Consider the following 51,012-nt stretch of genomic DNA (forward strand, 5'->3'; position numbering starts at 1 on the left):
TAAGTTGTTAAAGAGCGGTGCAACCGGGAAGGCTCTTCCGGGTTGCGAGGCTGCGTATCTTACGCGTTTCGCCTCAGGAGTCAAGCGTTTATTTTCGCTCTCTTCCGGCTGTCCGCCACGGCCTGTTTCAGCTCGTCGTCGGTCAGTGGTGGCGCATTATAGGGAGTTTTTCGGCGCTGACAATAGTTTTTTTGAAAATAATTATCGTTTGATGGATTACACAGCAAAATGCCGGTTTATACCAACATATACACAGAGTTATCAACACATCGATATTTCGATAAAATTTATCGAGCATCACGCAAACGTTTTCGTTACAATCTGCGAAGGAAAAATCACCATGTGTTTTTTCAGATTGTGTTTTGAAATGTTATTGCGGAAGCCATTTTTTCTATCAATCAGTGGATTTTCCCCAATAACACATTCTTGTTTTATGAAATTCAAGGGATCACACCAATGCAACAGCTTCGTCCAATCCGCCGTGCCCTGCTGAGTGTTTCTGACAAAGCAGGGGTTGTTGAATTTGCCAAAGCCTTATCCAATCGCCGTGTCGAACTGCTTTCAACAGGAGGCACTGCTCGTCTGCTGGCCGAAGCAGGATTGAATGTTACCGAGGTTTCTGACTATACCGGCTTCCCCGAAATGATGGACGGGCGCGTCAAGACACTCCACCCCAAAATTCATGGTGGTATTTTGGGTCGGCGTGGGCAGGATGATGAAGTGATGGAACAACACCAGATTTCACCAATTGATATGGTCGTCGTTAACCTTTATCCCTTTGCTCAAACTGTGGCAAGGCCAGACTGCGCTCTGGAAGATGCGGTAGAGAATATTGATATTGGCGGCCCAACAATGGTTCGCTCTGCGGCCAAGAATCACAAAGACGTGACGATTGTTGTTAATAGTCAAGATTACGACAAAATTATCGAGGAGATGGATAACAATCAAAATTCACTGACACACGCCACTCGCTTTAATTTAGCTATCAAGGCATTTGAACACACCGCCGCTTATGACAGCATGATTGCCAATTACTTTGGCAAATTGGTTCCGCCCTATTATGGCGAAACGGATCAGGTATCAGGGCGTTTCCCTCGCACGCTAAATCTCAATTTCATTAAAAAGCAGGATATGCGTTATGGTGAAAACAGCCATCAAGATGCGGCTTTCTATATAGAAGAGGCAGAAGGTCAAATCGCCGAGGCGTCGATTGCTACGGCAACCCAGTTACAAGGTAAGGCCCTTTCTTATAATAATATTGCGGATACCGATGCCGCACTGGAGTGTGTAAAAAACTTCTCCGAACCTGCCTGCGTCATTGTCAAACACGCCAATCCTTGTGGTGTTGCGATGGGTACTGATATCCATACCGCTTACGACCGAGCCTTTAAGACCGATCCGACTTCTGCATTCGGTGGCATCATTGCCTTTAACCGTGAACTCGACGCTAACACCGCCCAAGCCATTATCGAACGCCAATTTGTCGAAGTCATCATTGCACCTTCTATTAATGAAGCTGCCCTGCCCATTCTGGCAACAAAACAAAATGTCCGCGTTCTGGTTTGTGGCGCATGGCATGCGCCTGTTGATAATTTAGATTTCAAACGTGTCAACGGTGGTCTGCTGGTACAAGAGCGCGATTTAGGTATGGTGGCAGAAAGTGATTTGGTTGTTGTATCCAAACGTCAGCCAACGGAACAAGAGAGGCAAGATGCCCTGTTCTGCTGGAAAGTGGCTAAGTTCGTCAAATCCAATGCGATTGTTTATGCCAAGGATAATATGACAGTGGGTATTGGCGCCGGCCAAATGAGCCGGGTTTATTCTGCTAAAATCGCCGGTATTAAGGCTGCGGATGAAGGTTTAGACGTTCAGGGCTGTGCCATGGCGTCAGATGCATTTTTCCCATTCCGCGATGGTATTGATGCCGCAGCCGCTGTGGGTGTGAGCTGTATTATCCAACCTGGTGGCTCTATCCGTGATGATGAAGTGATTGCTGCTGCGGATGAACACGGTATCGCGATGATTTTCACCGGCATGCGTCATTTTCGCCATTAATAACTTATTCCTCATTATTTTGCCTTATTGATAGGAACCTCAGATGAACATATTGATCATTGGCAATGGCGGAAGGGAACATGCATTAGCCTGGAAAGCAGCGCAGTCGCCTCTGGCAAACAAGGTGTATGTCGCACCAGGTAATGCGGGCACCGCGTTGGAAGCCAATTTAGAAAATGTAGACATTGCCGCGACAGATATTGAAGGGTTGCTGGCATTTGCCCAACAGCATGATATCGGCCTGACCATTGTGGGGCCTGAAGCGCCACTGGTTATTGGCATCGTTGATGCTTTCCAGCAAGCCGGCTTGACCATTTTTGGTCCGACAAAAGCGGCAGCACAATTGGAAGGCTCTAAATCATTCACCAAAGATTTCCTTGCACGCCATCATATCCCTACAGCCGCCTACCAAAATTTCACAGAAATTGAACCCGCGCTGGCTTATTTGGACGCAATGGGCACCCCAATCGTGATTAAAGCCGATGGCTTAGCTGCCGGTAAAGGTGTCGTGGTCGCCACCACCCTGGAAGAAGCACAAAGTGCCGTCAAAGATATGCTGGCAGGTAATGCGTTTGGCAATGCCGGCCACCGTATTGTCATTGAAGAATTTCTGGCAGGAGAAGAAGCCAGTTTTATTGTCATGGTGGATGGCAAAAACGTGGTTCCTATGGCAACCAGTCAAGATCATAAACGCGTAGGTGACGGCGATACCGGGCCGAATACCGGAGGAATGGGTGCTTACTCCCCTGCGCCGGTAGTGACGGATGCGATCCACCAGCGGGTGATGGAGAAGATCATTTATCCTACCGTGGAAGGAATGGCGGCTGAAGGCCATACCTACGTTGGTTTTCTTTATGCAGGATTGATGATTGATAAACAGGGTGAACCGAAAGTGATCGAATTTAATTGTCGATTTGGTGATCCTGAAACTCAACCTATCATGATGCGCCTGCGCTCTGATTTGGTTGAATTGTGCCTTGCTGGAGCCAAAGGCCAGTTAGGTGAAAAAACGTCTGTATGGGACGAGCGTCCGGCTTTAGGGGTCGTGCTGGCAGCCGGCGGCTATCCAGCCAGTTATGCTAAAGGTGACGTTATCCGCGGATTAGTGCAAGAATCAAACACCGATGAAAAGGTTTTTCATGCCGGGACAGCCCTTAAGGGTGAGGATATTGTCACCGCGGGCGGGCGTGTCTTGTGTGTGACTGCCTTGGGTTACGATATTGCAGATGCCCAGAAAAAGGCTTACCTGAGCGCCGAACAAATTAACTGGGAAGGGTGCTTTTATCGTAAAGATATTGGCTACCGGGCGATTGCCCGTTTGAAATAGATATCAACAGTAGATATCAACCTAAGCCGACGGAAGTCACAGCATTACAGCTTATCTTTCGTCGGCTCCCAACGACAAAAATCATCATTGGCGACCAACAATAACTTTTTCCCTTCCGGCGAATCCAGCCAGGCAATGGTCAGTAAACCGGCGCTATTGCTTTGCCTCTCTGCAAGCCATCTCTGAGCGTCAGGATCAAATTCAATCCGTAACTGTTTTCCTGAACAGGTACTCACTTGTCCATTCTGCCAATGCCCTTGCAATAACTTAACCTTATCTGCAATTAACGTGTCACTGGCTTTCTCTATCTGCTTAGCATCAGATTGCAGACGAGCGATATCGTCATCGGACAGCGGTTCATGACGTTTTTGCCATTGCCGTAGTTTAAAAATAACAGAATTATCTTGGGCGAGACGTAATGTCTCTACAATGGGCGGGTCATCAAACAGATTGCGACGGATCTGCCACAAACTGCCATGACGGTATTCATAAAAAGTGACAATCGTATTTTTATTGCGGGGGATTTTATTGAGATCAGGGCTGTAAACACTCATGATAACTTGAGGCTGATTGTCGTGATCATTCAAACGCCATAAACGAACGACGCCGCCGTCGGTTACAAAACCACTGGCGCTAAAAAGAGGTGTTATTGGTTGAATCGAACAGGCGCTGAGCAAAGAGATGAACCCTAATGCTAACAGCCCCTGTAGAATCAACAAAAGGGGTTGATTTCCCCCTCTTATTTTTTTTCGCAACTCGATTATTTAACTGCGTCTTTCAGTGCTTTACCAGCGGAGAAAGCAGGCACGTTTGCCGCTGCAATTTTGATTTCTTTACCAGTCTGTGGGTTACGACCAGTACGTTCTGCACGGTGGTTAACTTTGAAAGTACCAAAGCCGACCAACTGCACTGCATCGCCATTTTTCAGAGATTCAGTGATTGCATTCAAAGTTGACTCCAGAGCAGCTTTAGCCTGAGTTTTAGTCAGGTCTGCGCCTGCTGCAATTGCATCAACTAATTCAGTCTTATTCATAGATTATCCTTACAGTGTGTTTATCGTTTGCAAAGCATCGAGTGCGACGGATATGCCGATTTGACAGCACCCCTGCATACACGCACCGATAGCCACTTCTTTTCGCCCCCCAATGTAGAACAGAGTGAGGGCAAATGTGAAGCCTTTAAATACGGCAAATCAAACATTAAGTCATGTTTTATGAGTTATTGCTCTAAATTTATGCCGATATTGCTAACCCCCTCCTCGCGGAGATCAGCTTTTAATCCTTTAACTAATTCGATGTCCCGTTCTTCGCAATTTGCCAACAAACGGTAAATCTCCCATTGAATATCCCATTCTTCCTCAATGGCAGGTAATTCTTTTAACTCATCCTCAGTCATCTCTCTACCGGCCTGCGTCATTTCCAGCATAGCAACGGTACGGATGGATATTTCACTGACGGTTATTGCATGTTCTAACGTCGAACCACTCAGACGAGAATGAATTGCTTCACCCAATGCAATGCACGCATCAATCGCTGGATACACACCATAAATATCATAATCTTCGGATGATGGGATAATGGCTTCCAGTTTTTCTAGCTGACTATCAAAATTCACTTTTGCATCTTTAACGACCAATATTTCCCACACCAGATCCAAAATGCGTCGATATTGCGCAGGGTCTGCAAACCCACTTTGGCGACAAAATACCTGATAATTTGGATACATCCGCTCACATAGACTAGCCATAAAAGTCAAATGTTGCCAACTTTCGAGTTTCTCCAACCGCAGGTGGATCGGGTTTCTTAACATTGGTCGTTACTCATAATGCCTAATTTGCGTCGAAGTTTACCTGAAAATCAAGAATATCCACACTTTTCCGCCACAATTATAGATTTTTCTGCATTGTTTGCTTAAAAAACAATCTATTTGAGGCGATCCCGTCCGCCCAACGGGTGGGTTCAGGCAGTTTATATCCTCTTATACACTGCTCAACCCAAAATACCGCACTGTCAATACTGATCCTGTGCCCAAGGGAAATATAGAGCGGATTACATCTTTTTTTGCTTCTCAGCACAACACCGATCTGCTCGCCATGATCCATCAATGGCTGGCTCGCTCCCTGAACCTCACCGACCAACGCATGTTCACCACACAAACGGCTTTTTGCCACCCCAATGGTGGGAACATCGACTAATAACCCAAAATGGCTGGCGATACCAAAACGCCGGGGGTGGGCGATGCCCTGACCATCAACCATAACCAAATCAGGCCGTAAGGTTAATTTTTGCCAGGCCGCTATCAGGGCGGGATATTCACGAAATGAGAGTAAGCCAGGGATATAGGGGAGTACGGTATCAATTCTGGCGATTTGGTATTCGACTAATTCGAGCGAAGGGTACTGCAATACCACGATTGCGGCACGCGTTACCGTACCGCTTTTTTCAAACCCAACATCAGCACCCGCAATGAACTTTGGCGTAGAAGAAGCAAAAAAATCATCGTGGCGGATAACCCGCCGTGATTTCTCTACCTGTTCCTGACGTAATGCTTTTGTATCAATCATAAAATCATTGATGGTATTTTACTGAAAGCCGATGTACTGCTTCGACGAATGCACCTGCGTGCTCTGGTGGAACATCCTGATGAATGCCATGCCCCAAATTGAAAACATGCCCATTGCCCACACCAAAATCGTGTAAAATCGTCGAAACTTCTTCTTCAATGCGTGCTGGCTGGGCATATAACATGGAGGGGTCCATATTGCCCTGCAAAGCAACTTTATCTCCAACGCGCCGACGCGCATCGGCAATATTTGTTGTCCAGTCTAAACCCAGCGCATCACACCCTGTTGCCGCCATGGCCTCAAGCCACTGTCCGCCCCCTTTGGTAAACAGGGTCACCGGCACACGGCGTCCATCATGTTCACGGATCAACCCATCAACAATTTGATGCATGTATTGCAGGGAAAATTCCAGATAATCGCGATGAGACAACGCCCCACCCCAAGTATCAAAAATCATGACAGATTGAGCACCTGCTTTTATTTGCGCATTCAAGTATAGAATAACGCTGTTTGCCAATTTATCCAGCAACATATGCAATGTCGCCGGCTGCGTATACATCATGGCCTTAATTTTGGTGAAAGCCTTGCTGCTGCCACCCTCAACCATATACGTTGCCAATGTCCACGGGCTACCCGAAAAACCGATCAAAGGAACTTGCCCGGCTAATGCCTTACGAATAGCGCGTACAGCATCCATAACATAACCCAACTCCAGCTCTGGATCAGGCACAGGTAATTTTTCTACGTCAGCATGACCCTGAATCGGAGAATGAAAACGTGGCCCTTCCCCCGCTTCGAAATACAGTCCCAATCCCATCGCATCAGGAATAGTCAAAATATCAGAAAACAGGATAGCGGCATCCAGGGGAAAGCGGCGCAAGGGCTGGAGAGTGACTTCACAAGCCAATTCCGTGTTCTTACATAACGAGATGAAATCTCCCGCTGCCTGACGCGTCGCTTTATATTCCGGTAAATATCGACCGGCCTGACGCATCATCCATACCGGTGTCATATCGACAGGCTGACGCAATAAGGCACGCAGATAGCGGTCGTTTTTCAACTCATTCATGACAAGCTCCCTTGATTAATTGGTCACAGTACTTTTTGCAGCGCAATTTGTCTGCAATTCACGGCAATATGCACGAGAAAACGGGCGCAGTTTAACATGCCTGAGATTGAACTTCTGGCATACCCTCCAATAACGTGATGCGCCCCATCTCTCTCCTCATCAATTGACAGGATCACAAGTTACTGATGACGGCATAGCGCAACCGTATCTTCAATTAAACGACGAGCAATCGTATCTGGGGGCGGGATCAAGGGAAGGTTATCATAACGATACCAATCTGCACTGATCAGTTCGACGGGGTCAACATTGATTTCGCCACTCTCATAATCGGCCAGAAAGCCCACCATCAATGAGTTCGGGAAAGGCCACGGCTGGGAAGCGACATAACGTAAGTTACGGATCTTAATGCCACTCTCCTCCATCACTTCACGATGCACCGTTTCCTCCAGCGTTTCCCCGACTTCAACAAAACCCGCCAGCACTGTATGAATCCCATTGCGGTGACGCTGGTGTTGTGCCAGTAAAATGTGATCATCGCGGCGAATACCGACAATAATACTGGGCGCAATTTGTGGGTAATAGAGTTCATGGCAATGGTTGCATAAGCAGGCCCATTCATGCTGGCTCCCCTGCATCTCATGGCCACAATAACCGCAATAGCGATGTGAACGATAAAACTCAGCTAATTGGACACCTCGTCCAACCAACTGAAATAACTTAGCATCCTGTTCGGCAATTAAACGGGGAGAGGACATACCTGACGCCATTTTTTGACGAACCAACCAGACCGTTTCGCCCAACCATTCACCGATGGGTTGCGCTGTATGGCCTTGCAATGACCACTGGTTAGCCGTACCGGAAGGTAACTCCCCTTGTGGTAGCCAGACCCGATTTTCAAGACTGACAATCCACCAGCCTTGCTCTCTACCTGTCAGTTTTTGTTGCATAATCTGTCCCATCATTGGTTATGTGATTTATTGCGTCTTCAATCTTGTTATATTAACCGCGCTGTTGAATACCCTTCTTAAATTAGGAGTCACAATAATGTCAAAACAAATTGCTGTATTTGATCTGGATGAAACACTGATTTGCGGGGATTCCTGCCAGCTTTGGACACAATATCTATGGGAAAAACACATTATTACTGATCCTCGCTTTATCGAAGCCGATCAGAAAATGATATCCGATTACGCTGCGGGTCAGCTGGATATGCAAGCCTATCTGGCATTCAATTTACAGGCGCTCAAACACATTCCGGCTGAACAAATCGATATCTGGTTAACCGATTTTGTGGAAACCAAAATCAAACCTCTTTTTTATCCTGCCGCCAAAAAGCAATTAGAGAGTTACCGACAACAGAACATCCCAATCATTATTGTTTCCGCCACCGTTTCTTTCGTGGTCAAAAAAATCGCGGCGGCATTTGGCATACAGGCAGCATTAGGCATTGATATGGTGATGAAAGAGGGTTGCTATACTGGTGATATTCAGGGCATTCCAACCTTCCGTGAAGGCAAAGTTACCCGCTTGCAACACTGGCTCGAACAACAGCAGTTATCGCCACAACATATCTCATTTTATACGGATTCCATGAATGATTTGCCAATGTGTTTATTGGCTGACGAAGTCTTTACCGTCAACGCCGATAATCAATTGCAATCAGAAGCTGAAATACGCGGTTGGAACCAATTGAAGTGGTTTTTATAACCTGGCGCCCATTTCCCCAAAACAAGGTTGTAGTTTTCACAATCCCCTTTATACTCTGAGGTGTTTTTTTCTTGTCGGAGTGCCTAGCGTTCAACGTATATCACGATGGACACAGGCTGAGACCGTTAATTCGGGATCCGCAGAACCTGATCGGGCTAATACCCGCGAAGGGAACAAGAGTAATCATCCCGCTGCCAGTATTATCGTACCCCAGACAACGGTCGTACAAATACCCATCAGCATCAACCATTACTCCCTGCGAGCTCCAGACAAGCAATTTTCTCAACTTAAGCCTGATCAGCAATGAGACAGGCGATAACACAGTCAGGAATTTGCTATGTCTAAGTCCAATAATACCGTTATTTCGAATACGATCATTCCAACGGCTGATATTTCGCCAAAAGTCCATCCGGCAAGGCCACGTAAGGCTAAGCGCGATGCGGCACAAGCGTTTATCCATTCCGTTCAAGGCGTGACTTTTCCCAACTCAAAGCGCATTTACCTTGAAGGCTCACGTCAAGATATTCAAGTGCCTATGCGCGAGATCCAACTTTCTCCCACATTCCTGGGGGGTACGGAAGAGAACCCGCAATTTGCGGAAAACGAACCGGTTCCCGTTTATGACACTTCCGGCCCTTATGGCGATCCTACTGCTGTGCTGGATGTCAAGAAGGGGTTACCTAAGCACCGCCAGCCGTGGATTGATGAACGCAATGATACCGAACCGGTTTCCGTTCTCAGCTCCGATTTCACCCAGCAACGCCTTGCCGATGCCGGATTAGATCACCTGCGCTTTCATCATCGGCCACATCCACTGAAAGCCAAGCAAGGCTTACGTGTCACCCAATTGCACTATGCACGTCGAGGGATCATCACGCCGGAAATGGAATTTATCGCATTGCGTGAAAATATGGGACGTGAGCGCATCCGCAGTGAAGTCTTACGCCAGCAACATGCAGGGCAAAGTTTCGGCGCCAACTTGCCGGAAAACATCACCCCCGAATTTGTCCGTCAGGAAGTGGCTGCCGGCCGCGCGATTATTCCCGCCAACATTAATCACCCGGAATCTGAACCGATGATTATTGGTCGCAATTTCCTGGTGAAAGTGAATGCCAATATCGGTAATTCCTCCGTCACGTCCTCCATTGAAGAAGAGGTAGAAAAACTGATTTGGTCTACCCGTTGGGGCGCAGATACCGTGATGGATCTCTCCACCGGACGCTACATCCACGAAACCCGCGAATGGATACTGCGCAACAGCCCGATCCCCATTGGCACTGTACCGATCTACCAAGCGCTGGAAAAAGTCAATGGCATTGCGGAAAACCTGACATGGGAAATGTTTCGCGATACGTTGCTGGAACAGGCTGAGCAAGGCGTGGATTATTTCACTATTCATGCGGGTGTCCTGCTGCGTTACGTACCGATGACCGCCAAGCGCCTGACAGGTATTGTCTCCCGTGGTGGCTCTATTATGGCGAAATGGTGCCTTTCCCATCATCAGGAAAACTTCCTCTACACCCACTTCCGCGAAATCTGTGAAATTTGTGCCGCCTATGATGTTTCCCTCTCTTTGGGGGATGGATTGCGTCCAGGCTCCATTCAGGATGCCAATGACGAAGCACAATTTGCCGAACTGTACACTCTCGGTGAACTGACCAAGATTGCATGGGAATACGATGTCCAGGTCATGATCGAAGGGCCAGGGCATATCCCGATGCAGCTTATCCGCCGCAATATGACGGAAGAGCTGGAACACTGCCACGAAGCGCCATTTTATACCCTGGGGCCACTGACAACCGATATCGCCCCCGGTTATGACCATTTCACTTCTGGCATTGGTGCCGCCATGATTGGCTGGTTTGGCTGTGCCATGCTGTGTTATGTCACCCCCAAAGAGCACCTCGGTTTACCCAATAAAGACGATGTCAAACAGGGTCTGATTACTTACAAAATCGCGGCACATGCGGCGGATCTCGCCAAAGGCCATCCGGGGGCACAAATCCGTGACAATGCCATGTCGAAGGCGCGTTTTGAATTCCGTTGGGAAGATCAATTCAATCTGGCACTGGATCCTGACACTGCCCGCGCCTATCACGATGAAACCTTACCGCAGGAATCCGGCAAAGTTGCCCACTTCTGTTCCATGTGTGGGCCAAAGTTCTGTTCGATGAAAATCACACAGGACGTACGCGACTACGCGGCAAAACTGGAACGGGAAGCGGGTATGGAACAGATGTCAGAAGAGTTCCGTTCCCGTGGCAGTGAACTCTATCACAGTGCAGGGGGAGGCCAGGCATGAAAAATCAGTCTGATATTTCCATGCTTCCACAAGCCCCTTTTGTCCCAACAACGCACCGATTGGGGCTTTATCCGGTTGTGGATTCCCTAACGTGGATTGAGCGGTTACTCGAAGCCGGCGTCAAAACCTTGCAATTGCGCATCAAAGATCAGCCGGAAGCAAGGGCAGAAAAGGATATTCAGTCCGCCATTGCGCTCGGTCACCAATATAACGCCCGTTTGTTCATTAATGATTATTGGCGTCTGGCAATCAAGCACCAAGCCTATGGCGTGCATTTGGGGCAGGAAGATCTGGATAGCGCGGATCTCAATGCTATCCAGCAAGCCGGATTGCGTCTGGGCATTTCGACTCACAATCAACAAGAACTGGCGCGGGCAAAATCCCTGCGCCCCTCTTATATCGCACTTGGCCATATTTTTCCCACGACCACGAAAACGATGCCTTCATCACCACAGGGGCTTGAAGCACTAAAGCATCAAGTGGCGATCACACCGGAATATCCCACCGTCGCGATTGGCGGTATTTCTCTGGCGCGAGTGCCTGATGTCGTGGCGACGGGAGTCGGTGGCGTAGCACTGGTCAGTGCCATTACCCAAGCGAAAGATTGGCGTCAGACAACCGCCAAATTACTTCATCTGATTGAAGGGAAAGTCATTGAAGGGCAAGACCGGAGGCTTTTATGTTGAATGATCAAGAATTTATGCGTTATAGCCGCCAATTACTACTGGAAGAGATGGGTTCCGAAGGGCAAGAGAAATTAAAAGCCAGCAAAGTACTGGTTGTCGGTCTGGGGGGGTTAGGATCACCGGCTGCGCTCTATCTTGCGGCGGCAGGCGTGGGAAACCTCTATCTGGCCGATGATGACGAGTTGCATATCTCAAACCTGCAACGCCAGATTATCTATCGCACAACAGATATTCCCGCCAACAAAGCCCAATTAGCTGCACAACAACTGGCTGAATTAAACCCGCAAATCAACATCACTGCCTTAACCGAACGGCAAGATCGTGGATCTTTGGTTAATGCGGTCAAGCAAGTCGATCTGGTCTTGGATTGCAGCGATAATATGGCAACTCGCCATGCCATCAATGCCGCCTGTATTGCAGAAAACAAACCCCTCATTAGCGGCAGTGCCGTCGGATTTAGTGGGCAATTAATGGTATTGACTCCCCCTTACCAGCACGGTTGCTATGCCTGCCTCTATCCTAATCAGGAAGAACCCCAGCGCAATTGCCGGACAGCCGGTATCTTAGGCCCTATTGTTGGCGTCATCGGTACTTTGCAATCACTGGAAGCAATAAAAATGCTGGCAGGCTTTTCTTCTCCCTTGGATGGAAAACTCCGACTGTTTGATGGCAAACAACAAAGCTGGAGCACATTACAGCTTACTCGCTCATTACAGTGCCCCATTTGTGGAGCGACCCGACATACCGATAACAAACGGTTAGGAAAAGAAGTCGCATGAACATTATCGTCAACGATCAACCCATGACACTGGGTGCACCCATGACAGTGCAACAATTTTTGGAACACCAATTTCTGGAACAGATAGAACGCACGCAATCAGGTACGGCTTTGGCTATCAACCAAACCATTATTCCGCGTTCCGAATGGCAAACCCACCAGATTAATGATGGGGATACTATCTTGCTGTTTCAGGCCATTGCGGGTGGCTGATATCGCCGGAGGTTAATTTATGTTAAAAATCGCAGATACCCCCTTCCAATCCCGCCTGTTTACGGGAACAGGCAAGTTTGCCCATGCAGGATTAATGATCGACGCGCTCCGCGCCTCTGGCAGCCAACTGGTCACAATGGCAATGAAGCGTCTCGATCTCCACGGTAATAATGACGATGGCATTCTTGCGCCACTGCAACAGTTAGGAGTCAAACTGCTCCCCAATACCTCTGGCGCCAAAACCGCGGAGGAGGCTCTCTTTGCGGCTCGTCTCGCACGGGAAGCATTGGGCACTCACTGGATTAAACTGGAGATCCACCCCGATGTAAAATACCTGCTGCCCGACCCCATTGAGACATTAAAGGCGGCGGAACAGCTCGTCAAAGAAGGATTTATCGTCCTGCCCTATTGTGGTGCCGATCCTGTATTGTGCCGCCGGCTGGAAGAGGTCGGCTGTGCCGCAGTTATGCCATTGGGTGCGCCTATCGGCTCAAATAAGGGATTACTGACGCGCGATTTTCTACAGATCATCATCGAACAGGCCAACGTGCCGGTCGTGGTGGATGCCGGGATCGGGGCGCCAAGCCATGCGCTGGCCGCTATTGAGATGGGGGCAGATGCGGTACTGGTGAATACCGCCATCGCCGTTGCCCGCAACCCAGTTAAAATGGCTCAGGCATTCAAAACTGCTATTGAAGCCGGCGAACTGTCACATCAGGCCGGCATCGCAAGCCAAAAATCCTATGCCGAGGCATCCAGCCCACTGACCGATTTTCTGGGGGTGCTATGATAGGCCAAACATTTCGCCAGCGCTGGCAACAACTGGATTGGGATGACATCACCCTACGCATCAACAGTAAAACACCGCAGGACATTGAACAGGCACTCAGCCGTGCTCACTTGACCCTGGATGACTTTATGGCGCTGCTCTCCCCTGCCGCATTGCCTTATCTTGAACCACTCGCCCGACGCGCACAACAACTTACCCGCCAGCGTTTTGGGCATACGGTGGGATTTTTTATCCCACTCTATCTGTCCAACTTGTGTGCCAACGATTGCACTTATTGTGGTTTTTCCATGAGTAATCACATTAAGCGCAAGACACTCAATGAACAGGAAATTGAGGCCGAATGCCTTGCGCTGAAAAAACTGGGGTTTGAGCATATTTTGCTGGTCACAGGGGAGCATCAAAACAAAGTGGGTATGGACTATTTTCGGCGCTATCTTCCCCTGATCCGCCGCCATTTCAGCGCCGTCTCAATGGAAGTCCAGCCACTGGCGCAAGAAGAATATGCCGAACTGAAAACACTGGGATTGGATGGCGTGATGGTCTATCAGGAAACCTACCATCAACCCACTTATCAACTGCACCATTTGAAAGGCAAAAAACAGGATTTTCACTGGCGATTGGAAACCCCGGAACGCCTTGGGCGAGCGGGAATAGACAAGATTGGGCTAGGCGCCTTGATTGGGCTATCCCACCATTGGCGAACCGATTGTTATATGGTGGCTGAGCATCTTTTTTTCCTGCAAAAACAGTTCTGGAAAAGCCGTTACTCCATCTCATTTCCACGGCTACGCCCTTGTGCCGGCGGCATAGCACCGGCTTCTTTAATGAGTGAAGCCGAACTGGTGCAACTGATTTGCGCTTTCCGCCTGCTGGCACCGGATGTCGAACTTTCCCTGTCCACCCGTGAATCCCCTTTCTTCCGTGATCACGTTGTCCCGCTCGCGATCAACCACATCAGTGCAGGTTCCAAAACCCAGCCAGGCGGCTATGCCGATGGGCACCACGAGCTGGAACAATTCGCCCCCCACGACAATCGCCCGGTTTTCCAGGTCGCGAGAGCCTTGGTCAAATCAGGTTTACAACCCGTTTGGAAAGATTGGGATCATTATTTAGGTCGATAATTGTTATTTGGGTATGCTGCAACCGCAGCATACCCGCTTAATCATAGACATAGGGAGGGGTTTATGGCGAATGTTACTAACTTAAATCATGTAGATGCTTTTTCAACGATGAGGTTAGCCTGAAATCGGAGAATCTCACCTGTAACCCTTCACGCTGTGGTGAACAGCACATCGCCCCCACAAAGATACGCTGATCGCCAACGGTAAAAGGAGACAACCTCAGTAACGGCCATGTCACGCCATCCGTCGAATATTGCAACCTGATCGCCCCGTCATGGTAAGTCAGCCGTAACCAAAACCGCCCTGGATTACCGGGGAAAATCCCCATCGCCCAGTCAGAACAGCCATTTGTCAATACACTACTGATCGTTGCCTGCCCATCAGAATGTTCAATGCCAGCTTTTAGCCAATGGTGCTCATCCACCAATAACATCACACCAGCCTGATCATAGAGTTGTTCAAACTGGCCTTCGATACAAAACTGGAAGGTAAAACCTTCCTCAAGGTTAAAATCATCAATATAGCCACCAAATACATGACCACTATGACGCTGAAAACCATACCATGTATCACGCCAGAAATCGGTTTTATTGTCTGTTGTGACATGAAGCTCATTATCCTGACACTGCCATGAAGCAGGCTCATTCAACCACTGACATTGTTGCAAATTCATCATCAATATATACCCTGTTATTTCTTGGTAGGATTTATCAAACCATATCCCGCTAATAATGAAAGAGAAAGCAGAGCAATACAGGCAAAAGCACTGTGTAGCGTTATCTGGTGCGCCAAACCGCCAATAATTGCCGGTCCCAGCAAAATCCCTGAATACCCCATCGTAGAAACGGCAGAAACGGCCAATGCATCAGGCATCACTTTCTGCTGGCCTGACGCGGTGAAAAACATCGGAGCCAAATTTGATAATCCCGCCCCGATCATCAGGAAAGAGATACCCAAATGGATTGGACCCGTTGCCAGATAGATCAGCACAAAACCTGACGTCGCCAAAAGCGCGCTGCTTAAGAATACGCGACGATATCCACATACCGCGATGATCTTATCGCCCAAAAAGCGCCCCGCCGTCATGGTCATGGCAAAAAGCGTATAGCCAAGACCCGCCTGATGACTACTCATATTATGCACACTACTTAATAAGATCCCGCTCCAATCCAGCATAGAGCCTTCCATCAAGTAAACGACAAAACAAAGAGAACCAATCAGGATGACTATGCCACGCGGTAAGGCAAAAAACGGGGTTTCCTCCGTCTCAGTGTTATCCAGCATTCCATTCCACGTTGGCAACAACAGCAGGATAACGAATACCGCGACAGCAATGGTGGCCTGAAAGGGTGAGATCCCCAAAAACAGCAATAAACTGACCGTACCGGCTCCCGCAATTCCCCCTAAGCTGAACAATGCATGAAAGCCCGACATAATCGGTTGATGTACTCTTTTCTCAATATTGACCGCATGGATATTGATCACCACATCGGTTGCCCCAATTCCCATCCCGAACACGAACAGGGCACAAGCCAGTGCCAGTGGGGTCGAGAGCACACTTAGCACCGGTAATATCACAATCGCCAACAAGGCAAAAAAGGTAAAAATCTTCCGGCAACCAAAGCGGGTTGCCAACATGCCCGCGATTGGCATCATGATGAAAGAGCCGATACCAAACATCAGTATCAAAAGCCCCATTGAACCATCATCCAGCCCCAATCGTTCCTTTATCAGTGGGATCAGCGGCGCCCAACTCGCAATACTGAACCCTGCAATAAAAAACGAAATTCGCGTGGCTATGATGGGCTGTTTTATTGAATTGACAGCATATTCTCCAGACAACTTAACTCCTCCAATTCATATCCTTCAAACCATTCCCGTTAAACCATACCCCTTAAACAATACCTTCCACCAGAACAGGTGGAAGGCGTCAACGATGGGGCTTCAGTAAAAAATCACGCGATATTTATCCCTGAAAACTGGGGAATATCCGTGAGTTTCTCGATGACACGGGAAGCCTGTGCATACTGCTCTGCTCCCGATAACGCATGGGGCCAGGCATATATCCACGGAATACCCGCCTGTTTTGCTGCCTCAATCCCCAAATCAGTATCTTCAATCACCAACGTTTGCCGAACATCCATCTGCTTCAATTTCAGCATCGCCAAATAAGGATCAGGAAAAGGCTTCGTTCTTTCCACATCATCCCCGGAAATCAATGCCGGGGGTTCATGTAAATCCAATAAACCAAGATTTGCCAGACACACATGACGCGGTGCGGTGGAAACAAACCCAAAGTGAGTACCATTTTGTTGCAAGGCCATCATCAATTCAGTGATCCCCGGCCGCAAATAGCGTGCAGATAATTTTTCCTGATAACGCAAAATGATTTTTTCGGTAATATCTTGCTGCATTGATAAAGGAATACCCACTTTATCCAACGTTTCCGTCAAACTTAATCCGATTAATTGCTGAGGTTGGATATCACTTATTTGAGTCGCGGCTTGTTCTCCTAATGCATTACTTAATACATCCAGCAATACATCAAAATGCAGTTGTTCACTATCGACAATGACTCCATCGATATCAAAAATGACATTGCATCTATTCATCGAAATGTCCTTCAAAATAATCAATTATTTTAGGCCAGAAATACGAATCAGTACCTTACAGTTTGGTGTAGTGAGAGGGATCTGGGTTTTCGATGCAATATCACAACCGACAGTCAGAAAAGCCTGTTGGTGATCCTTGAAATCAAAAATCTGGCTGATAAAACGTTTCACCGGAATGACACCATCACGGATCAGGGCATAGGCACGTTCAAAACTATTATTCAGGGAATCAATGGAACCGATTACCGAAAGACTTTTATCGGCAATTTTCATAATGTCCAAATTAGCATGTTTATCTTTCAGGGCGACATTTAATAATTTTCCCCCAGGCGCCAGATGGGAAAAAATATATTCCGTCAACTGCCCCGTCGTATCCACACACAAATCGATCAGGGCTGACGGATCACCATATTCCTGCGCCAATGCTTCATTAAAGTCAGAATATAACGGACATTCCGGCGGCAAATTATTTTTTGCAAACTCAATTCGACTTTCATTCTTTTCGACCATAAAGGCGTTTACGCCCCGCTCATGCAGCGCCCAAATGTACAACATCCCCATCGGACCGGCGCCTGCCACCGCCGCACGAATATTCGTGTGAGTGATCGCCAGTTTATCCACTCCGGTTAGGGTGCAGCTGAGTGGTTCAGTCAGCGAGGCTTCCTCCATACTGACATGGTCATCCAGCTTGATGAGTAAATTTTCTTTGGCCAAATATTGCTCTGCGAACGCACCATCATAGGAAACCCCGGCTTCTGTTCCCAATTTTCGCTCACAATGGTTAGGGCTTCCCGTCTGGCACATCCGGCAATGCCCACAAGAGTAAGTCGGGTTGACGACCACCCGATCGCCTACCTGAAACCGGGTAACGCCACGACCAATTTGCGATACCACCCCCGTGGTTTCATGCCCCAACGTGGTTCCCGGAATGGCTACGGGGTAAGCACCCGTGATAATGCCGATATCTGTGCCACAAATCCCACACACGGCAATATCAACCACAACATCATCGGGTTCAATGCAAGATAAGGCGGGAACTTGCTGGAGTTCAACCTCCCAGGTTTGATGATATTTCAGTGCTAGCATGATACAGCCTCCTTACGTACCTGTGCGATAGCGGTTAATTCAGCGAAAGTCAGCTCCAGCTTATGGAGAATTTCTGCCAAATGTTCCTGTGTACAAATCAGTGGTGGACGGACTTTGATTGCCCTTCCTTTACCATAACGGGAACCCCGCAAAATCAAGTGATGGCGGTTAGCAGTCGCAATCACCTGGGCGGCAAACTCTGGGCTTGGGGTGTCAAAACCATACATATAGCCCACACCTCTCACGCCCGTAATATCTGAATATCGTCCCTGTAATTTCAACAAGCCCTCACGCAAGTAGGCTTCATTTTGTTGCACATTTTCCAAAATATGGTCATCTTCAATAATGTCGATAATTTCGTTGAGTGCGACCAGAGAGAGCGGGTTAGCCCCCGAAGTGCTGGAATGTTCGAATGATTCCAATATATCCAGTGAATGACGCATCAGGACACCGCCAGTTGGAATGCCGATACCTCCTGCCCCTTTAGCAAAGACGATGATATCTGGCTCCAGCGCTTTGGCATAACCCGTCGATGCGAAGAATGTCCCTGTGCGACCAAAACCGGTTTGTACTTCATCCGCGATAATGATGATGCCATGCTGACGGCAAATTTCTCTGATTTTACGGTAGAAAGCCACAGGGAAAACGGTGTTGCCGCCATTTCCCTGAATCGGTTCAATAATCAGACATGCAATATTGTCATTAGAGCCTAATTGAATGAACTGCTCTAAATCGACAAATTGCTCTTCACTCGGTTGTGCTTGCCCTGCCAGAACGCTGGCGGGCGCAGGGACTTTTATCGAACCCTCAATATTGATATGGAAATCTTTAATCCTGAATGCATTGCCAGAAATCTGTGCGGTTGCAAGAGATTGCCCATGATGAGCCAGAAAGAGTGAAATAACGCCTGAGCGCCCCGTTGATTTTTGCGCTATGCGGATAGCACATTCAACCGCCCCTGATCCAGAAACATCTCGCAGCCAAATATGATCGACGCCTTCAGGTGTATATTTAAGTAACTTACTCAAAATATATTGTGACATTTCACGTGTATAAGCCGAACTCAAATGGGTACATCTATCAATCTGTTGTTTGAGTTTTTCTGTCATTCGATCATGGGTATAGCCAAGCGGCAAATTAAACGTTCCCGATGCCGCATCAATATATTTTTCGCCATCAATGATCAAATAAGGGCCATGGCCTACATAGCGTGAAAGCATGCTTTCTAGAGGGTTTCTATTTTCCATAATGACTCACCACTATTAGTTATATTAAATAATTAGTTGTATTAAACAATTAGTTACGTCAAACAATCAGTTATGTTAAACAACGACAAAACATACCTATTGTGATGAGGCTAGATTAAGCACATTAAAATTTTATTTCGATCACACAAATGCCATAAAAAATATTAAGCAAATTTAAAATTTAATTTAAAGTTGAAAAATCATATATTTATTCACTAATACCCATTAATTATATTAAATATAGAATAAATCACTTTTAGAGATTAAACCCCCAAGCCCATCATTCGCATTAATTTCTGAGCCTGAGAAATAGCGTCTTGTCGATGAGCAATGCCCATTTTCTGATATAAATTACGTATATGGGTTTTGATCGTCGTTGCGGCCACCTCCAGCTCTGCGGCAATTTGATCGTTGCTATAACCAGAGTAAATCAACCCCAACACCTGCCATTCTCGCTGGGTTAATGGACTATTGCGGATAAGCTCCGGTACGTCAGGATGGGTGAGTAATTGTTCTACAAACGTTTCATCAAAATGGGCAAATTTATGTCGGTGCTGTCGGTTAATTTCTCGCAGAATACGCTGAGCCCTATGCTGTTCCATTTCAGGCAAGATGTTTAGCTGGATAAGTTGGCGCAGTTGCAAAGCCATCAACTCCCCTTCAATCACAAAGTGGCTGATGAAGCCTGTGCGGTTAGCCAAATTTAAGGCTTCTATCAAAACACCCTGAGCTTCAGCCTTGCGCCCTAGCTGCCAGTAAAGCAAATTACACAGCAAAAGATTACGGTTTAAATCACTGACTAATGCCAATCTTCTGGCATATTCATTCAGTTTCAGCAGGATAGATTCCGCTTCCTTATATTGATCCAGCAAGATTTTGACTCGTGCAATATTGCGCCATTGATTTTGATTGAAGTGGTTACAAAAACTCTCAGGTCTTTCTGCCTGTGCCAACCATTGGGTCAAGGCACTGCTATCTTCCAAAGTCTGCCAAATAATGACACGCAACTCGTCAGTATTCGTCCGCCAATCACGATGATATTGCCCATTGCTCAGTAAATTTTCACAGCGGATCAAGTAACGACGAGCGTTATCAATATCCCCTCGAACCAAAGAACATTTCGCCAATTGGGTCAGGCATTGTAATTGTTGCTGGGGCTGATAATTGGCCAATACGTCCAACCCCTGGCGCGCGACCTCTTCTGACTCATCAATACGAGCCCAACACCACAAAAGTTGTGAACGGAGCCTTAGCAGAAACTCATGCATCGGCAACTGTTCCAGATGCTGTTCACGAATTAAATCAAAAGCATGGGATTGGGTATCATAAGCCGCCTGCAAATAACCTTGCGCCAGTAAAATTTCACTTTGTTGCAACAACGCCCATAACGCATAGTGATAAGAATGACAGAGGCGGGCGAGTTGCTCAGTTTGCTTCATCAAAGCCAATGCGCTGGCCAATTGACCGTTGCAATGCAATACCTCCCCTCTTACTGACATCGCCACAATACGGCCATATTGATTATCTGGCAGTAAGTTTGCTAGCGCCTTTTCCGCCAAAGCATCAGCATCGGCAGGCCGTCCATCATTCATCGCCACTTGGGCTCTCAAGGCATTAAACTCTGCCAGCAACTCCGGCTCGATGGCTATTTGCTTCTGCTTTAGTGATTGCTCAGCCTGATTTAATAATGCATTCACCTCATAGTAGCGATACTGACTTTGTGCCAGCCACGCTTGCAACAATACCAAGCGAGGGCTTTCCAACAGGAGTTCATACGGCAGTGCATTCATACACTCTTCCAATAGAGAGAGTTTGCTGTGGTTAAATAACTCCCAGGCATGTTGCAATAAAATATCCCGCAACAGGAGGGTATCTCCCGCGGCCAAGGCGTGATGAATAGCCTCCCCTGGATATCCCTGCATCAACCATCCTTTCACGGCTGCCCTATGTAATTCGGGTAATTTTGCTGCCATTTCCCATTGACAACGTTGGCGCAGAAATGAAGCAAACAAAGGATGAAAACAAAACCACTCCCCCGAATCATCCAGCCGCTGAATAAACAACCCCTGACGTTCAATGTCTTCCAGATGTTGCTGACCGTTTTCCTCCCCTGTCAGGCAAGCAATGAGACCATCATTCATGGAACGCAGGATAGAACTGTGCAGCAAGAAATCCCGCGTCGCCTGATCGACGCGATTTAAAACCTCATCCACAAGGTAATCAGCAAGATGGCTGGCATTAATCCCCGAAAGGCGTTTTGCTGATATTTCAGTCGTATTGCTAGATTGGCGGGCTGAAAGCGCAATCAGTTGCAAAGCGGTTGCCCAGCCAGCAACCTCATTGCATAACTGCTTACAGTGTTCAGGCTCCAATGGATTGGCTAACCGCTTGGCAAAAAATTGCTGGGTTTCCTGATAATCAAAAGCCAACTGATGGCTATCAATCTCCAATAACTGTTCACGCACACGCAAGTTGGCAATTCCCAGCGATGGCAAATGGCGTGACAGAACCACCAACGTTAAATTTTCTGGCTGGTGGCGGAGAAAAAAGCGCATGGCTTCATGGACAAGCCCATTCCCTATCAAATGATAATCATCGATCACCAGAAAAATCGGTTTCTGCCATTCGTTAAGTTCAATAAACAACTGCGCAATCAGTGCCGGTAAACTGGCATATTGGTGTTTCTGGGCCAGTACCTCACTTTTCACACAGTGACCCTGCGTTGCTTGCTGAATAGCTGCGATCAAATAGCTGGCGAAACGCTCTGGTTGATTGTCACTATCATCCAGAGAATACCACCCCAGATGTTCTTGTCCGGCAGCCCACTGAGACATCAAGGTCGTTTTGCCATATCCAGCGGGACTGGTTATCAATACCAATCGATAATTCTGAATTTCATTGAACTTTTCTAACAAACGCTCCCGCATAACCATATTACTAAGTCGAAGGGGGCGACTGAGTTTCGATGGGATAAGCATTAAATTTCTCCCCTCACACGCAATGAATAAAAACACTGAATAAAACGGATCTCTGAATTCTGTTTGACACTATTAAGCCACTTACACCATTAGCATTCATGCCTGACCCCCAAATGTAGAGAAACGCCCACCTTTTGCCAACAAGTTGATTAATTTCATTGTGTTAAATTGCACCTTGTCACATTCTTTGGCTGAAAACTTGCTATTTCTCTGTGAAATTGCGGACAAGCTCGAAAGAAATGGCTACGCCCTTACACTCCTCCCCCGCGAATTTTTTCACGGGATGATGTTTCCCAAGTCACTAACCTTCAGCATATCCCTTTAAATCATTCTCCAAACTTTCCTCAGTGAGTGACAGGAAGCAATGCCATGCAACTATTCACATTAAACAAAGAATCCCCATTAGATAGAAAATGCGAATCGGATAAGAACCCGAAATTCAATAAATCGCTATTTCAGGCTGCCCTGACGCGTCAGTGGCAATATTTCGGTCTCAACTCAGCTCAGGAAATGACGCCACATCAGTGGTGGCAGGCCATTAGTGCAGCCGTGTCTGAATTATCTCCACTCCCCTCTCAGCAAAACTGTATCCCTCCATCCTCTGACAGCCAACGTCATGTGAACTATCTCTCAATGGAATTTCTGATCGGCCGGCTGACAGCGAATAACTTGTCAAATCTTGGTTGGTATGACGATATCCAGTCTTATCTGGCCGAAGATGGCATCATTTTGAGTGATTTGCTGGAAGAAGAAACTGATCCCGCATTAGGCAATGGTGGCTTAGGAAGGTTGGCCGCCTGTTTTCTCGATTCAATGGCAACCCTCAATCAACCCGCTATCGGATATGGCCTTAATTATCAATATGGACTTTTCCGCCAATCTTTTAACAAGGGGCGACAAATTGAAGCGCCCGATGATTGGGAACGTGAGTCCTACCCGTGGTTTCGCCATAATACACAACTAAACATTAATGTTAATTTTGGTGGCGAAATCGCAACCACTGCCGATGGCCTTGAAACCTGGGTTCCCGCCTTTACCCTGATTGGCGAAGCCTGGGATTTACCCGTGATTGGGTATAACAACGGTGTGACGCAACCGCTTCGCCTGTGGCAAGCGACATACGATAGTCCCTTTGATTTGTCACTTTTCAATGATGGACAGTTCTTGCACGCGGAACAACAAGGCATTGAAGCCGCCAGCCTGACCAAAGTTCTCTACCCGAATGATAATCATCAAGCAGGGAAACGACTGCGCCTGATGCAACAATATTTTCAGTGTGCTTGCGCCGTGGCAGATATTTTGCGCCGCCACCAACAGGCAGGGCGCAACATCAAAGAGCTGGCACAATACGAAGTTATCCAGCTTAACGACACTCACCCAACCATCGCAATTCCTGAAATGATGCGTCTCCTGCTTGATGAGTATCAATTAAGTTGGGATACAGCATGGGAAATCACGGGAAACACTTTCGCCTATACCAACCACACCTTGTTGCCAGAGGGCTTAGAGCGTTGGGATGAAAAACTGATGAGTGAGCTACTGCCACGCCATCACCGTATCATTCAGGAAATTAACCGACGCTTTAAACAAACGGTGGAGCAAAACTGGCCTGATAACCCACAAATCTGGGAAAAATTGGCGGTTATCTATGACAATCAAGTCAGAATGGCTAACCTGTGTGTTGTCGCCTGCTTTGCCGTCAATGGCGTTGCCGCACTGCATTCATCCTTGATCGTGGCAGACCTGTTCCCTGAATATCATCAATTGTGGCCAACTAAATTCCACAATGTGACTAATGGTGTCACTCCACGTCGTTGGTTAAAACAGTGTAACCCCGCCCTCTCTTCACTCATTGATCACACATTAAACCAAGAGTGGGTCAATGATCTTGCTGTCTTAAAACAACTGGAACCTTACGCCGATGATCCTGCCTTCCGTGAAGATTATCGAACCGTTAAGCAAGACAATAAAATCCGCCTAGCCAATTATGTTAATAAGGTAATGGGACTCAAGATTGATCCCCATGCTATTTTTGATATCCAGATAAAACGCCTACATGAATACAAACGTCAACATCTGAACCTGCTCCATATCTTGTCACTTTATCGGCAGATCCAGGAAAATCCGGCCTTAGATATCTATCCCCGCGTTTTCCTGTTCGGTGCCAAAGCCGCTCCTGGCTATTATCTGGCGAAAAACATCATTTCTGCCATTAATCATGCGGCTGAAAAGATCAATCATGACCCGATCGTCCGTGATCGCATCAAAATTGCTTTTATTCCCGATTACAATGTTTCCGCCGCAGAACTGATGATCCCAGCGGCCGATGTGTCAGAACAGATTTCTACAGCGGGCAAAGAAGCCTCCGGTACAGGCAACATGAAGTTAGCCTTAAACGGCGCACTCACGATTGGAACACTGGATGGCGCGAATGTCGAAATTGCTGAACACGTTGGAAACGACCATATCTTTATCTTCGGCAAGACCGTAGAAGAGGCTAAGGCGTTATTAAACAGCGGCTACCATCCACAAGATATCCTTCAACAGGATCATCATCTAAAAGATATCCTTGGCTCCCTCGCCAATGGTGAATTCAGCCACGGCGATACGCACGCATTTGATCTGATGTTGCATAGCCTGACTGACGGTGGAGACCCTTATTTAGTTCTGGCTGATTTTGCTTCTTATTGTCATGCCCATAAGCAAATTGACACCCGATATCGCGATACTCAAGGCTGGACGCGCAGTACCCTATTAAATACCGCTCGAATGGGTCACTTTAGTTCTGACCGCGCGATTCAGGATTATCAACAACGCATTTGGAAAACCAAATAGGGGCTAGGTATGGAAAAAAAATGCCTCAATGACTGGGCAACTGAGGCCGGTATTGTCAGCGAATATATTAATGCCTATGGAAAACCTCAGGCGATCCCTGCTGAAACCAGACATCGGATCTTAGAAGCCATGGGTACAGATATACCGGTCGGGAGGCCGGTTTCTCATCTGCATGCGCCTTCTTTACCGAAGGTTAAAGTAGTCAATCAGGGGCAAACGGTGACTCTGCCACTGGAGGATACCAATCATTACCAGTGGCAGATTCACACTGAACAAGGGGAAATACTTCATGGCCATTGCCAGCATCAACTCACTTTGCCAGCAGACCTCCCCTTGGGATATCACACCCTGAACCTGACATCGGCAGTGAAACCAGAAACGGATTCCATACAACTTGTTGTTGCCCCTGAACGTTGTTACGAACCCGATGCGATAACACATGGAGAAAAATTGTGGGGAGCTTGTGTTCAGCTTTATACCCTGCGATCAGAAAACAACTGGGGCATTGGTGACTTTGGCGATCTAAAATATATGTTGCAAGAACTGGCACAGCGGGGTGGTGCCTTTATTGGCCTGAATCCTCTTCATGCCATCTATCCTGCCATGCCTGAAAATGCCAGCCCTTACAGCCCATCTTCCCGCCACTGGCTCAATACCATCTATATCGCCGTGACTCAGGTAGAAGATTTTAATCTTAGTGTCGAAGCACAAACGTGGTGGCAGTTAGCGGAAACACAGTCCAGACTCCAGCAAGCCCGCCAAGCAGAATGGGTCGATTATACCACCGTCATGACACTAAAAATGACCGCATTGCGCCTGGCTTATCCGCATTTTAAGCGCCGTTCTGACGATGATCCCCAACAAGTGGCTTTCCAACAGTTTGTGACCAAAGGGGGCAAGAATCTTTACTATCAGGCTGCTTACGATGCCCTACACCATAAGTTATATGCGGAAAATCATGCTTATTGGGGCTGGCCTGTATGGCCGGAAGAATATCGTGAGCCTGAGAGTGACACAGTTACCGCATTCTGTCATTCACACCCACAAGAGATCGCGTTTTTCCTTTGGTTGCAATGGTTGGCTGATACCCAGCTTGCCGAGTGCTTCACTACCAGCCAAACCAATCACATGCCGATTGGTATTTACCGTGATCTTGCCGTTGGTGTCGCACAAGGAGGTTCTGAAACCTGGTGTAATCGAAGCATCTATTGCACTAAGGCATCGGTAGGAGCGCCTCCCGATATTCTGGGACCACTGGGGCAAAATTGGGGGCTTCCACCAATGAATCCCCACGTATTAAAAGCCCAGTCCTATCAACCTTTCATTGAATTACTGCGTAGCAATATGCGCCATTGCGGTGCATTGCGTATCGATCATGTAATGTCATTGCTCAGGCTCTGGTGGATACCACAGGGGGAAACGGCCGATAAAGGCGTTTATGTCCATTATCCGGTTGACGATCTGTTGGCAATATTGGCATTGGAAAGCCAGCGCAACCATTGCTTAGTGATAGGCGAAGATTTGGGGATTGTGCCGGCAGAAATTGTCGATAAGTTACGGGATAGGGGTGTTTATTCCTATAAGGTCTTTTACTTTGAGCGTAATGATCAGGGAGAATACCGTCCTCCCAATGAATATCCCGTACAAGCCATGGCAACCATTACTACCCATGACTTACCTACCTTACGCGGATTCTGGCAACATGAAGATCTCACCTTAGGAGAATCCATCGGCTTATATCCCGATAAAGCGCTGCTTGCTGATTTATATTCGGAACGCAAACGCTGCAAGCAAGCATTATTAACCAGCTTAAATCGTCACGGCTATTTATCGGAAGACCCATTACAGGGATCAGTACCACTGGCACAAACTGAATATCCGATGTCCAATGCGATAAATCAAAGCATACATCGCTATATAGCCCATAGCACCTGTGCTTTATTAGGATTACAGCCTGAAGATTGGTTGGATATGGAACTCCCCGTTAATATCCCTGGTACAACAGAGGAATATCCCAATTGGCGACGAAAACTCACCACTACGCTGGAAGATATGTTTGCAGATACCCATATCAACCGTTTGTTACACGCGGTAGGAGAGTGCCGAAAACAGAGTTCATAACCCAGCAATAAAGCGGCTCCCCAATCATATCGCTAAATATGGTTGGGGAGAGAATCAACCTTTCACACCCCCCGATGTTAATCCACCAACCAACCAACGTTGAGCAAGTAAGAAAATCACCGTGATAGGAATGGCTGACAACACAGCCGCAGCCGCAAAATCGCCCCAGAGATAGTTCTGTGGATGGAGATATTGCTGCATTCCTACTGCCAGCGTGTAGTTGTCTACATCACGTAATAACAGAGATGCAACAGGCACTTCAGTAATGACGCCAATAAACGACAAAATAAACACCACGGCTAATATAGGGACAGAAAGCGGTAACAGTATCAAACGGAAAATTTGCCACGATGTCGCGCCATCCAACATGGCAGCTTCTTCCAGAGAGCGATCTATCGTTTCGAAATACCCTTTTATCGTCCATACATGCAGCGCAATTCCGCCCATATAGGCAAAAATCACACCACCGTGAGTATTGAGACCAAGGAAAGGAATATATTCTCCCAATCGATCAAACAAGGCATAGAGTGCTACCAGAGAAAGTACCGGCGGGAACATTTGAAAAATCAACATGCCTTTGAGTAAGGGGCCTTTCCCACGAAAGCGCATTCGGGCAAATGCATAAGCGCACGTCGTTGATAAGGCCACAATGCCAGTAGCAGTAATGAGAGCAACCTTTACAGAGTTCCAAAGCCATTGCATAACCGGAAATGGGGGGAGAACGACTTGTCCATCAGCAGATTCCACGCTATAACCAAACGCCAGCTTCCAGTGTTCCCATGAAATAGTGTCTGGGATCAAATTACCCGTAGCAAAATTTCCTGGGCGCAAAGAAATGGCAATTACCATCAGCAGAGGGAACAAAATCAGGGCAATAAAAGCCAACATGACTATATGTGTTCCCCATACCCGCCATCGTTGCGATTTGGGTTGTACCATCGCCATTTTCTTTTCTCCTTAATCAAATTTCATGCGGGTCGTTTTCAAATTGATGATGGCTAATGCACCGACCAATAAGAAGATCAAGGTTGCAATTGCTGCCGCCAGGCCAAAATCCTGTCCACCGCCTCCTTCAAACGCAATACGGTAGGTATAACTCACTAAAAGATCGGTATAACCCGCAGGGGTCGATGTCCCAATATGATCAGGTTTACCGTTAGTGAGTAGTTGAATCAGGACAAAGTTATTAAAATTAAAGGCAAAACTGGCAATCATCAACGGCGTCAAAGGCTTTATCAATAATGGGAAGGTAATTTTGGTGAAATTCTGCCACGCCCCAGCACCATCGAGTGCCGATGCCTCATAAAGATCATCGGGGATAGATTTCAGCAATCCCATGCAAAGGATCATCATATAGGGATAACCCAACCACATATTGACAATAACCAACATGGTTCGAGCCAGTGTCGGATCGGTAAACCAATCAGGTTTAAGACCAAACAACCCATTGAGTACCAGATTAATTTCACCAAAACTCTGGTTGAACAATCCCTTGAAAATCAGAATGGAAATAAACGAGGGAACAGCATAAGGCAAAATCAGCAAAACACGGTAAATCGCCCGCCCCTTAAGCGCTTCCCACTGTACAATGCAAGCGAGGATCATCCCCAGGGCAACCGTCAATGCCACGGTCAATAGAGAGAAAACCACTGTCCAGATAAAAATGGACAGAAAAGGTTTTTGGATACCCTCATCCTGCATTACCCGCAGAAAATTTTTCCAACCAATCGAAACCGTGAAGCCAGGGCTTAACGTCTCCTGAGTCCATTCCTCTTTAGCATTCATGGATTGGTAAAACCCTGTATCCATATTTGGCCGATATCGTATGCCAGTTTGGCTATTGGTCAGCGTTATCCCATCTTCATCAAGGGAATAAAGAGGATTGATAGCAGAGAACTGACGCAACGAACTCATTCTCAATTTACTGCCATCAGGAAGAACGGCTACCAATTGGCTCAACGCCTGCCGGTACTGAGTAATAGTGCGTAATGTCGCAGCATTGTCTTCAAATTTTTTTCCCTCTTCATGGTGGAGAGGTAGAACAATCTCTTCCGTTCCCGCGAGAGAAAAAGGTTCAGATATCAATAAGTGAGTGCTATCAGGGACGTTCAAAGCCAAGACCCACTGTTCAGATACCGGATAGAGTTTGAAATTGGACGGCTCCCCTGTCTGGTAGTGGCGACTCATTAATACTGTTTGAGCACGTTCAAACGTCAATTGGTTGGTACTGCTGTAATTGGTAAACGCGATCGCAATTGTGCAGATAAGCGGAAACAGTATAAATAGCCCTATTCCAGCAATTCCAGGGTAAGTATAGCGCCAAACATACGTTTTCCGATTGGAAAAAACATAGATGCCGCTTCCCAGTAATACCAGTGTTAATATAGCAAACAGGTATTCTCCCTGCGCATACATCAGCACAACCAGATAACCTGTAAAAAGTAGGCAAAAGCCTACAGCAAACCATTTCAGGGCAGGATGCTGCCACCATGTTGTTTTTTCTAATGTCGCTGACATCTTGCACTTCCTGTTACCAACAATTGTGATTATCCCAAACCTGTCACAATAAGGGCTAAGGCTCCTTAGATTCAGGAGCCTGTCATTCGTTTATTTTGTCATTCTCGCTTCAGCATCATTAAGGGCAGCATCTACCGTCTGACGCCCACTGATCGTGTTAAGAACAGCACTACGCATTGCGTACCAGAAACTACTCATTTGGGCGATATTCGGCATAATTTCACCGTTTTGAGCATTTGCCATCGTAGCGGCAATCCGTGGATCTTTTGCCAGGATCTCCTGATAAGATTTTAAGGCCACTGCTCCAAGCGGTTTATCTTTATCTATCATGGCCAATCCTTCATTGGTCAGCAGGTAATTTTCCAAAAATTCTTTTGCTAACTCTTTATTAGGGCTGGCCGCATTAATTCCCGCAGTTAAAATGCCAACGAAGGGTTTAGAGGGTTTACCTTTAAAAGTGGGTAATAGGGTAACGCCGTAATTAATCTTACTTTTATCTATATTCGACCATGACCAAGGGCCATTAATCGTCATTGCTGTTTTGCCTTTATTAAAGGCAGCTTCAGCGATGGAATAATCGATATCTGCATTGAGATGTTTGTTTTTGACTAAATCAACCAGAAATGTCATCCCCGCCTTAGAACCCGCATTATTCACGCCGCTGTCTTTAACATTGTAAGTCCCGTTCTCTGCCTTGAAGGCATATCCACCATCAGCGGCAATCAGCGGCCAGGTAAAATACGGTTCCTGCAAATTGAACATAATTGCGCTTTTATTTTGTTTTTTCAGCTCATTATCCAAGGCAGGGATTTCTTCCCATGTTTTGGGAGGCGATTTAATCAAGTCCTTATTGTAGATAAGAGAAAGGGCTTCAACGGCGACTGGATACCCGACTAATTTTCCGTCATAACGAACGGCATCCCACGTAAAGGGGAATAACTTATCAATAAACGACTTATCAGGCGTAATCTCAGCAACTAACCCTGATTGGGCATAACCACCAAAACGATCATGTGCCCAAAAAATGATATCTGGCCCATCGCCACTGGCGGCAATTTGGGTATATTTTTCTTCCAGTTTGTCAGGGTGCTCGACAGTGACAGGAATTCCCGTTTCTTGTGCAAATTTTTCACCAACCTGTGCCAGTCCGTTATAGCCTTTATCACCATTGATCCAAATGACCAACTTTCCTTCTTCCGGCTTTGCGAAGGCCGAAGCAGACAATACACACGTTGTTAAAACGGAAAGCATTAGGGCGCTAGCCCCCACTTTTAAAATTTTCTTGGTCATCATTCCGCCTTTTTCATTTGTTAGTTCAAGACAATTATCTTTATTACACCGTGATAAAATGGCACCAGTGTGCAATCAATGTAAAAAAGACTCATCCTCCTCTGTTCTACGCCTCATACCGCATGAGTGTGAACTGGCTTACAAAAACAATTAAAATCAGAACGTTAACATCAAGGTGGTATTCTTTTTTGCGATTTAAATCACATCTTACCTGACAATTTTCTTCTTCCTTTCTTAATCACATTAAGCTCGTCCTCCTGGCTCCTCCACCATCAAAAATTCTGGGATGGAGGATTTTCGCGCCTGTTATTTTATACACAATTCAGCTATCAGTTTTTCACTCAGTTTCTCGCTACGACAAATAGGAAACGGAAACGAAATAAGAAACGGATAAAAAACTGAAGCGGCAAATCCGAGGGAGGGAACAAATGTCTAGCGTCACATTCCGCAATGTATCTAAATCATATGGTGAAATTGTCATCTCCAAAGATCTCAATCTTGATATTCAGGAAGGAGAGTTCGTCGTATTTGTCGGCCCGTCAGGGTGTGGGAAATCGACGTTGCTAAGGATGATAGCAGGGTTGGAGGACGTAACGTCTGGTGATTTGCTGATAGACGGAAAGCGGGTGAATGATGTTCCACCCGCCAAACGTAGTGTTGGCATGGTTTTTCAATCTTATGCGCTATATCCCCATCTCTCTGTTGCAGACAATATGTCTTTCGGCATGAAGCTGGTTGGTGTCAAGAAAAGCGACATCCAAAAACAAGTGCAGCAGGTTGCAGAAACCCTCCAGCTTGCCCATCTACTGAATCGCCGTCCCAAGGCACTATCCGGCGGTCAACGCCAGCGCGTCGCCATTGGTCGAACGCTCGTTGCAGAACCCAATATCTTCCTACTAGATGAGCCTCTTTCCAATCTGGATGCGGCCCTGCGTGTACAAATGAGAATTGAAATTTCACGCCTGCACAAGCGACTACAACGTACAATGGTCTATGTCACTCATGACCAAACTGAAGCCATGACGCTGGCAGATAAGATTGTTGTCCTGGAGGGCGGCAATATTGCCCAGGTAGGTAAGCCACTTGAAATTTATCACTATCCCGCCAACCGCTTTGTTGCCGGTTTCATTGGCTCACCGAAAATGAATTTCCTGCCCGTCAAAGTCTCAGCGATTGCCGTTGATCAGGTACAGATTATTTTACCTAACGGCCAGCCCGTTTGGTTGCCTGTTGAAAGCAAAGGGTTAACTGTCGGTAGTAATGTATCGTTGGGAATTCGTCCTGAACATCTTTTGCCTAATGATGTGGCCGATGTTACGTTAGAAGGGACAGTACAGATCGTGGAACAACTGGGGAACGAAACCCAGATCCACATCCGCATACCTGCCATTCATCAAAATTTGGTTTATCGCCAACCTGATATTGTTCTCGTAAAAGAAGGGGCTAATTTCACTATCGGATTAGCGCCTCACCGATGCCACCTTTTCCGTGAGGATGGCACTGCATGTCAGCGTTTACATAAAGAACCCGGAGTCTAGTATCTCTAGTCGCCGCGGCCATAAAAAATAAAAGGAGAATCATTATGCGTATATTGTCTCTCTCATTGGCTATGCTAACCAGTTTATTATCCATGCAAGCTATTGCTGTTGACTTCCACGGTTATGCCCGTTCAGGTATTGGCTGGACGGGTAGTGGCGGTGAGCAAAAATGTGCCAAAGTTACTGGGGCACCGAGTAAATACCGCCTTGGTAACGAATGTGAAACCTACGCCGAACTTAAGCTAGGGCAAGAGTTATGGAAAGAAGGTAATAAGAGTTTCTATTTTGATACCAATTTAGCTTACTCCGTCAGTCAGCAAAAAGACTGGGAAGATACCAAACCTGGTTTTCGCGAAGCCAACGTGCAAGCAACCAATATTATTGATTGGTTACCCGGCACAACACTGTGGGCGGGTAAACGTTTCTACCAGCGTCATGATGTACATATGATCGATTTCTATTACTGGGATATTTCCGGCCCTGGTGCAGGACTGGAAAATATCGATCTCGGTTTTGGCAAACTTTCCTTCGCTGTCACCCGCAATACAGAAGAAGGCGGTTCGGTTGGTTGGATCGCTAATGAACGCAAGGAAATTCCAACGTCAAATGATATTTTCGATATACGGTTAGCCAACCTACCCGTCAATGCAGGTGGCACATTAGAGTTTGGTATCGATTATGGCCGAGCTAATGCACGGAAAGGATATCAGCTTGATAAACAGGCATCCAAAGACGGCGTGATGCTGACTGCCGAACATACCCAAAGCCTGTTAAATGGCTTCAACAAATTTGTCTTACAGTACGCAGCTGACGCCATGACTAACAACAATAATGGCCGTGCCGAAGGTGCCAATGTGAATAATGACGGGCACATGCTACGCATTCTGGATCATGGTGCCATTAGTATCACCAAGAAATGGGATCTCATGTATGTCGCCATGTATCAAGACATTGACCTCAAAAATAACAATGGCAACACATGGTACACCGTAGGTGTCCGTCCAATGTATAAGTGGACACCGATAATGAGTACCTTAATGGAAGTGGGTTATGACCATGTGAAGTCGCAACGAACTAAAGCAAACAATGATCAGTTCAAGATCACGTTGGCTCAACAGTGGCAAGCCGGTGACAGCATCTGGTCACGCCCGGCTATCCGTTTATTTACGACTTACTCCAAATGGAATGAAAAATGGGGTTATGACAACGGTACTGCCTACCAAGATACTGCGGCACGTCAATTCAGTCGTGGGAACAGCGATGAATTTACATTTGGCGCCCAATTTGAGGCCTGGTGGTAATGAAAAAGAAATTACTCCCACTTTGTCTCAGTGCCCTGTTCTGCAACTTGATTCCGGCGAGTTATGCTGCACTGCCTGATACAGCCGTATCCGGTACGACAATAACTCATCGGGCAAAACCGGGCATAGAAACAACCCATGCTGCACCCACTTTGTCTTTGCCAATGTTACAGAAATTACAGTGGCAGCCCATCAATGAGCATGGCACACAGACGATTATTCTTAATAGTACGTCACAGCAGCTTAATGAGGGTCATATTCAAGGTGCGATAGCCACATTTGCTTTACCCGCCAATCAAGGCTCACTGGAAATCACCCTGAGCAGTCTGATAAAAGATAAGCAGGTATATTCACCGAATGTTTTAGTATTTGATGAACAACTCCGTCCTGCCGCCTTTTATCCAAGCCATTATTTTCAATATCAACGGCCAGGTATTATGTCTGTTGACCGGCTTGAAGGGGTATTAAAGCTGACGCCAGCATTGGGACAGCAACAAATTTATTTGCTGATTTATACCACGCGTTCTGATTTACAAACTTCAACGCAAATGGTCGATCCTGCTAAGGCTTATGCTAAAGGAATCGGTAATTCTGTACCGAATATTCCAGATCCGATAGCCCATCATACGGAAACAGGTGAATTAACATTAAAAGTGCAGTCAGAAAGCAATGCAGGCAATATATTGATTGGTCAGGTATTCTCTTCATCTGCATCTAAACCAATCACAGTCGGTGCTACACGGACAGCATCCATATCGCCGATAAAAACAGCCCCGACGGATGTCTCGCAATCGGCAACCTCAATAGTTAAACCTGTACTGAACGATACCGAACAGTATTTTAATGACGCTATCAAAAGAGCTATTAACAATGGTGATATTGATAAGGCATTGAAACTGTTAGATGAAGCAGAACGACTTGGTTCCCCAACGGCACGAGAAACTTTTATCAAAGTGATAAAAAACAAAAAATAAATTGATTTATCAAATAATTATAGAGAAATCTTTAACTCAAGAGCCTAAAGGAATAGGCTCTTTACATGATACATCTCATCACTCTTCTCAAATGAATTTTCATTGCATGTTATTACCATCATCATATTTAGTCCGAATTCGGGATAACAAATTGGCTAACAGGCAGTTCCAAGAGCAGAATCATGTAAATAGACGAAAAAGCCATTTTATTAAAAATATTTAAACTATACCCGTCGCCTTTCAAGATGCGTCTGATACCTCCCCGCGCAGCGGGGAGGTATCAACACTCAAATGGGTTTGCAAGCGGCAACTTGAAATTGGATTGGTATAAATTATTTTTCTTATGTTTTTATTATTTTTCAAAAATGTTACCAAACTCACATAATCATAAATATTGGCGCTTATTTCTATTGTTATTTTTAGTAAAACCCATAGTCTTTTATGGCTCTAAAAATACTATAGTTGTATGTATTGCAAAGGAAAAAAATGTTATGAAAATTAAAACTCTTGTTGCAGTGGCTGTTTCTGCTGTCATTCTGACAGGTTGTAAGAATATTGATCAGGGAATGCTGGTTCAATCCGGAATGCAATTATTCCAGGCGGCGACGCTAAGTGATTCTGATGCTAAGCAGTTAGCTGACCAGGCATGTCGTGATATGGATGCACAAAATAAAATTGCACCAGCATCCAGCCAATACACTAAGCGTCTGAACAAAATCGCCAAAGCATTAGGTAAGGAAGTTAACGGTACACCGGTTAACTATAAAGTTTATCTGACTAAGGATGTGAACGCATGGGCAATGGCTAACGGTTGTGTGCGTGTATACAGCGGCTTGATGAACATGATGAACGACAACGAAGTCGAAGGCGTTCTGGGTCATGAAATGGGTCACGTTGCACTGGGTCATTCTCGTAAAGCAATGCAGGTTGCTTATGCCGCAGTTGCTGCACGTAACGCAGCCGCATCAGCCGGTGGTGTAGCCGCACAATTGAGCGATTCCCAGCTTGCAGAACTGGGTGAAAAACTGCTCAACTCACAATTCTCACAGCATCAGGAAAGTCAGGCCGATGACTTCTCTTATGATCTACTGAAAAAACGCAATATCAAAACTGAAGGTCTAGTAACTAGCTTCGAGAAACTGGCTAAACTGGGCAGTGGTGAAACCAGCATGTTTGATTCACACCCGCCTTCACAGGAGCGTGCTCAACACGTTCGTGATCGTATCGCAGCAGACAAGAAATAATAAGTTCTGTACAAATTCACCATCCCCACCAGATGGGGATGGCTGCGGTTTGATGGTTAAGGCTGGAAATCACGGGGCATAACCGCTTTCGGAGTCCAGATACCACGGCTTTTAACTCAGATAATCCCTTATTTTTCTACGATATTTATAAACCCAATAAATAAAAATTAGCAACAATAAAGCACCAAAAACAAATTTAGGAATTATGAATGAAAATATAATACAAAATAAAATAATCACAGAAAGAAAAGAAATAACAACATCCTTCACTGCAATCTTAAATATCCATACAAAAAACCTGATAATGCATTTTATGGATTTATAAAAAATTTCCAGTATTAATAACAAAAAATCCATTAATTCCATCCTCAGTAAAAAATCATCACAATAAGAATGCCCTCTTATTATTTATCGAATAGATAATTTCACATCCTATACCAGTCGCCTTTCAAGATGCGTTTTATATCTCCCCGCGCAGCGGGGAGATATCAGCACTTCCATTGGTTTGCAAACGGCAAATTGAAGTTGGATTGGTATATATTCAATTGTCAATCTATCGTAAAATCAGGCTTATTCGCAATCATTTTTGCCATTTTTTCAATCGGATCTGTCCGTAATATATATAATCGTTTCAAAGAAAAAGGATTATCCCCCAACTTAACTTTTCCCTGTACCGTGGTGACAGCCAAATGAAATCCAGCTTGTTTAGCCGCTTTTATTGCCTTTGGATTATATCCACCAAAAGGATAGGAGAGATAAAATACATGAGGATTGAGTTGTGATATTACTCGTCTGGAACGTTCGAAATCATACAAAACATTGTGGTATGACCGACTCAATAGGATGGGCTGTTTATTTTTTCTCAGACGATGCAAAAAGTGGGTGTGAGATTGAAAATCAAATACATCCTGCATGGCATATAATTCAGGGAGGCTCAGGAATTGCAGGGTATTGGGGTTCCATTTCTGCGGATGACGCTTAATTCTGGATGAAATAATAAAGAGTGTCGCTTTCTGACCATTCTTTTGCAAAATCGGATAGGCATAACGATAAACGGATTTCAGCCCATCATCAAAAGTCAAACCAACCACTTTTGCCGGCAAATTAATGGAACCATTTAAGTACCCTTCCAATTCATATAATGAGATTGTGGTATAACCTGCCCGCTTCAAATAAGCCATTTGTTCACGAAAAGCAGCCTGGGATGTGGTTGTTGAGGTATGTAGAAAATGGTTTTTATCTTTAAGGATATGGTGATAAGTTAACAAAGGAATGCCATTATCCGGTTCAGCATCCCGATCACTAATGTAGCCTAATCGATCACCCAAATTAATTTCGTACCAAGTGTGATTGGAAGGATCTTTTAATTTATCTAAAACTGGATAACGAAGATTTTCCATTAAAATCGCTATTGATTGGCTGTTTGTATCAGGTGTGCTATAGACTCGAATCTCCCTGAATATCATCAGATTTTCGGCGGCTTTTTTGCGAAGAGTATTAAAAGGATCGCTGGGAAACTCAGAACTTTTAATTTCCTTTAAATTTTCTTTGGCTATATAACCTATCCCATTACCAAAATGAAACGCATAATAGTTCTTTTCTTCCCTTTCTTCCCTTTCTTCTCCAGCAATTTTAAAAGCTTGCCCTTCCTCTAATAATCCAACCTTGATAAGGTGCTCGCCTACCCAGGAATAAATTTCGCTGTCTTTAGTCACCTCCATGTAACGACAATGTGGAAAGTCATGATATTGCGCTAAAGCTGGATTGGAAAAACAGATCAAAAACGCTAACAAAGCCATTGTAAGAATATAAATAACTCGTCTCATTTTCATTTTCCATCCAATAAAAAATGCCCTCTACTATGAGAGGGCATTTTACAATTAGCTATATCTATATTTAGTATACCTAAATAATATGATTACTCACTATCACTGCTGCTACCGAAACCAGCATTCAACAATTCAGCAAGATTTGCAGAGGCTTCGTCAACACTCACTTGTGGTGCTTCAACCGCTACGTTTTCTTGACGACGACGAATGCGTTCCTGATGGTAAGCATAACCTGTACCCGCTGGGATCAGACGACCAACGATGACGTTCTCTTTCAGACCACGCAACTCATCACGTTTACCTGCAACGGCTGCCTCAGTCAGAACACGGGTTGTTTCCTGGAACGATGCCGCAGAAATGAAGGATTCTGTTGCCAGTGATGCCTTGGTGATACCCAACAGATCACGCTGGAAGATAGCGGCTACTTTGCCTTCCTGCTCCAGTTTGCGGTTCGAAACTTTAACGCGTGCGTATTCAACCTGCTCACCTTCAAGGAATTCAGAGCTACCCGCATTCGCAATAGTCGCTTTACGCAGCATCTGACGAACGATAACTTCAATGTGTTTATCGTTAATCTTAACGCCTTGCAGACGGTAAACTTCCTGTACTTCGTTGGTGATGTAACGAGCAACCGCGTGAACACCACGCAGGCGCAGAATGTCATGTGGAGATTCTGGACCGTCGGAGATCACGTCACCACGTTCAACAACCTCACCTTCGAACACGTTGAGCTGACGCCATTTAGGGATCATCTCTTCGTAGGCTTCACTACCATCCAGAGGGCTAATTACCAGACGACGTTTACCTTTGGTTTCTTTACCGAAGGAAACAATACCGCTGATTTCTGCCAAGATAGCAGGCTCTTTCGGACGACGGGCTTCGAACAGGTCAGCAACGCGTGGCAGACCACCGGTGATATCTTTAGTACCGCCAGATTCCTGAGGAATACGCGCTAATGTATCACCCGCAGAGATGGATATACCATCTTCCAACTGAACAATCGCTTTACCCGGCAGGAAGTACTGAGCAGGCATATCTGTACCTGGGATCAGAACGTCGTTACCCTGAGCATCTACGATTTTCAGTGCTGGACGCAGGTCTTTACCGCTACCCGTACGCTCTGCACTATCCAGAACGACCAGTGAAGACAGGCCAGTCAATTCATCCGTCTGACGGGTAATCGTTTGACCATCAACCATGTCGTAGAACTGGATAATACCGGAGACTTCACTCACGACTGGCATGGTATGTGGGTCCCAGTTCGCAACGGTTTCGCCGCCGGTTACTGTCTCACCATCGCCTTTCGCCAATACCGAGCCGTAAGGGACTTTATAGCTTTCTTTAGTACGACCGAAATCGTCGATCAGGCGCAATTCGGTATTACGAGAGGTAATAACCAGTTTGCCCGCTGAGTTAGTCACGAATTTCGCGTTGGTCAGTTTCAGGTGACCTTTGTTACGTACCTGGATGCTGGATTCTGCTGCCGCACGAGATGCCGCACCACCGATGTGGAACGTACGCATCGTCAACTGTGTACCTGGTTCACCGATTGACTGTGCTGCGATAACACCAATCGCTTCACCTTTGTTGATCAAATGACCACGCGCAAGGTCGCGACCGTAACAGTTCGCACAAACACCAAAGTCAGTTTCACAGCTAACTACGGAGCGTACTTTCACGCTGTCAACGGAGTTTTCTTCTAACAGATCACACCATTTTTCGTTTAGCAGAGTATTACGTGGAACCAAGATGTCCGCTGTACCGGGTTTAAGAATGTCTTCTGCCGCCACACGACCCAATACACGCTCACGCAGTGGCTCTTTAACATCCCCACCTTCGATAACCGGAGTCATCAGGATACCATCGAGAGTACCACAGTCATCTTCAGTCACGACCAAGTCTTGGGCAACGTCAACCAGACGACGGGTCAGGTAACCGGAGTTCGCCGTTTTCAATGCGGTATCCGCAAGACCTTTACGAGCACCGTGGGTTGAGATGAAGTACTGAAGTACGTTCAGACCTTCACGGAAGTTCGCGGTAATTGGGGTTTCGATGATGGAGCCATCTGGTGTTGCCATCAGACCACGCATACCCGCCAACTGACGGATCTGAGCCGCAGAACCACGTGCACCGGAGTCGGCCATCATAAAGATGTTGTTGAAGGAAACCTGCTGTTCTTCTTCACCGTTACGGTTAATCACTGTTTCAGAAGACAGGTTTTCCATCATCGCTTTCGCAACACGTTCGTTCGCCGCAGCCCAGATATCGATAACTTTGTTATAACGTTCGCCAGCCGTTACCAAACCTGACTGGAACTGTTCCTGAATTTCGGCCACTTCTGCTTCCGCTTCCGCGATAATGCCTTCTTTCTTCTCAGGAATAACCATGTCGTCGATACCTACGGATACCCCTGAACGGGCAGCGTAAGCAAAACCGGTATACATGGTCTGGTCAGCTAAGATAACGGTCGGTTTCAGGCCCAGTACGCGGTAACAGGTATTCAGCATCTTGGAGATGGCTTTTTTACCCAGCGCCTGGTTGATCAGCGAGTATGGCAGACCTCTTGGTACGATCATCCACAGGATGGCACGGCCGATAGTGGTATCCACCAGACCGGTATTAACGGTGACATTACCTTCGCCATCTCTCACTTCTTCAGTGATACGAACTTTGACACGGGCGTGCAGAGAAGCCAGGCCAGCACGGTAAACGCGCTCTGCTTCTTTAGGACCGGTCAGAACCATGCCTTCGCCTTTCGCGTTAACACAGTCACGGGTCATGTAGTAGAGACCCAATACAACGTCCTGAGAGGGAACGATGATAGGTTCACCACTCGCTGGAGACAGGATGTTGTTGGTAGACATCATCAACGCACGCGCTTCTAACTGGGCTTCCAGTGTCAACGGTACGTGAACAGCCATCTGGTCACCATCGAAGTCGGCGTTATAAGCCGCACACACCAATGGGTGCAACTGGATCGCTTTACCTTCGATCAGAACGGGTTCGAATGCCTGAATACCCAAACGGTGAAGAGTCGGTGCACGGTTCAGTAGAACAGGGTGCTCACGGATAACTTCATCCAGAATATCCCATACGATGGCTTCTTCACGCTCAACCATTTTCTTGGCGGCTTTGATAGTCGTCGCCAAACCACGCAGTTCCAGCTTGCCGTAAATGAATGGCTTAAACAGCTCCAGTGCCATCTTCTTAGGAAGACCACACTGATGCAGACGCAGGTATGGACCTACGGTAATGACAGAACGGCCTGAGTAGTCAACACGTTTACCCAGCAAGTTCTGACGGAAACGACCCTGTTTACCCTTGATCATGTCTGCCAAGGATTTCAGAGGACGCTTGTTGGAACCCGTGATCGCACGACCGCGACGGCCGTTGTCCAGCAGCGCATCAACCGCTTCCTGCAACATACGTTTTTCGTTACGTACGATAATGTCTGGTGCAGCCAGATCCAGCAGACGTTTCAGACGGTTGTTACGGTTAATAACGCGACGATACAGATCGTTCAGGTCTGAGGTTGCGAAACGACCACCATCCAATGGAACCAATGGACGCAGATCCGGTGGCAGAACTGGCAGAACGGTCAGAACCATCCATTCTGGTTTGTTACCAGATTGAATGAAGGCTTCCAGCAGTTTAATACGCTTAGTCAGCTTCTTACGTTTGGTTTCAGAATTGGTTTCGTTCAACTCTTCACGCAAGGTTTCACATTCGTTTTCCAAATCCAAATTTTTCAGCAAAGACTGGATCGCTTCTGCACCCATTTTTGCATCAAATTCATCACCGAACTCTTCCAGTGCATCCAAATACTGTTCTTCAGTCAGGATTTGGCTGCGCTCAAGGTTGGTCATGCCGCCTTCGACAACCACATAGGATTCGAAATACAGTACGCGTTCAATGTCGCGCAGAGGCATGTCCAGCAACAAACCGATGCGGGATGGCAGAGATTTCAGGAACCAGATGTGAGCGGTCGGAGATGCCAGCTCGATGTGTCCCATGCGTTCACGACGAACTTTAGTCTGGGTGACTTCAACGCCACATTTCTCACAAATCACACCACGGTGTTTCAAACGCTTGTATTTACCACACAAGCATTCGTAGTCTTTTACTGGCCCGAAAATACGCGCACAGAAAAGACCGTCACGCTCAGGCTTGAACGTACGGTAGTTAATGGTTTCTGGCTTTTTTACTTCCCCGAATGACCACGAACGGATCATATCTGGAGAGGCCAGAGCAATTTTGATAGCATCAAACTCTTCGGTCTTGGTTTGCGCTTTCAGAAACTTCAATAAGTCTTTCACGAAATGGCTCCTGTCGGAGTTAGACCTGTTAGGTGAGTGGCCCATGCCACTCACCTCTATAACCAGTATAACCACTGGGACCAATGCAACCACTGGCTGGTAAACTGCCCGACATTCTTATGCCGGGCAGTACCAGCGGGAAAACGATTTATTCGTCTTCCAGCTCGATGTTGATACCCAACGAACGGATTTCTTTCAGCAATACGTTGAAAGATTCCGGCATGCCTGGTTCCATCTGGTGGTTACCGTCCACGATGTTTTTATACATCTTGGTACGACCGTTAACATCGTCGGATTTAACGGTGAGCATTTCTTGCAGGGTGTACGCCGCACCGTATGCTTCCAATGCCCACACTTCCATCTCACCGAAGCGCTGTCCACCGAACTGTGCCTTACCACCCAGCGGTTGCTGAGTAACCAGGCTGTAAGAACCGGTAGAACGGGCGTGCATCTTGTCATCAACCAAGTGGTTCAATTTCAGCATGTACATGTAACCCACGGTTACTTGACGCTCGAATTGTTCACCAGTACGGCCATCGAACAGTGTGATCTGACCGGAAGTCGGCAAGCCACCCAATTTCAGCAGCTCTTTGATTTCGGTTTCTTTTGCACCATCAAAGACTGGGGTTGCGATTGGCATACCTTTTTTCAGGTTTTCTGCCAGACGCATCACTTCTTCGTCAGAGAAAGTCTTCAAGTCAACTTTCTGACGAGTATCGTCACCCAGATCATAAGCCTTCTGGATAAATTCACGCAGTTTGGCCACTTCTTGCTGTTGTTTCAGCATCGCATTGATCTTGTCACCAATGCCTTTTGCCGCCATACCCAAGTGAGTTTCCAGAATCTGACCGATGTTCATACGTGATGGTACGCCCAGCGGGTTCAGTACGATGTCAACCGGTGTGCCATTTTCATCGTAAGGCATGTCTTCGATCGGGTTGATCTTGGAGATAACACCTTTGTTACCGTGACGACCTGCCATCTTGTCACCCGGCTGGATTTGACGTTTCACCGCCAAATACACTTTGACAATTTTCAGCACGCCCGGCGCCAGATCGTCGCCCTGAGTGATCTTGCGGCGTTTAGCATCCAGTTTTTTCTCGAACTCGACTTTCAGTTCGTCATACTGTTCTGCCAACTGTTCTAGCTGATTTTGTTTTTCTTCATCAGCCAGTCCCAGCTCCAACCAACGTCCACGAGGAAGTTTGTTGAGTTTTTCCGCTTCAATACCGCCGGCAACCAGTACAGAGTGAATACGAGCAAACAGGCCAGATTCGAAAATTTGCAGTTCTTCAGTCAGGTCTTTCTTAGCCTCACGTAACTGCATTTCTTCGATTTCCAACGCACGCTTGTCTTTCTCTACGCCATCACGGGTAAAGACTTGTACGTCGATAACAGTACCAGAAACACCGTTTGGTACGCGAAGTGAGGAGTCTTTCACATCAGACGCCTTCTCACCGAAGATCGCACGCAACAGTTTTTCTTCTGGGGTCAGTTGAGTTTCACCTTTTGGTGTCACTTTACCAACCAGAATGTCGCCACCTTTCACTTCCGCACCGATATAAACGATACCGGATTCGTCCAGTTTAGACAGTGCAGCTTCACCCACGTTAGGGATATCAGCCGTAATTTCTTCAGGCCCCAATTTGGTGTCACGAGACACACAAGCCAGTTCTTGAATGTGGATGGTGGTAAAACGGTCTTCCTGAACAACACGCTCAGAGACGAGGATGGAGTCCTCGAAGTTGTAACCATTCCACGGCATGAACGCCACGCGCATGTTCTGACCCAGTGCCAATTCACCCAAATCGGTGGATGGACCATCAGCCAGTACGTCACCGCGTTCTACCAGTTCACCCAAAGAAACACATGGCGTCTGGTTGATACAGGTGTTTTGGTTTGAGCGGGTATATTTGGTCAAGTTATAGATATCAATGCCCGCTTCACCTGCGTACATTTCATCTTCATTAACCTTGATAACGATACGGGATGCGTCAACGTATTGAACCATACCGCCACGTTTAGCCACCGAGGTTACACCAGAGTCAACCGCTACCGCACGCTCCATACCAGTTCCGACCAGCGGCTTATCAGCACGCAGAGTTGGAACCGCCTGACGTTGCATGTTCGCACCCATCAATGCACGGTTGGCGTCATCGTGTTCAAGGAATGGGATCAAGGAAGCACCGACGGACACGATCTGTTGTGTCGAAACGTCCATGTACTGAACCTGATCACGGTTGAACAAGCTGGATTCATCGTAATGACGGCAAGTTACCAATTCTTCAACGAAGTGGCCTTCTTCATCCAATACGGTGTTTGCCTGAGCAATGACGTAGTTACCTTCTTCGATGGCTGACAGGTAGTGGATTTCATCCGTCACTACGCCATCACGAACTAAGCGGTAAGGTGTTTCAAGGAAACCATACTCATTGGTGCGCGCATAAACGGACAATGAGTTAATCAGGCCGATGTTTGGACCTTCAGGGGTTTCGATTGGACATACACGACCATAGTGAGTTGGGTGTACGTCTCGAACTTCAAAGCCCGCACGCTCACGGGTCAGACCGCCTGGGCCTAACGCAGAAATACGGCGTTTATGGGTGATTTCAGACAGTGGGTTGTTCTGATCCATGAACTGGGAGAGCTGGCTGGAACCAAAGAACTCTTTCACCGCCGCAGAAATAGGTTTGGCGTTGATCATGTCCTGTGGCATCAGGGTATCCAGATCGCCCAAAGACAAACGCTCTTTTACTGCGCGCTCTACACGAACCAGACCGACGCGGAACTGGTTTTCAGCCATTTCACCAACGGAACGGATACGACGGTTGCCCAAGTGGTCGATATCGTCAACTTCACCTTTACCGTTACGGATATCAATGAGCTTTTTCATCACATCAATGATGTCTTCTTTGCTCAGGATACCGGAACCTTCAACCTCATCACGATCCAGTGAACGGTTGAACTTCATGCGACCAACCGCAGACAGATCATAACGATCTTCGGAGAAGAACAGGTTCTCAAACAGATTTTCTGCGGCTTCACGTGTTGGTGGTTCACCTGGACGCATCATACGATAAATTTCAACCAGTGCGCTCAGGCGATCATTGGTTGGGTCAATACGCAGCGTTTCGGAAATATAAGCACCGTGATCCAGATCGTTGGTAAACAGGGTCTCGATAGATTTGTGACCGGACTGACTCAGACGTGCCAGCAGATCCAAAGAGAGTTCCATGTTAGCAGCACAGATGATTTCACCTGTGTTCTGGTCAATGTAATCTTTTGCTACAACTTTACCCGCGATATATTCAACAGGCACCTCAATACGGTCTACCTGCTCTTTTTCTAACTGGCGGATATGGCGAGCGGTGATACGACGGCCTTTTTCAACATAGATCTTGCCGTTTGCTTCGATATCAAATGAAGCAGTCTCACCACGCAGACGTTCTGGAACCAGAGTCATCTGCAATTTAGTATCGCGGATTTCGAAAACGGTTTTTTTGAAGAACAGATTCAGGATTTCTTCAGAGGAATAATTCATTGCGCGCAGAATAATCGAAGCCGGCAATTTACGGCGGCGGTCGATACGCACAAACAAATTATCTTTTGGATCAAATTCAAAATCTAACCATGAACCACGGTAAGGGATGATACGTGCATTATACAGTACCTTACCGGATGAATGGGTTTTACCCTTATCGCTATCAAAGAAAACGCCTGGGCTACGATGCAACTGAGATACAATAACACGCTCAGTACCGTTGATAACGAAAGTTCCGTTATCAGTCATGAGTGGAATTTCACCCATGTAGACTTCTTGTTCTTTGATGTCCTTAACTGTGCCTTCTGGTGCTTCACGCTCATAGATCACCAGACGCAGCTTAACTCGCAAAGGTGCGGAGAAAGTGACGCCACGGATCTGACACTCTTTGACATCAAAGACAGGTTCACCAAGACGGTAGCTTACATATTGCAGCTCTGAATTACCGCTGTAGCTCTGAATTGGAAACACTGAACGGAAGGCCGCTTCCAGACCATTTTGGCCTTCAGGATCTTGCTCGATAAACTTCTGGAACGAGTCAAGTTGGATAGAAAGAAGGTATGGAACATCCAAAACTTGTGGACGTTTACCAAAATCCTTACGAATACGTTTTTTCTCGGTATAGGAGTAAACCATAGGGTTCCTCAGCTCGCTGATAAGTGACCCACTCTGTCCGCCCTTAAGGACAGCACTCTGCAACACTATTTTTTCGAACAGAAAATAGAATATTTTCCGTAATACTCATTGCTATTACTCTTAAATCATTTCATTGCGTTACCTTACTACCGAGCTACCCGAGTGGATCGTAGCTGAGAACGCAGTATATTAAGTCGTCAATAGGAAAAAGTATTCTGGGTTCATTAGCAGCCAAACAGTGTGAAACGCTACTAATTCCCTACAGCGCAAAAAGGCTGGCGATCAAAAAATCGCCAGCCGCCAGCCTTAGAAAATCAGGCTGCGAACTTCAAACAGATCTTACTTGATCTCAACAGAAGCACCTGCTTCTTCCAGAGATTTTTTCAGAGCTTCAGCGTCGTCTTTGCTGATGGCTTCTTTCAGAGCTGCTGGTGCGCTTTCAACCAGATCTTTAGCTTCTTTCAGACCCAGGCCAGTTGCGCCACGTACTGCTTTGATTACAGCAACTTTGTTAGCGCCAACGCCAGTCAGGATAACGTCGAATTCAGTTTTTTCTTCAACTGCTTCAGCAGCACCACCAACTACAGCTACAGCTGCAGCAGCAGAAACGCCGAATTTTTCTTCCATCATGCTGATCAGTTCAACAACGTCCATTACAGACATTTCTGCAACTGCGTCCAGAATTTGTTCTTTAGTGATAGACATAACAAGTGTTCCTAAAATTCAGAAAAAGTTTATACGTTAAAAAGCAACGAAGGAAATAGGCAATTAAGCTGCTTCTTTCTGATCGCGTAGCGCAGCCAGAGTGCGAACCAGTTTGCCTGCAGAGGCTTCTTTCATGGTTGACATCAGGCGTGCGATTGCTTCTTCGTAAGTTGGGAGTGTTGCCAGGCGATCGATATTTGATCCTGGAATGAACTCACCTTCAAAGGCTGCCGCTTTAATCTCGAATGCTGGGTTCGCTTTCGCGAATTCTTTGAACAGACGAGCTGCTGCGCCCGGATGTTCAGAAGAGAAAGCAATCAAGGTTGGACCCACAAACGCTTCTTTCAGGCACTCATATTCAGTACCTTCAACAGCACGACGCAGCAGGGTATTACGTACAACACGTACGCTAACACCAGCTTCACGACATGCTTTACGCAGTTCGGTCATTTTACCTACGGTAACGCCACGAGAATCCGCAACAACCGCAGACAGCGCGCCTTTGGCTACTTCGCTGACTTCAGCAACAATCGCTTGTTTGTCTTGAAGATTTAGTGCCATTAGCTTCTTGCTCCTGGATTAACCGGGGAAATCCCCGGAACTCACTTCACTCAAAGCACCGAATGTGCCTGAGCGCTAAAACACGGTGAGCAGAATCCAGAAAATAAATTTCATTTGGCTCTGTCACCGTCTACGCAGGATATTAAGTAAGTAATCACTTATCTTACGCCTGCGGTCTTGGACGGGGCTTGGTTAAGGCCAAGCTCCAACCGAAAACTTGTTATTTGCCGATACCGCCTTCTTTTTCGAAGGTTGTGTGTTAAAACACACCATCAGACAAATTTGAAGCGTCAGATTTTAGACAAATCTGACGCTAAGGTAAAGCGTTATTCTCAGCTTAAATTATTAAGCTGATGCGTTCAGACTAGACTGGTCGATCGCAACACCTGCACCCATGGTAGTAGACAGGCTAACTTTCTTGATGTAAACGCCTTTAGCAACAGATGGTTTCGCTTTTTTCAGCGCAACCAGCAGAGCTTCCAGGTTTTCTTTCAGTTTGTCAGAGCCGAAGTCAACTTTACCGATAGTGGTGTGGATGATACCGTTCTTGTCGTTACGGTAACGAACCTGGCCTGCTTTAGCGTTCTGTACCGCTTCAGCAACGTTAGGAGTTACAGTACCCACTTTCGGGTTTGGCATCAGACCACGTGGGCCCAGGATTTGGCCCAATTGGCCAACAACGCGCATTGCATCTGGAGATGCGATAACCACGTCGAAGTTCATCTCGCCTTTCTTAACCAGTTCAGCCAGATCTTCCATACCTACCAGTTCAGCACCAGCAGCTTTAGCCGCTTCAGCGTTTGCACCCTGAGTAAATACAGCAACGCGTACTGAACGACCAGTACCGTGTGGCAGTACAGTTGCACCGCGAACGTTTTGGTCAGATTTACGAGCATCAATGCCAAGATTAACAGCTACGTCAACGCTTTCTACGAATTTAGCAGTAGCCAGTTCTTTCAGCAAAGTAACAGCTTCATTGATGTCATATTGTTTAGTTGCATCAATTTTTTCACGGATAGTGCGCATGCGCTTGGTCAGTTTAGCCATTGATTAATCCTCCACTACCAGGCCCATGGAACGAGCAGTACCTTCGATTGAACGCATCATCGCGTCAACATCAGCACCAGTCATGTCCGCAGCTTTAGTCTCAGCAATTTCACGAACCTGAGCGCTGGTGACTTTACCAACTTTATCTTTGTTCGGTTTGCCAGAACCCGATTTGATGCCCGCTGCTTTTTTCAGCAGAACAGCCGCTGGTGGGGTCTTAGTAACGAAAGTGAAAGAACGGTCTGCGTAAACAGTAATAACAACTGGGATTGGCAAGCCTTTCTCAATGCTTTCAGTTTTAGCATTGAACGCTTTACAGAATTCCATGATGTTAACACCCTGCTGACCCAGCGCTGGACCAACTGGTGGGCTTGGGTTAGCCATACCCGCTGCAACTTGCAGCTTAACGTAGGCTTGTACTTTCTTAGCCATTTATTTTTCCTCTATGTGGGTTTTATCGCCTCAAAATGAGGCTCCCCTGACGACTTGAACCTCGTCTAAAAGACCAGGCCACTAAAACTATTACCTAACTATTCATCAATCTAAGTAGCATCTAAAAATGATACCCAGATAAAAAACAAAAGGCGCGAAATTGTATGCTAATCTCACACCCTTTGCAAGCAAATCCGCTTACTTAATCACCAGATTAGGCTTTCTCTACCTGGCTGAAATCCAATTCAACTGGCGTAGCACGACCAAAGATAGAAACCGATACTTTCAAGCGGCTCTTCTCGTAATCGACTTCTTCTACCACACCATTGAAGTCTGCAAACGGACCATCGCTGACACGAACCATTTCTCCTGGTTCGAACAGCGTTTTTGGCCGTGGTTTATCACCAACCTGTTGAAGACGATTCATGATCGCATCAACTTCTTTATCGCTGATTGGTGCAGGGCGGTCAGAAGTACCACCGATAAAACCCATTACGCGAGGTACATTACGAACCAAATGCCAAGTTGCATCGTTCATCACCATCTGTACCAAGACATAACCAGGGAAGAATTTACGCTCGCTCTTACGGCGCTGACCACTGCGGATCTCAACAACCTCTTCCGTCGGCACCATCACTTCGCCGAAAGAATCTTCCATCTCTTGCAATTTGATATGTTCACGCAGAGATTGAGCGACGCGACCTTCAAACCCAGAAAACGCCTGGATGACATACCAACGCTTTTTTGGGGATTCAGACATTTTTAAAACCTCAGGCCTGTAATAAATGAAACTAAACGCACCAGAATACCATCAAGCCCCCACAAGATAAGAGACATGACAGCCGTCACAGCAGCAACAATCAAAGTCGTATGCAGAGCTTCCTGGCGAGTTGGCCAAATGACTTTACGCATTTCAACGCGGGCTTCACGGGCAAATGCTAATGCAGATTTACCTTTTACAGTCCACAATGCAACTGCTCCTGCAAGGGCAACAATAGCAACCACGGCTATCGCGCGCAGAGGCAGGTTATACTCTCGGTAATAGTAATTACCCACAATAGCAACCACCAGCAGCAATGCCACCAATAGCCATTTTGCTATATCAAGACCACGCCCGCTTTCTTGAGCATCGCTATTCGCACTCATAAACCAACCTGTAACTATATGTAAGTAACTATGATGTAAATAGATAGCCAGCTTGCCTCGCAAGAGCAAAACAAATCAGACCGAACCCAAAGATAATTGTAATTGTATCTGACTCGGTACCATAATTCAGTAGGACTTTTATATATCAATGATACCTAAGCCCATCCGTTGTATCAGAGCCTATCTCACCAATAATTAAGAATAGCAATCAAATAGCAAATTATCTGCCATTAAATATCCAATTATGAACAACTATTGATGAGATAGGTTCTTCTTAAGACAACGTATAAAAAGGGCATCTAACGATGCCCTTCCAAAATGAACGCATTAAAAAAATTATGCGATCACTTTAGCAACAACACCAGCGCCTACAGTACGGCCGCCTTCACGGATTGCGAAACGCAGACCTTCGTCCATCGCGATTGGGGCAATCAGGTTAACGATC

At 46.5% G+C, this 51,012-nt stretch carries 41 protein-coding genes, 1 riboswitch and 1 other annotated feature (1 of these 43 running past the window's edge); of the genes, 16 read left to right on the forward strand and 25 right to left on the reverse strand.

Annotated elements, in window-relative coordinates; genetic code table 11:
* Positions 1-60: a sequence feature (mutual gap in cmsearch alignment for this rRNA model is longer than 100), on the reverse strand; it reaches 2,937 nt to the left of the window's first position.
* The 3 genes from Xkoz_RS21520 to purD form a co-directional block, all read left to right on the forward strand.
* The coding region (locus Xkoz_RS21520) for a hypothetical protein (protein ID WP_208615199.1) at positions 1-493 on the forward strand (493 nt) is incomplete at its 5' end. (Overlaps the previous feature by 60 nt.)
* Positions 457-2,055, forward strand: coding sequence for a bifunctional phosphoribosylaminoimidazolecarboxamide formyltransferase/IMP cyclohydrolase (purH, locus tag Xkoz_RS03620; protein ID WP_099140808.1), 1,599 nt, complete (start codon positions 457-459; stop codon positions 2,053-2,055). The genes Xkoz_RS21520 and purH, both read left to right, overlap by 37 nt.
* A 43-nt stretch (positions 2,056-2,098) precedes the next feature.
* Positions 2,099-3,382 carry a phosphoribosylamine--glycine ligase gene (gene purD / locus Xkoz_RS03625; protein WP_099140809.1) on the forward strand — a complete coding sequence of 428 codons (1,284 nt, stop codon included), beginning with the start codon at positions 2,099-2,101 and terminating at the stop codon, positions 3,380-3,382.
* 44 nt (positions 3,383-3,426) lie between these two features.
* Here purD and Xkoz_RS03630 read toward each other — a convergent pair whose 3' ends face one another.
* The 6 genes from Xkoz_RS03630 to nudC form a co-directional block, all read right to left on the reverse strand.
* Positions 3,427-4,095: a DUF1481 domain-containing protein gene (locus Xkoz_RS03630; RefSeq protein ID WP_244183387.1), complete on the reverse strand. Its 669-nt coding sequence runs from the start codon at positions 4,093-4,095 to the stop codon at positions 3,427-3,429.
* Between the two features lie 47 nt (positions 4,096-4,142).
* Positions 4,143-4,415: a nucleoid-associated protein HU-alpha gene (hupA, locus tag Xkoz_RS03635; RefSeq protein WP_010848914.1), complete on the reverse strand. Its 273-nt coding sequence runs from the start codon at positions 4,413-4,415 to the stop codon at positions 4,143-4,145.
* A 185-nt stretch (positions 4,416-4,600) separates the two neighbouring features.
* On the reverse strand, positions 4,601-5,191 hold the full coding sequence (locus tag Xkoz_RS03640; RefSeq protein WP_099140810.1) for a YjaG family protein: 591 nt from the start codon (positions 5,189-5,191) through the stop codon (positions 4,601-4,603).
* 76 nt (positions 5,192-5,267) lie between these two features.
* Complete coding sequence (gene nfi, locus Xkoz_RS03645) at positions 5,268-5,945, reverse strand: deoxyribonuclease V (RefSeq protein ID WP_099140811.1); 678 nt, start codon at positions 5,943-5,945, stop codon at positions 5,268-5,270.
* 4 nt (positions 5,946-5,949) lie between these two features.
* Positions 5,950-7,014, reverse strand: a complete 1,065-nt coding sequence (gene hemE / locus Xkoz_RS03650; protein WP_099140812.1) for a uroporphyrinogen decarboxylase — start codon at positions 7,012-7,014, stop codon at positions 5,950-5,952.
* A gap of 179 nt (positions 7,015-7,193) precedes the next feature.
* Positions 7,194-7,961: an NAD(+) diphosphatase gene (gene nudC, locus Xkoz_RS03655; protein WP_099140813.1), complete on the reverse strand. Its 768-nt coding sequence runs from the start codon at positions 7,959-7,961 to the stop codon at positions 7,194-7,196.
* Between the two features lie 97 nt (positions 7,962-8,058).
* Between nudC and Xkoz_RS03660 the strand changes: the two genes are divergently transcribed.
* From Xkoz_RS03660 to thiH, 7 genes are all read left to right on the forward strand, one after another.
* On the forward strand, positions 8,059-8,721 hold the full coding sequence (locus Xkoz_RS03660) for an HAD family hydrolase (protein WP_099140814.1): 663 nt from the start codon (positions 8,059-8,061) through the stop codon (positions 8,719-8,721).
* 65 nt (positions 8,722-8,786) lie between these two features.
* A riboswitch (TPP riboswitch) is annotated at positions 8,787-8,911 on the forward strand.
* Between the two features lie 147 nt (positions 8,912-9,058).
* Positions 9,059-11,023: a phosphomethylpyrimidine synthase ThiC gene (thiC, locus tag Xkoz_RS03665; RefSeq protein WP_099140815.1), complete on the forward strand. Its 1,965-nt coding sequence runs from the start codon at positions 9,059-9,061 to the stop codon at positions 11,021-11,023.
* Complete coding sequence (thiE, locus tag Xkoz_RS03670) at positions 11,020-11,709, forward strand: thiamine phosphate synthase (RefSeq protein WP_099140816.1); 690 nt, start codon at positions 11,020-11,022, stop codon at positions 11,707-11,709. The genes thiC and thiE overlap by 4 nt, the downstream gene beginning before the upstream one ends.
* The gene (locus Xkoz_RS03675) at positions 11,703-12,488 is read left to right on the forward strand and encodes a HesA/MoeB/ThiF family protein (protein WP_099140817.1); all 786 of its coding nucleotides are present in this window, start codon (positions 11,703-11,705) and stop codon (positions 12,486-12,488) included. The genes thiE and Xkoz_RS03675 overlap by 7 nt, the downstream gene beginning before the upstream one ends.
* Positions 12,485-12,700, forward strand: a complete 216-nt coding sequence (thiS, locus tag Xkoz_RS03680; protein ID WP_099140818.1) for a sulfur carrier protein ThiS — start codon at positions 12,485-12,487, stop codon at positions 12,698-12,700. Before Xkoz_RS03675 ends, thiS begins: the two co-directional genes overlap by 4 nt.
* A gap of 19 nt (positions 12,701-12,719) precedes the next feature.
* Positions 12,720-13,490: a thiazole synthase gene (locus tag Xkoz_RS03685; RefSeq protein ID WP_099140819.1), complete on the forward strand. Its 771-nt coding sequence runs from the start codon at positions 12,720-12,722 to the stop codon at positions 13,488-13,490.
* Complete coding sequence (thiH, locus tag Xkoz_RS03690) at positions 13,487-14,611, forward strand: 2-iminoacetate synthase ThiH (RefSeq protein WP_208615200.1); 1,125 nt, start codon at positions 13,487-13,489, stop codon at positions 14,609-14,611. The genes Xkoz_RS03685 and thiH overlap by 4 nt, the downstream gene beginning before the upstream one ends.
* Before the next feature lie 76 nt (positions 14,612-14,687).
* On the opposite strand, the gene Xkoz_RS03695 is transcribed toward thiH, so the two are convergent.
* From Xkoz_RS03695 to malT, 6 genes are all read right to left on the reverse strand, one after another.
* Positions 14,688-15,287 (reverse strand): DUF1349 domain-containing protein, encoded by a 600-nt coding sequence (locus tag Xkoz_RS03695; RefSeq protein WP_208615201.1) that lies wholly within the window; start codon positions 15,285-15,287, stop codon positions 14,688-14,690.
* Between the two features lie 14 nt (positions 15,288-15,301).
* Complete coding sequence (locus Xkoz_RS03700; RefSeq protein WP_099140820.1) at positions 15,302-16,453, reverse strand: MFS transporter; 1,152 nt, start codon at positions 16,451-16,453, stop codon at positions 15,302-15,304.
* A gap of 113 nt (positions 16,454-16,566) precedes the next feature.
* Positions 16,567-17,223 carry an HAD family hydrolase gene (locus Xkoz_RS03705; RefSeq protein WP_099140821.1) on the reverse strand — a complete coding sequence of 219 codons (657 nt, stop codon included), beginning with the start codon at positions 17,221-17,223 and terminating at the stop codon, positions 16,567-16,569.
* Positions 17,224-17,247: 24 nt separating this feature from the next.
* Positions 17,248-18,309 carry a zinc-dependent alcohol dehydrogenase gene (locus tag Xkoz_RS03710; RefSeq protein ID WP_099140822.1) on the reverse strand — a complete coding sequence of 354 codons (1,062 nt, stop codon included), beginning with the start codon at positions 18,307-18,309 and terminating at the stop codon, positions 17,248-17,250.
* Entirely contained in the window at positions 18,303-19,556 is a 1,254-nt protein-coding gene (locus Xkoz_RS03715; protein ID WP_099140823.1) for a class-III pyridoxal-phosphate-dependent aminotransferase, read from the reverse strand. Before Xkoz_RS03715 ends, Xkoz_RS03710 begins: the two co-directional genes overlap by 7 nt.
* Before the next feature lie 263 nt (positions 19,557-19,819).
* The gene (malT, locus tag Xkoz_RS03720; RefSeq protein ID WP_099140824.1) at positions 19,820-22,534 is read right to left on the reverse strand and encodes an HTH-type transcriptional regulator MalT; all 2,715 of its coding nucleotides are present in this window, start codon (positions 22,532-22,534) and stop codon (positions 19,820-19,822) included.
* Positions 22,535-22,903: 369 nt separating this feature from the next.
* Between malT and malP the strand changes: the two genes are divergently transcribed.
* Entirely contained in the window at positions 22,904-25,369 is a 2,466-nt protein-coding gene (gene malP / locus Xkoz_RS03725) for a maltodextrin phosphorylase (RefSeq protein ID WP_099140825.1), read from the forward strand.
* A gap of 9 nt (positions 25,370-25,378) precedes the next feature.
* Complete coding sequence (gene malQ, locus Xkoz_RS03730) at positions 25,379-27,490, forward strand: 4-alpha-glucanotransferase (RefSeq protein WP_099140826.1); 2,112 nt, start codon at positions 25,379-25,381, stop codon at positions 27,488-27,490.
* Between the two features lie 54 nt (positions 27,491-27,544).
* On the opposite strand, the gene malG is transcribed toward malQ, so the two are convergent.
* From malG to malE, 3 genes are all read right to left on the reverse strand, one after another.
* Entirely contained in the window at positions 27,545-28,435 is an 891-nt protein-coding gene (gene malG / locus Xkoz_RS03735; RefSeq protein WP_099140827.1) for a maltose ABC transporter permease MalG, read from the reverse strand.
* A gap of 12 nt (positions 28,436-28,447) precedes the next feature.
* Entirely contained in the window at positions 28,448-30,007 is a 1,560-nt protein-coding gene (gene malF, locus Xkoz_RS03740; protein ID WP_099140828.1) for a maltose ABC transporter permease MalF, read from the reverse strand.
* Between the two features lie 90 nt (positions 30,008-30,097).
* Positions 30,098-31,297 carry a maltose/maltodextrin ABC transporter substrate-binding protein MalE gene (gene malE, locus Xkoz_RS03745; protein WP_099140829.1) on the reverse strand — a complete coding sequence of 400 codons (1,200 nt, stop codon included), beginning with the start codon at positions 31,295-31,297 and terminating at the stop codon, positions 30,098-30,100.
* Positions 31,298-31,725: 428 nt separating this feature from the next.
* Here malE and malK point away from each other — a divergent pair, with 428 nt between their 5' ends.
* The 4 genes from malK to loiP all read left to right on the forward strand — a co-directional run bounded on the left by malK (position 31,726) and on the right by loiP (position 36,354).
* Positions 31,726-32,835: a maltose/maltodextrin ABC transporter ATP-binding protein MalK gene (gene malK, locus Xkoz_RS03750; protein WP_099140830.1), complete on the forward strand. Its 1,110-nt coding sequence runs from the start codon at positions 31,726-31,728 to the stop codon at positions 32,833-32,835.
* 44 nt (positions 32,836-32,879) lie between these two features.
* Entirely contained in the window at positions 32,880-34,136 is a 1,257-nt protein-coding gene (locus Xkoz_RS03755) for a maltoporin (RefSeq protein WP_099140831.1), read from the forward strand.
* The gene (malM, locus tag Xkoz_RS03760) at positions 34,136-35,110 is read left to right on the forward strand and encodes a maltose operon protein MalM (protein WP_099140832.1); all 975 of its coding nucleotides are present in this window, start codon (positions 34,136-34,138) and stop codon (positions 35,108-35,110) included. Before Xkoz_RS03755 ends, malM begins: the two co-directional genes overlap by 1 nt.
* A 491-nt stretch (positions 35,111-35,601) precedes the next feature.
* Positions 35,602-36,354 (forward strand): metalloprotease LoiP, encoded by a 753-nt coding sequence (gene loiP / locus Xkoz_RS03765; protein ID WP_099140833.1) that lies wholly within the window; start codon positions 35,602-35,604, stop codon positions 36,352-36,354.
* Between the two features lie 548 nt (positions 36,355-36,902).
* On the opposite strand, the gene Xkoz_RS03775 is transcribed toward loiP, so the two are convergent.
* The 10 genes from Xkoz_RS03775 to Xkoz_RS03820 all read right to left on the reverse strand — a co-directional run.
* Entirely contained in the window at positions 36,903-38,180 is a 1,278-nt protein-coding gene (locus Xkoz_RS03775) for a polysaccharide deacetylase family protein (protein ID WP_099140835.1), read from the reverse strand.
* A 92-nt stretch (positions 38,181-38,272) separates the two neighbouring features.
* Positions 38,273-42,499 (reverse strand): DNA-directed RNA polymerase subunit beta', encoded by a 4,227-nt coding sequence (gene rpoC, locus Xkoz_RS03780; RefSeq protein WP_099140836.1) that lies wholly within the window; start codon positions 42,497-42,499, stop codon positions 38,273-38,275.
* Positions 42,500-42,647: 148 nt separating this feature from the next.
* On the reverse strand, positions 42,648-46,676 hold the full coding sequence (rpoB, locus tag Xkoz_RS03785; protein WP_099140837.1) for a DNA-directed RNA polymerase subunit beta: 4,029 nt from the start codon (positions 46,674-46,676) through the stop codon (positions 42,648-42,650).
* A 339-nt stretch (positions 46,677-47,015) separates the two neighbouring features.
* Positions 47,016-47,381, reverse strand: a complete 366-nt coding sequence (rplL, locus tag Xkoz_RS03790; protein ID WP_045959641.1) for a 50S ribosomal protein L7/L12 — start codon at positions 47,379-47,381, stop codon at positions 47,016-47,018.
* 63 nt (positions 47,382-47,444) lie between these two features.
* A complete protein-coding gene (rplJ, locus tag Xkoz_RS03795; protein WP_099140838.1) occupies positions 47,445-47,942 on the reverse strand; it encodes a 50S ribosomal protein L10 in 498 nt (165 codons plus the stop codon).
* A gap of 345 nt (positions 47,943-48,287) precedes the next feature.
* Positions 48,288-48,989, reverse strand: coding sequence for a 50S ribosomal protein L1 (gene rplA / locus Xkoz_RS03800; protein ID WP_099140839.1), 702 nt, complete (start codon positions 48,987-48,989; stop codon positions 48,288-48,290).
* 3 nt (positions 48,990-48,992) lie between these two features.
* On the reverse strand, positions 48,993-49,421 hold the full coding sequence (gene rplK / locus Xkoz_RS03805; RefSeq protein ID WP_092519797.1) for a 50S ribosomal protein L11: 429 nt from the start codon (positions 49,419-49,421) through the stop codon (positions 48,993-48,995).
* 214 nt (positions 49,422-49,635) lie between these two features.
* On the reverse strand, positions 49,636-50,181 hold the full coding sequence (gene nusG / locus Xkoz_RS03810) for a transcription termination/antitermination protein NusG (protein ID WP_045972997.1): 546 nt from the start codon (positions 50,179-50,181) through the stop codon (positions 49,636-49,638).
* Positions 50,182-50,183: 2 nt separating this feature from the next.
* Positions 50,184-50,567 carry a preprotein translocase subunit SecE gene (secE, locus tag Xkoz_RS03815; RefSeq protein WP_099140840.1) on the reverse strand — a complete coding sequence of 128 codons (384 nt, stop codon included), beginning with the start codon at positions 50,565-50,567 and terminating at the stop codon, positions 50,184-50,186.
* A 336-nt stretch (positions 50,568-50,903) separates the two neighbouring features.
* Positions 50,904-51,012, reverse strand: a 109-nt coding sequence (locus Xkoz_RS03820; protein ID WP_479688402.1) for an EF-Tu C-terminal domain-related protein, incomplete at its 5' end; no start/stop codon positions are given.

The organism is Xenorhabdus kozodoii, assembly GCF_002632875.1.
Lineage (GTDB): Bacteria > Pseudomonadota > Gammaproteobacteria > Enterobacterales > Enterobacteriaceae > Xenorhabdus > Xenorhabdus kozodoii.

What these genes read in the sequence shown, in the direction of transcription:
- purH (WP_099140808.1), top strand. Translation starts at nt 457, where the DNA reads ATGCAACAGCTTCGTCCAATCCGCCGTGCCCTGCTGAGTGTTTCTGAC.
- purD (WP_099140809.1), top strand. Translation starts at nt 2,099, where the DNA reads ATGAACATATTGATCATTGGCAATGGCGGAAGGGAACATGCATTAGCC.
- hupA (WP_010848914.1), bottom strand. Translation starts at nt 4,415, where the DNA reads ATGAATAAGACTGAATTAGTTGATGCAATTGCAGCAGGCGCAGACCTG.
- Xkoz_RS03640 (WP_099140810.1), bottom strand. Translation starts at nt 5,191, where the DNA reads ATGTTAAGAAACCCGATCCACCTGCGGTTGGAGAAACTCGAAAGTTGG.
- nfi (WP_099140811.1), bottom strand. Translation starts at nt 5,945, where the DNA reads ATGATTGATACAAAAGCATTACGTCAGGAACAGGTAGAGAAATCACGG.
- hemE (WP_099140812.1), bottom strand. Translation starts at nt 7,014, where the DNA reads ATGAATGAGTTGAAAAACGACCGCTATCTGCGTGCCTTATTGCGTCAG.
- nudC (WP_099140813.1), bottom strand. Translation starts at nt 7,961, where the DNA reads ATGCAACAAAAACTGACAGGTAGAGAGCAAGGCTGGTGGATTGTCAGT.
- Xkoz_RS03660 (WP_099140814.1), top strand. Translation starts at nt 8,059, where the DNA reads ATGTCAAAACAAATTGCTGTATTTGATCTGGATGAAACACTGATTTGC.
- thiC (WP_099140815.1), top strand. Translation starts at nt 9,059, where the DNA reads ATGTCTAAGTCCAATAATACCGTTATTTCGAATACGATCATTCCAACG.
- thiE (WP_099140816.1), top strand. Translation starts at nt 11,020, where the DNA reads ATGAAAAATCAGTCTGATATTTCCATGCTTCCACAAGCCCCTTTTGTC.
- Xkoz_RS03675 (WP_099140817.1), top strand. Translation starts at nt 11,703, where the DNA reads ATGTTGAATGATCAAGAATTTATGCGTTATAGCCGCCAATTACTACTG.
- thiS (WP_099140818.1), top strand. Translation starts at nt 12,485, where the DNA reads ATGAACATTATCGTCAACGATCAACCCATGACACTGGGTGCACCCATG.
- Xkoz_RS03685 (WP_099140819.1), top strand. Translation starts at nt 12,720, where the DNA reads ATGTTAAAAATCGCAGATACCCCCTTCCAATCCCGCCTGTTTACGGGA.
- thiH (WP_208615200.1), top strand. Translation starts at nt 13,487, where the DNA reads ATGATAGGCCAAACATTTCGCCAGCGCTGGCAACAACTGGATTGGGAT.
- Xkoz_RS03695 (WP_208615201.1), bottom strand. Translation starts at nt 15,287, where the DNA reads ATGATGAATTTGCAACAATGTCAGTGGTTGAATGAGCCTGCTTCATGG.
- Xkoz_RS03705 (WP_099140821.1), bottom strand. Translation starts at nt 17,223, where the DNA reads ATGAATAGATGCAATGTCATTTTTGATATCGATGGAGTCATTGTCGAT.
- Xkoz_RS03710 (WP_099140822.1), bottom strand. Translation starts at nt 18,309, where the DNA reads ATGCTAGCACTGAAATATCATCAAACCTGGGAGGTTGAACTCCAGCAA.
- Xkoz_RS03715 (WP_099140823.1), bottom strand. Translation starts at nt 19,556, where the DNA reads ATGGAAAATAGAAACCCTCTAGAAAGCATGCTTTCACGCTATGTAGGC.
- malT (WP_099140824.1), bottom strand. Translation starts at nt 22,534, where the DNA reads ATGCTTATCCCATCGAAACTCAGTCGCCCCCTTCGACTTAGTAATATG.
- malP (WP_099140825.1), top strand. Translation starts at nt 22,904, where the DNA reads ATGCAACTATTCACATTAAACAAAGAATCCCCATTAGATAGAAAATGC.
- malQ (WP_099140826.1), top strand. Translation starts at nt 25,379, where the DNA reads ATGGAAAAAAAATGCCTCAATGACTGGGCAACTGAGGCCGGTATTGTC.
- malG (WP_099140827.1), bottom strand. Translation starts at nt 28,435, where the DNA reads ATGGCGATGGTACAACCCAAATCGCAACGATGGCGGGTATGGGGAACA.
- malF (WP_099140828.1), bottom strand. Translation starts at nt 30,007, where the DNA reads ATGTCAGCGACATTAGAAAAAACAACATGGTGGCAGCATCCTGCCCTG.
- malE (WP_099140829.1), bottom strand. Translation starts at nt 31,297, where the DNA reads ATGACCAAGAAAATTTTAAAAGTGGGGGCTAGCGCCCTAATGCTTTCC.
- malK (WP_099140830.1), top strand. Translation starts at nt 31,726, where the DNA reads ATGTCTAGCGTCACATTCCGCAATGTATCTAAATCATATGGTGAAATT.
- Xkoz_RS03755 (WP_099140831.1), top strand. Translation starts at nt 32,880, where the DNA reads ATGCGTATATTGTCTCTCTCATTGGCTATGCTAACCAGTTTATTATCC.
- malM (WP_099140832.1), top strand. Translation starts at nt 34,136, where the DNA reads ATGAAAAAGAAATTACTCCCACTTTGTCTCAGTGCCCTGTTCTGCAAC.
- loiP (WP_099140833.1), top strand. Translation starts at nt 35,602, where the DNA reads ATGAAAATTAAAACTCTTGTTGCAGTGGCTGTTTCTGCTGTCATTCTG.
- Xkoz_RS03775 (WP_099140835.1), bottom strand. Translation starts at nt 38,180, where the DNA reads ATGAGACGAGTTATTTATATTCTTACAATGGCTTTGTTAGCGTTTTTG.
- rpoB (WP_099140837.1), bottom strand. Translation starts at nt 46,676, where the DNA reads ATGGTTTACTCCTATACCGAGAAAAAACGTATTCGTAAGGATTTTGGT.
- rplL (WP_045959641.1), bottom strand. Translation starts at nt 47,381, where the DNA reads ATGTCTATCACTAAAGAACAAATTCTGGACGCAGTTGCAGAAATGTCT.
- rplJ (WP_099140838.1), bottom strand. Translation starts at nt 47,942, where the DNA reads ATGGCACTAAATCTTCAAGACAAACAAGCGATTGTTGCTGAAGTCAGC.
- rplA (WP_099140839.1), bottom strand. Translation starts at nt 48,989, where the DNA reads ATGGCTAAACTGACCAAGCGCATGCGCACTATCCGTGAAAAAATTGAT.
- rplK (WP_092519797.1), bottom strand. Translation starts at nt 49,421, where the DNA reads ATGGCTAAGAAAGTACAAGCCTACGTTAAGCTGCAAGTTGCAGCGGGT.
- nusG (WP_045972997.1), bottom strand. Translation starts at nt 50,181, where the DNA reads ATGTCTGAATCCCCAAAAAAGCGTTGGTATGTCATCCAGGCGTTTTCT.
- secE (WP_099140840.1), bottom strand. Translation starts at nt 50,567, where the DNA reads ATGAGTGCGAATAGCGATGCTCAAGAAAGCGGGCGTGGTCTTGATATA.